The sequence below is a fragment of the Hyphomonadaceae bacterium BL14 genome, from assembly GCA_027627705.1.
In the GTDB taxonomy this organism is placed as follows: domain Bacteria; phylum Pseudomonadota; class Alphaproteobacteria; order Caulobacterales; family Maricaulaceae; genus Oceanicaulis.
Window position 1 is genome coordinate 2,653,841 of sequence record CP091242.1, and the last position, 57,335, is coordinate 2,711,175.

Here is a 57,335-nt window from a genome sequence, read left to right on the forward strand (position 1 = left end):
CGTCAGACACCCGCACATCGGTTTCCAGCCAGCGATAGGGGTCGGCGATCACCACTTCGCCCAGCGAGGCGGACTGGTAGGTGTCGCGCTGATCGGTTGTGCGGGTCTCCGGATAGATCGGCGCAGCGGGGCCTTGCGGCGCGGCGGGTGCCGGTTCACTGGCGGGTGCCTGGGGTCCGGCCGCGGGCTCCGGGCTGCACGCAGCGAGCGTCAGCAAGGAAGCGACAGTCACAAGAGCAGCGCGCATCGAACGTCTCCATCAGGCGGAAATTCATGAATTGGCGCGCAGATTAGGGCGCCGCGCCGGCCCTGAAAAGCCGGTCCGGGGGCGCGGCGCAGCGCGGGCAGCAAAAAGCCCCGGCGCCGCATGGGCCGCCGGGGCTGGTTCGTTCGTTCGGGTCGGTGCGAGGGACTACGCGCCTTCGTATTTCACCGAGCAGCCATAGGGCTGGGTCTCGGGCACCGACACCGGCTCGCCGGCGGCCAGTTCGTCCAGCGCCTGGCTGACATAGTTCAGTGCGCCATTCAGAGAGGCTGGATTGGCGCTGGGCTGGTCGTCGATGGCACCGGCGTACTGGATGACGCCATCGGCATCGATGACGAACATATGCGGGGTGGTGCGCGCCTCAAAGGCGCGGCCGATATCGCCGCTTTCGTCAAGGATCACGTGGGTGGGGCTGGCGCCGCGCTGTTCATTCAGCTCGAGGGCGCGTTCGGGCGACACATGGCCTTGCGTGCCCGGGAAGGAGGAGATGATCTGCAGCCAGACATGGCCTTCGTCCGCCGCGCGGGTCTGGAGATCGGCCATGGTGCTTCCGTGATTATAGTGCTTCACCACGAACGGGCAGTCATGATTGGTCCATTCCAGAATCACCGTCTGCCCGGCGAAATCGGACAGCGACACGCTCTCGCCAGCGGCGGTGGTGCCGGTGAAGGCCGGGGCCGGATTGCCGGGGAAGGGCTCGGCTTTGGCCAGACCTGTGAAGGCGGCGATGGCGAGCGCCGAAGCGGTCAGCAAGGTGGCGCCGAGGATCATGTGGCGGCGATTCAGGCCGGTGGTTTTGGCGGCGGCTTTGATCATGCGGGTCTCCTGTCGAGGGCTTCAGTTGAACTCAAGGGCTCACGGCGCGGTCTACGGCGCGGGTGACGATGGTTCCGGTCAATAAGGGCGGCAGTATGTCGGGCGCGCTGCCACCGGCCGGATACATGAGATAGAGCGGCACGCCGGCGGCACCATGCTGCGCGAGCGTATCTGCGATGCGCCGGTCGCGATTGGTGAAATCGGCGCGGAACAGGGCCACGTCGTGCGCGGCGAAATGGGCGATCACGCTGCGGTCCGACAGCGCGCCGGCCTTGTTGACCTGACAGGTGACGCACCAGGCGGCGGTGAAGTCGACAAAGACCGGCCGGCCGTCTCGGCGCGCGGCTTCCACGGCTTCGGGCGACCAGTCAGCCCAGAGGGCGTCCGCGCCGGAGGGCGCTTGGGAGACCGTCGGCTGCGTCGCGGCGGCGTAGAGCAGGCCCGCGGTCAGCACGGCGGCGGCCGCTGCCGTCACCCGCGCCCATGTCCCGTGCATCGAGAAGGCCCAAGCTGTGAAGCCCGCCGCGAGCAGCATGACCAGCGCCCACAGAACGCCGTTGGGTCCGGTCTGGGCGGCCAGCACCCAGACCAGCCAGATCGCAGCTCCGAACATGGGGAAGGCCAGCACCTGACGCAGCCGGACCATCCACGCGCCGGGCCGGGGCAGGAAGGCGAGGAGGTTGGGATAGAAGGCGACAATCACAAACGGCAGGGCGAGGCCGATCCCGAGGAAGGCAAACACCGCCAGCGCCACATGGGGCGGCTGACCCAGCGCATAGGCCAGCGCGCCGGCCATGAAGGGCGCGATGCACGGCGCGGCGACAAACACAGCCAGCACGCCGGTGAAGAACGCGCCGCGGCGGCCGGAGTCCCGCACGCCTGATCCGACCGACTGCAGCGAGGTGCCGACTTCAAAGACGCCCAGGAAATTGAGCCCGATCAGGAACATCAGCAGTGCCAGACCTGCCACCACACCGGGTGCCTGAAGCTGCATGCCCCAGGCGGCATCGCCGCCTGCTGCGCGCACCGCCAGAAAGGCACCGCCCAGAGCGAGGAAGGTGAGGATCACGCCCGCGCCGAAGATCAGGCCGAGAAGCCGTCCCTCGGCCCGTTCGATGCCGCGCTTTTCCACCAGGGTCAGCGCCTTCATGGACAGGACCGGGAAGACACACGGCATGAGATTGAGGATCAGCCCGCCGATCAGCGCGAAAAGCGCTGCTTGCACAAAGCTGATGCCTGACGACGGCGCGCCGGCGGCAGAGGCATCAGGTGCTGGAGCTTGGGTGCCACCGGGCGTACCGGGGGCAGATGCCGCCTGGACCGGTGCCGCTGCGAGGCCAGAGACCTGCACGCCCGGCGTGGCCTCGATCGTAAACGCCATGCGCGTTGGCTCGCCGCGATCCATGCGGTCAAAGGTGATGACGCCGCCATAGGTCTCGTTCACGGTCTGCCGGGTCAGGCGGCCCGGGCGCAGATCGACGCGCGCCTCGCCGGCGTCCAGCGTCACGCGCTGAGGCGCGGCATGGTCGATAACGGACGGGTTGAAGGGGAAGAAGGCGAGATTGCTGACGGCGTCGGCGCCGCCATCGAGTGGCGCGCCGGCCAGCGTCAGGATCAGCGAGTCCTCCCCGCGCACGAGCCCGGCTTCAAACGCGCCTGCAGGTTCGGGTGCTGCGTCAAAGGCCGCGGCGATCAGGTTGGCACCGGCGCGATCCGGGCGGCTGTCGCCCACGTCGAGGGTCAAGGTCAGCTGCGCGTCCTCGGGCACGCAGATATCCTCGCATACAAGCCAGCTGGCATAGGCGGGAATCTCGATCCGGCCGGGCGCGGCGTCTGCCGGGACGGTGACCGGCACGGGCAGGGTCACCGCGTTGGAGTAGCCGTAATTGGTGAGCGGCCCCAGCGGGTAGGCTTTGGGCGCGGGCCAGACGATCTCACCCACGGTCCAGCCCTCCGGCAGGGTCAGATCGAGCTCGGTCGGCAGGCCGGAATCGCCCGGATTGCGCCAGTAGGTGTGCCAGCCCGGCGCGATGTCCTGGTGCAGCGCGATGTAAAACGTCTCGCCTGGTGCCACCGAAGCCCGGTCGGCCGTCAGGCGCGGATGCACCCACGGCCCGTCCGGGCTGAATTCCTGCGCAGACGCGGCGGCTGAGAGCGCAAGCGCGGCGAGGGTGGCGAGCAAGCGGATCAAATCAGGCATCCTTCGGGACTGGGGCCGGGCAGGGGCGTGTGCAGGCCTCAGCATATACGCTCTGCGGCCTCAGGCTGGAACCGGGCTGACACGCTTGTGAACGCACAGTGATCGCCCGCAAGAAAAACGGCCGGGGGATGTCTCCGCCCGGCCGTTCTGCAATGCCATCTGGACCGGCTTGCGGGCCTTACAGCTCCGGCGACGGCGGCGGTGCCACCGGCGGAACCGTGAAGTCGCGCGGGGTCGTGCCATCGCGGCGTCCGGCGCGCTGGATCAGATAGTCCCATTGGGCCATGGACATCAGGTGCGCATAGATCGCACCCAGCGCCGCGTTGTCACGCAGACGGGCCAGGTTCTCGTTGGAGAGCGATTTGAGCTTCTCGCCTGACACGCCCCAATAGCTCGCCACGACTTGCGGCTCGCCAATGGCATTGCCTTCGGCGTCGCGCTGCTGGAACGTGGTCTGCTGCTGGTCGAACAGGTCGAGATCGCGCAATTCCTTCACGAACTCGACCGTGGACGCGACGTCACTTTCAAAGCGGCGCACATAGTCGATGGCGCGCTCCAGAAACGGGGTCGGCGTGCCGTCATCATTGAAGAACGGCTCGGTCGGCTTGTCGGAGAACAGGTGTGAGCCGGCATCCACGCACACGGTGAAGCGGTCGCTTTCATCGGTGTGGCTTGCGGCCACGAACGGATAGCGGCGTACGAACGCGGGCAGGTAGCAATGCTCTTCATACTGCCCGGTCTCCGGGTTGACGAAGAGGTTGGCACCGGCCTGCAGGCCCATGGCCGCGACCGGCGTGCGGTTTTCACCCAGGAAAATGATGGGGAAGCGCGAGGCGGCCAGACCGAATTCGCCCACGGTCAGCGGAACGAAATGGCTGTCCATCAGAAAGTCGAACGGACGGTCCGTGTACTTGAGGCCCTTGCCCTTGTGGACCTGGGCGCTGAGCGGTTGCGGCTTTTTATAGAGCGGGAGCTGACCTTGAAGGGTCGGCTCATTGGCAGTGGCGTCGGCCATGTCGATTTTCCCCTGAATGCGCGGTTGCGGTTGGTTAGCGCACGCGGCGGCGCGAGGCAACAAAGCCTGGCGCCGCCGCGTCACGCGCTGATCTGCAAGTTCGGGGCCTCAGGCACCGCCAAAGCGGGCACCCACGCCGACGTAAAGCGCGCGCCCGATGATCGGAGCCTCGTCCTTGAAGAAGGAGGTGTGCCGCGGGCCGGCCTCGTCCAGCAGATTGCGGCCCTTGAGGTAGACCGATGCGTCCACGCCTTCGAACGGCAGACTATAGCTGGCGTCGAACGACACCAGATTACAGCCCGGCGTGGCGCTCTCGGCTTCGGCCACCCGGTTCTGGGAATTGACCCGCAAACTTTGGTCGGGGCTGGCCTAGAACCCGGCCCGGATGGCCAGGCGGACATTGCGTCCGGGCAGCGGGACCAGATCCTTCAGGAAGGAGGTGTGCGCGCGCGCCTCTTCGTCGGTGATGTTGCGCACGCCCGCGATCAGAGCCACATCGCGCGCTCCGGCGAACGGGCGCCATTCCACAGACGCGTTCAGCAAGGTGTAGCCGTCTGTCGGCAGCTCGAAAGCCGCAACATCATCCTGCTCAGCCACCAGGCGCGCCTCGCCCCGGGCCGAGAGGGACCCGAAGTCGGCCTCGATCCCGATCAGGCTGGACAGGGGCGGGATGCGCGGCAGGTTGCCGCCGTCAGTATCGCCCTGAACATAGTCGACGACGGCGTCCATGGACCAGGCCGCGCCGAACGCGTCGCCAAGCTCCAGACGGCCGGAGACTTCGAACCCGGTCAGGGACGCATCGGTCTGGCGGTACTCGAACACGTCCAGCTCGTCTTCTTCGGCCCCAGTCCCGAACAGCCCGATGAAGCCGTCATAGTCGGAGTGGAACACATTGGCCTGAGCCGACCAGCGCTCGCCGCTCCAGCGCGCCGTGCCTTCGAGCGACCAGGCGGTTTCAACGCCCAAGTCCAGGTCGCCCACCTCGAAGGTTTCGGTGGCCAGGTGCGGGCCGTTGGAGAACAGCTCGGTGTCGGTAGGCGCGCGTTCGGTTCGTGACAGCGTGACGGCCAGGAAGGCCTGATCCGCCGGCCGGAAGAAGAGCGAGCCTGAGGCGGAGACCGTATCGAAGCTGCGCTCCGCGTTCTGTCCGGTGAGGTCGCGCCTCTCAAGACGCGCGCCCGCTTCCGCGCCCCAGCTCTGGAAATCCCAGCGCTCCACCGCGAACAGGCCGAAGTCCGCGGTGTTGACCGACGGCACGAAAGCTTCCTCGCCGACCGCGGCGAAGTCCTGATTGAGGAATTGCAGCCCCCAGGCGCCTTGGCGCGCGCCTTCATGGGCGTGAGCAAGCTCGATGCGGCCTTCGACCCCGTCGCGGGTGAACGTCACGCCGACCTCGCCATCGCCTTCGATTTCGGAGTGCTCGTATTCGCCGTAGGCGAAGGACCAGCGAACCCGGTTGAAAAAGCCGTCAAGATTCAGCTCGCCACGCAGATCGATGCGGGTCTGCTCCATGACCAGAAGAGCGCCGCCCTCTTCGTCCCCATGTTCGTCATCATGGTCCTCGTCATGATCATGGCCGTCGTCGTGATCGTCCTCGCCGTGCTCATGGGCGTGGCTGTGACCGGGCAGGCCGTACTCGCCGTTGGTCGATTTCAACGCGACGCCGACAAAGCCCCAGTCCTCCACGAGCGAGACCGCGCCGGAGACCGTTTCGAACGTGTAAAAGGAATTCGAGACAGTCCCGAAATCCTCTTCGTCTTCTTCGTGCTCGTGATCATGATCCTCGTCGTGATCGTGCTCGTCTTCTTCTGCAGCGCGGAAGGCGGCGGATTCGGCGAAGCCGGGAATGTCGAAATTCTCCGCTTCCCGGCGCAGGGCCTCCAGCTGGAAGACGAAAGGTCCCGCGCCGAAGGCGACGCGCCCGGCGGCTTGGGTCCCCTCATCCACGCTCGTCGCGCCCAGATAGGCGAAGCCGTCAAAGAGGCCGTCCACGCGCCCGGTCGGAACGCGGCCGTCCAGGATATTGACCACGCCGCCGATCGCATTACCGCCATAGGCGATGGCCGCAGGCCCGCGCAGGACTTCAACGCCGCGCGCGCCGAGCACTTCGCCGGCCACGGCATGGTCCGGGCTGGACGCAGAAGCGTCCATGGCGGTGAGCCCGTTGATGAGAACCGCGACGCGATCCTCGCCCAGGCCGCGGATGACGGGACGGCCCGAGGCCGGGCCGAAATAGCTCGAATTCACACCGGGCAGAGCGTCCAGCGTATCGGCGATGTTGCCGCCGAACAGCTCCACCAGCCGCTCCTCGGTGAGCACGGTCACCGCGCCGACGACCTCATCGGACTGAAGGCGTAGGGGCGTCGAGGTCACGGTGATCACATCCGGCTGCTCAGCAACGCCAGTGTCCGCCGTCGTCTTGGCGAAAGACGGTGCCGCGTCGCCGCGCTGTTGCGCCTGAGCGGAAGGCGCGCCGGCGGCGGCCAGAAGCGGCGCGGCCAGGGCAGTGGAGACGAGCAGGCGGGTGATCAGGGGGAGGGACATTGGGGGGTGGCTCCAATTTGTTATATTATTACGAGCCGGTGTGATACTGTAACGCTTTCGCCATGGCAAGCCGGTCTTCCGCCTGCGGATTCACGCCTGCGTGAGGTCTCGCGCGGCGCGCCGCAGCCGGTTAGGATACGCGTCATGACCGAGGAGATGAGTCGCGCCCTGTCCGCCGCCGAGCGGATCTGCCGGAGCCGGGGTCTGGCCCTGACGCCCGTGCGCAAGCGCGTGCTGGAACTGCTGCTGGAAGCCAGTGCGCCGGTGAAGGCCTATGATCTGCTGGCTGCCTTGCGGCCCGGTGCCAGCGCCCAGCCGCCGACCATCTACCGGGCGCTGGATTTCCTGACCCGGGCGGGTCTGGCCCACCGCGTGGAAGCGCTCAACGCCTACACAGCCTGCGTCCATGCAGGCGGGCGCGGCACGGCAGAGCTCTATGTGTGCGAAACCTGCGGCCTGGTGGAGGAGCGCCACCGCAAGGAACCCGCCTCCGAGGGGCCGGGCGGGTTTCAGGTGAGCCGGTCGGTGATCGAGCATTACGGTCACTGCGCCGCGTGCGCTGTGGCCAGCCAGAACGCCTGAGCGGGAGGCGCGCATGATCCCCTTGTGGCGCGGCAATGCCAATGCCTGGGAATGTGACGAGCTGGGCCATCTCAATGTGCGCTTCTATCTCGCCAAAGCCTGGGAGGCGATCGAGGCCCTGGCAGAGACGCTCAATATGCGTGCCGCCTTCCAGCCGGGTGCCACCGCGACGCTGATTGCGCGCGAGATCGATATCCGGTTCCTGGCCGAGGTGCGGCCCGGCGCGCCGCTGGTCATCAAGGGCATTGTCACAGGCTTTGACGATACCAGCCTGACGGCGGTGCTGGTGATCGAGCATGCGGCGCTCGCACGCCCGGCGGCCACTATGCGCCTGCGCCTTGATCATGCCGATCCGTTGACCGCGCGGCCATTCCCCTGGAGTGCGCGCGCCCGCGCGCACCTCGAAAGCCTGCTCGGCGCGGCACCCGCGCAAAGTGCCGCACGGTCTCTTTCTACATGCCAGCCGGCGTCAGATGTATCGGTGTCACGCGCCGACGCTCTGGGCCTTCAGGAGATCGGGCGCGGACGCGTCAACACCCAGGATGCTGACCGGTTCGGGCGCATGCGGGCCGAGTTCGCGCTGGGCAAGGTGTCCAGCAGCGTGGTCCATTTCGCCGGCGGCTTTCCGGAGCAGTGGGAGGTCTACCGCTCCGGCGCGCCGCTGGATGCTGCCAGCGTGCTGCTGGAGGCCCGGATCGTCATGCGCCGCTGGCCTGTGGCGGGCGAGGGATATGTCATCCGGTCGGGGCTTGCCGGCGCGAACCGCAATGTGCGCCATCTGGTCCATTGGATCTGCGATCCGGTCAGCGGCGGAGCGCTGTGGACCATGGAAGGCGTCGGCGGTCTTCTGGATCTGGAGACGCGGCGCCTGAGGCCGGTCGAGGTGGATGCGCTGGCTTCCCTGCAGTCAGCAGTGGTTACCGGTCTGACGGTCTGAGGTGCCGGCCTCAGGCGGCGGCGCGGTTCTTGGAATCGGCGCGCGCATAGAGGCCGCGATGGCCCTCTACCGGGCGCAACGCGTCGCACAGCCCGATCACGGTCTCCGAGGTACCGAGGATCAGATAGCCGTCATCGGCCATCTGGGCGGCCAGCCGGTTGAGGATGTTCGTTTTGGTCTCGATATCGAAATAGATCAGCACATTACGGCAGAAGATGACGTCCATGCGCCCCAGGCGGGAGAAATCGTCGAGCAGGTTGGACTGCTCGAAGCGCACCTTCTGGCGCAGATGCGCCTTGACCCGCCAGGCTTCACCGGCCTGTTCGAAATGCTTCACCAGACGCTGGATCGACAGTCCGCGCTGCACTTCGAACTGACTGTAGAGCGCGGCCTTGGCCTTCTCCAGAACCGCCCGGCTCATGTCTGTAGCGAGGATGTCAGCGTTCGGGCCGCCTGCCTCGTCCAGCAGCATGGCCAGCGAATAGGGCTCCTGGCCCGACGAGGCCGCCGCACACCAGATTTTCAGCGTCCGGCCTGCGCGTGCCGTCTTGAGGGTCGGCGCGACCACGTTTTCAAACAGATCGAACGGGGTCTTGTCACGAAAGAAGAACGTCTCGTGGGTCACCAGCGCCTCGCACACATCTGTGAGGATCGCCTTGTCACCACGCATCATGGCGTCGATCAGCGGCTCGATAGCGGCAAAGCCTGACCGGCGCGCCAACGGGCCGAGGCGGCTTTCGACCAGATAGGCCTTCTCCGGACCCAGCACGAGCCCGGTGCGCGCACGCACCTCGCGGCACAGATAGTCAAACTTGCTCGGTGCCAACTGGCTCATGACAGTCCTTTCAGTCGGCGGGCGATTTCCGGCCCGATATCGCTCAATGGCAAAATCATGTCGGCCAGCCCGGCTTCGGCGACGGCACCGGGCATGCCCCAGACCACGCTGCTGGCCTGGTCCTGCACGATCACTTGCGCGCCTGTTGTGCGCAGGCGCCGCACGCCTTCGCGCCCGTCCGACCCCATGCCGGTGAGCACCACGGCGAGCACATCGCGCGCGCCGGTGGCGGCCAGGCTCATGAAGAGCGGATCGACGGCCGGACGGCAATAATTCACCGGCGGGTCCTCGTTGAGGGCGGCTTGAAGGCCGTCCTTTCCGGTCCGGACGGTCATGTGGAAGCCGCCTGGTGCCAGATAGATGCGGCCCGGCTTGATCGCTTCGCCGTCCACTGCCTCGGCGGCGGGCAAACCCAGCTTGGACAGGTGCTCGGCCAGAATCGCGGTGAACAGGGGCGGCATGTGCTGGGTGATCAGGACAGGGACGCGCGTGTCGGCGGGCAGGGCGCTCACCACTTCGCGCAAGGCCTGGGGCCCGCCGGTCGATGCGCCGATGGCGATGATTGACGGGCGCGCGGTGGATGCGCGCGCGGCAGGGCGCGGCATGGGCACCGTCACACGCGGCGGCGGCGTCAGACGCGGGCAAAGTGTGACCAGCTTCTGCAGCAATTCGGCCCGGTAGGCCTCGGCACCGCCGAGATGTCCAGCTTCGGGCTTGGCTGCGTAGTCAGCAGCGCCCAGCGACAGGGCCTTCACCGTCACTTCCGCGCCCTGGCGCGTCAGGGTCGAGGCCATCACAACGCGCGCGCGCGGCGCGGCTTTCAGGATCAGTGGCAGGGCGGTCAGCCCGTCCATGCGCGGCATTTCCACGTCCAGCACGACCAGATCGGGCTGCAGCTCCGCGGCACGGCGAACGGCCTGTTCGCCATCGGGGCAGGTCGCAGCGAGGGTCAGCCTGGGGTCGGCGTCGATCCATCGCGCCACCAGGCCGCGCACCACCGCGCTGTCGTCTACCACAAGCACACGCGGGTTGGAGCCGGCGGGCGATGAAACGCGGGTCTGGGACGGGGCGGCGCTCACGATCTCATGTCTCCTGGCCGGTTGACGCGGGGTCAGACCAGGCCGGCCTCGGCAAATTTGGATTCGATAATCTCGCCGTCGAACGGTTTCATCACGTATTCGTCCGCGCCTGCGCGCAGGGCCTGGGTGATGTGGGCCATGTCATTCTCGGTGGTGCAGAACACCACGACCGGCTTCTTGCCGCCGGCTTCGAGACGCAGCTTGATCAGAAAATCGAGCCCGTTCATCACCGGCATGTTCCAGTCCAGCAGGATGGCTTCCGGCATGGCCTTGCGGCAGGCGGTCAGGGCTTCCTGACCATCCCCGGCCTCCTCGCAGAGAAAGCCCATATCCTCGACAATCTTGCGCGCGACTTTCCGGATAACCCGGCTGTCGTCGACCACCAGACAGGTCTTCATCACGCGCCCTCCTCAGGCCGCCATCGCCGCGCGCCGCCCGATCAGGGCGCGCACGTCCAGAATCGCCAGGAGCTGGTCTTCCAGCCGGTAGACGCCCCGGATCAGGGCGCGCCAACGCGGATCGAGATGGCCGGGCGCGGGTTCCAGCGCTGCCGGGTCCAGGCGCAGTACCTCGCCCACGATATCGACCAGCACACCATACAGATCCGAGCCCTCTTCCAGGCCCAGCGCCATCGCTGGCTCGTCTGCTTCGCGCGCACTCAGGCCGAGGCGGGTGCGGCTTTCCACCATGGTGACGATACGGCCGCGCAAATTAAGCAGGCCCGCAATCCCGTCCGGGGCGCGCGGCACCGACGTGATGGCCTGCGGGCTGAAGACTTCGCGGATCTCGCTGACCTCCACGCCAAAAGGCTGGCCTCCGATGTGAACGGTCACGTATTCGATCAGCTCCTGCGTGCTCATCTGTGTTTCCCTCACGCTGCGCGCGCAGCTTGGTCAAGCGCGGCGATCAGACCGCCGCGGTCACTTGGGCGCATGATCGCAACAAAACCTTCAAGAATGCCTGAATGACTGTTTCCGACGCCCAGACGTGGCACATCTGCGAACAGGCTCTCTTCGGCCAGGCGCGCCAGTGCGGCCGGATCGCCCACCAGAACGTCATAGCGCGCACCCATCTGGGCGGCGTCACGCGCTTCGTGCAGGCTGCCCGCGACCGTCACGTCATAGCCCGCTGCTGCCAGAAGCGGTGCCAGCATGCGCCGGGAGAAGGCGTCCGCCTCCACCAGCAGGACCGCCGGCCGCGCAGCGCGCGTTGCGGCGCTGCGCTGGGGCGCGCCATCCCAGGCGCGCTCCATGAACCAGGCAATGTCGAGCATTTCTGTGGCTTTGCCCTTGAGAATCGCAGAGCCGATGACGCCGGGCCGGTCAGACCCCAGTTCCAGCTCCAGCGCCTCTTCGACCACATCGATGATCGCGTCCACCGCGACGCCCGCCGAGCGGTCGTCCTCGGCGAACACCAGCACGGGCTGGCGCCCTTCGGTGCGGAAGGCGTCCGGACCGGCCGCATGAGCCAGCGGCAAAAGCCGGCCGCGATACTGCACCACATGACGCCCGTCGACGATCTCGATCGCGCTGGCGTCAATGTCTTCCAAGCGTGTGATCAGGCTGACCGGCACGGCCTTGGGTTCTGTTCCGCCGGCGCGCACCAGCAGCAGGCGTTGGCGCAACGCAGCCTGGTCGCCCGCACCGTCAGCCGTTTCGGTGCCCTGATCCTGGTCCTCGCCTTCCAGCGCGGTCTCCTGGGCCAGGCCATTGGGATCAAGGATCATGATAACCGAGCCATCGCCCAGAATCGTGGCACCGGAGAACATGTTGAGCTGGCGCAGCGGCCCGGACAGCGGCTTGACCACGATCTCGACCGTGTCGACGACATCGTCCACCACCAGCCCGATGCGCCGTCCTGACGCCTCCAGCACGATCACATAGCCGGCCGGTGTTTCGGTGCCGGTCGCACTGGGGTCGAGCACGCCCGACAGAGCGACCACGGGCAGCAGCCGGTCGCGCAGGCGGATCAGGTGGGCACCATTGAGTGTTTCCACCTTGACCGCGGAACCCGGGCCGACGCGCACCAGTTCGCGCACGGACAGTTGCGGGGCTGCGAAACGGGCACCGCCCGCCTTCACAATCAGGGCCGAAATGATGGCGAGGGTGAGAGGGATCTTGATCGTGAAAGCCGTGCCTCCGCCCGGCGTGGATGCCAGGTCGATAGCGCCGCCGATCTGTTCGATATTGGTGCGCACAACGTCCATGCCGACGCCGCGGCCAGACAGGCTGGTGACCGCGGCAGCGGTGGAGAAGCCCGGCGCGAAGATGAAGCGCTGGATCTGAGCCTCGCTCATCCCGGCGAGCTCTTCCGGAGTGGCGAGCCCTTTTTCCAGCACTTTCTCGCGGATGCGGCCGGCGTTCAGGCCGGCACCGTCATCGGAGATCTTCATGATGATCGCGCCGCCTTCGTGATAGGCGGACAGGCGGATTGTGCCGGTCTCAGGCTTGCCGGCGGCGGCGCGCGCGGCCGGACTTTCGATCCCGTGATCGCAGGAATTGCGGATCATGTGGGTGAGCGGATCCTTGATCAGCTCCAGCACCTGACGGTCGAGCTCGGTATCCTCGCCTTCCTGGATCAGCCGGATCTTTTTGCCGAGGTCCTGGCAGGCATCGCGCACGATGCGCGGCAGCTTGCGCCAGGCGTCGCCCACCGGCTGCATGCGGGTTTTCATCACCCCGTCCTGCAGCTCGCCGGTCACCGAAGTGAGGCGCTGGAGCGGCCCTTTGAGCTCGCTGTCCTCGCTGTCCATCACCAGTTGCTGCATCTGATTGCGGGCGAGCACCAGCTCGGACACCGTCGTCATCAGATTTTCGAGCACGTCCACGCTGACGCGGATCGTCGCGCTGCTGCGCGCACCGCCCGACGCAGCGCCGGTGTCGTTGGCGGAAACCGGGCCGGCGCTGGGTGTCACGTCCATCTCCTCATCCCGGTCCAGGTGGGCGGCCTGGACGGCACCGGGCGCGTCTGGCTCGTCTTCTTCAGGGCCCGGCGTGGACATGAAGGCAGCTTCCAGATCGGCCAGCGACACTTCGCCCGGACGCAGTGCACGGCCGAGATCGGAATCGAAGGGCGAGTCCGGATCCGGTGCGGCGTCCGGTCCTGCGCTGACGGTTTCGACCGCGACCGGCTCGGGTTCAGGCTCCGGTGCGGGCGTGGGCGCGGGCGCGGGTGCCGGCTTCGGCGCTGCTGCCGCCGTGCTGCGGCCCTCCGCCATGGCTTCCAGCTGGGCGATCAGATCGCTGTCATCACCGTCCGGCTCTGCGCCGTCCGCTTCCAACCCGCCCAGGATCATCTTGATCCGGTCTAGAGACTGGAGCACCAGCGTCACCGCTGTGCTGTCCGCCACAAGGGTGCCGTCCCGGAAGCGGCCCAGAAGCGTTTCGCCCGCATGGGCAACGGCTTCGAGCCGGGTCAGCGCGAGAAAGCCGCACGTGCCCTTGATGGTGTGCAGGAGGCGGAAAATATTGTCCAAAGTCGCCCGGTCGCCGGGATTGGCTTCGAACTTGACGAGCTCGGAGTCAATGACATCGAGGCTTTCGGCCGTCTCTGCGAGGAATTCGCCAATCAGTTCGTCCATGGGATCGCCTGGAGTTGGTTAACATGACACTCCAGCTGTTTTGCCACGGACCGGGTTAATGTAGTCTTGGCAATCTGCACTAGCCTGCGAATTCTTTATTCCGCCGCCTGCTCGCGCTGGCCAGGACCGGTGAGGGCGGTGAATTCGATGCGCTCCTCGCTGACGCTTGCCTCGGCCCGGCCGCCGCTCTCGCGTGCCATCAGGCCGGCGTAATAGGGCTGCACCGAACGGCCATCGAAACCATCCTCGGGGCGTTCGCCGCGCAGGGCCAGCACATAGGACGGATCGAGACGCAGGCGCGGCCCGGCCGAGACCACGCGCAGGCGCGCGCCGCCACCGGCCGACGCATGGGCCTCCACCGTCACCGTGCCACCGCGCGGCAGAGCGTCCACAGCCAGCCAGACCAGATTGAGCAGGATGCGCGCGGCGTGCTTGTCGATGACGCCCTCAGCCGGTTTCCAGACCAGGTCCGGACGGGCTTCGGCGAACATCGCCGTGCTCAGCTTTTGCATTTCGCCAAGGCTCATCTCGCCGCCGCGGTTTCCTGCGGCACCAAAGCACACCCGGGCATATTCGATCTTCGCGCCCAGCTGGCGCATGCTCGAGCGCAGCAATGACAGCGCATCCTCGCGCATGTCGCCGGCATTGGGGTCGTCCAGCACACCCATAGCCGCGCCCATGCCCTGAACAGGGTTGGAAAAATCATGACAGACCCGCGAGGCCAGAAGCGCCGCAAGCTCGGAAGCGGAGGGGATGATGTGCGTGCTCATGACGTGAGCCTTAGCCGATTCGCGGCCCGTCAGAGGTTAACGCGCTGCGCGATCGTTCAGGGCTCGCGGTCGATATCGTCATGGCCGTGGCGGGCCGAATAGAACACCAGCGTCATCAGCCCGCCGCCGACCGCCAGCGACAGGACGACGCCCAGGGCCATGGCCAGCCAGCCGTGCCAGGTGATCTGCAATCCCCCGCCACCCAGCCCCCAGATCGCGAAGGCAATCGAAGCGACGAGCAAAATGCCCAACGTCCCGGCGAGTAGGAGAGTCTTGTTCATGGCTGCAGCTGTCTTCTCACCTGGCCCGTCGGGGCGTTGTCTTATCGTTAACGCGCGGTAACGCTAATTGATCTTGGCAATACGAGCCGTCTGGGTCACCATCATATGCGTTCCGGCTGACCGCAAAAGCAGACTGATCCAGATCGGTCTGATATTTGCTAGCTGGTTTGCAGCGCTCCGGCGCCAGCCGCTAAATGCTCATCTCGGAGGGGAGATGGGACCTCAGACCACTGGAAGCAACAGGGATATCCGCATCCATGTCAGGATTCGACGTCCGTCTCGATGACGCCCGCCGCTCCCGTACACTGGTGTTTTTCGCCACGCTGGCCCTAGGCCTGATCATCGTGGTGGGCGCGCTGCTGTTGCGATTCACCAGTCCCGGCGCGCCGTCCAGCCAGGCGTCTCCCGTTCCCGCCAGCGCCAGCGCCATCGAGACCCTGTCCGAAACCGCACAGGCGGATGGTGAAGGTGTCAGCGCCGTTGCAGCTGCCCCGCTGCTGGACAGTGCGCGTGCGGTGATCGAGGCCGAGCATGCCTTGTTCACCGCTGCGCCGTTACGCGCCGCCGTCGACAGCATTGACGTCACTGTACGCTCCGGACAAACACTGGCCAGCGTGCTTGCCAATGCCGGTGCCGACCGCGTGGATGCCGCGCGCGCCATTGCCGCGCTGGATCCGGTGTTTTCGGTGCGGCGCCTGCGCGCCGGGCAGGACATGACCATTTTCTTCGAAACGCCTGCGGGCATGGACGATAGCGAACGGCGTCTGGCCGGTCTGTCTTTCCGTCCCGATGTGGAACGCACACTGACCGTCGCGCGTTCCGGCGACCGCTTCCGCGCCCGCGAAGCCGCCCTGTCATTGCAGCGTGAGTTCGTGCGCGTGCGCGGCGAGGTCAATTCCAGCCTGTATATGGCGGCCATCGAGCAGGGCGCCACCGACCGGATCGTGGTGCAGCTGGCCGGCATTCTGGGCTACGCGGTCGATTTTCGCACCATTCAGCCCGGCGACGCCTTCGACATGGTCTATGAGCGCGAGGTCAACCGCGACGGCGAGACGGTGCGCACGGGCGAGATCGTCTATGTCAATTTCGCCGGTCGCGGATCGCCCATCGAGTATTTCCGCTACACCGCCCCCGACGGAGAGACCGGGTTTTACACCGGCGACGGTGAAGCCGCCCAGCGCCTGCTGATGCGCATGCCGGTGAACGGCGCGCGCATCTCCTCCTCGTTCGGCATGCGCTTTCACCCGATCCACCGGGTCAACCGGCCGCACAATGGCACCGACTTCGCCGCCCCGCGCGGAACGCCGATCATGGCCGCAGGCGCGGGCGTGGTCACGCGCGCCAACTGGCATGGCGGCTATGGCAATTATGTCAGCATCCGTCACGCCAATGGCTATGAGACGTCTTATGCCCACCTTCAGGGCTTCGCCCGTGGCATCCGCGCCGGCGCGCGTGTCTCCCAGGCGCAGGTGATCGGCTATGTGGGCTGCACCGGCTCGTGCACCGGCCCGCACCTGCACTATGAGGTGCACAATAACGGACGCCCGCTCAATCCGATGCGCCTGGACCTGCCGACGGGCCGGCGCCTGACATCGGGCGAGCTGCCGCATTTCATCGCCGAACGCGACCGCCTGCTGACACTGCGCGACAGTGTCGTGTTCGCCAATGGCGCGCCGCCGGTGAATGGCGACGCTGCGCCGGTGGTGCTGGCGGCCCGTGACGCCGGGCGGGTCGGCAGCGGCAGCCGCTAGGGGCGGCCGCCGCTCCCTACAGCCTAGTCGTTCTCGCCCAGCCGCTTTTTGCGGTCTGGGTAGAGGCCTACTCTTTTGTTTGGCGCATCGCACTAATTCTAGAGATTTCAGTATTTTAGCTGAATATAGCTTGTTTTTTGAAGCGTTCTATTTGATTTCGAGGAGAAAAACAGTTACCATTTGACAAAGTCCAATTTTTCGGGAGGGTATTCAATTGACAAATCAAGACATTGGCAAAAAATCAAATTTAGATTTCATTTGGCTTGAGCTGACATATCAATGCAACTTGAGCTGTTCTCATTGCTACACCGAGTCTAGTCCAGATGCTGGGGTTAAGGATAAACTCAGTTACGAAGAGTATGTAGATGTGCTTGCCGGTGCCGCAGATTTGGGCTGCAGGGCAGTTCAATTTATTGGTGGCGAGCCTACCCTGCATCCAAGGCTTCCAGATCTAATCGAGGCCGCTGACCGATTAGGTTATGAGTTTCAGGAAGTATTTTCAAACCTGACCCGCTTGCCGAGCAGGGTTTTGGACTCAATCAAAACATTTGGCGTGCAAGTTGCCACGTCCGTCTACGGTGCAAATCCGAACATTCATGATCAGATCACAAACCGGCCAGGCAGCCATAAGCGTACTGTTAGCAACGCCTCGCGATTGGTCGCAGAGGGCATTCCACTTAGGGTTTCAGTAATCTGTATGGAGGCCAATGCAGAACATGTAGCTGAGACCATTGATTTCGTCCAATCGCTTGGTGTTAAGAACATTGGCGTGGATGACATCAGGGGCTTTGGACGAGCGTCCGGTGGATCTGAATCCATGAGTGATCTGTGCGGCAACTGCGCTGGGAATATTGCCTGTGTGACCGCCGATGGTCGTGTCAGCCCATGCATCATGTCGCGGACTTGGTCTGTCGGGTCCATTCAGCAAGCCAGCTTCAATGAGCTCATCACTGGGGGCGGAATGAGCAAAGCAAGGCTTGAGATTGCCGCTGCGACTGGTAATTTGTTGGCACATGGCCAAGACACAACGCGCATGTCGTGCAGCCCCTGTGCTCCGAGCGATGCCAATTGCGCCCCGAACTGCTCGCCCAACTATTCTTGTACGCCTTGCGCTCCAAACGGCAGCTGGAAATGCCAGCCCAATTTGTTTTGCAATCCCGCACAATAGGTAAAACATCAATCGTTCTCGCCCAGCCGCTTCTTGCGGTCCGCGATGAGGCGCAGGCGCAAGGCGTTGAGGCGGATGAAGCCTTCGGCGTCTTTCTGGTCGTAGACGTGATCTTCCTCGAAGGTCACGTGGGCCAGCGAGTAGAGCGAGGCTGGCGACGTCCGGCCCACCACCAGCACATTGCCCTTGTAGAGCTTCAAGCGGACCTCGCCGCTGACATGGCGCTGGGAATGGTCGATGGCTGCCTGCAGCATTTCGCGCTCGGGGCTGAACCAGAAGCCCTCATAGAGCAGCTTGGCATATTTCGGCATCAGCTCGTCCTTCAGGTGCATGGAGCCCCGGTCGAGGGTGAGCTGTTCGATGCCGCGATGGGCCATCATCAGGATTGTCCCGCCCGGCGTTTCGTAAATGCCGCGCGACTTCATGCCGACAAAGCGGTTCTCCACCAGATCCAGCCGGCCAACGCCGTGCTTTGAGCCCAGCGCGTTGAGTGCAGTGAGGAGCGTTGCCGGCGACATCGCGTCACCATTGACGCTGATGGCGTCGCCGCGCTCGAAACCGACGGTGATGTATTCAGGCTGGTCCGGCGCGTCCTCGGGATGGGTGGTGAGCAGGCAGACCTCGTTGAAGGCTTCTTCAGCAGGGTCCTCGAGCATTTTGCCCTCGGACGAGGTGTGCCAGAGATTGGCGTCCACCGAGAACGGCGCCTCGCCGCGCTTGTCCATGGGCACCTGGATGCCATGCTGTTCGGCGTAGGCGATCAGCTTGGTGCGCGAGGTCAGATCCCATTCGCGCCACGGTGCGATCACGCGCAGGGACGGATCTAGCGCCGCCACGCCCAGCTCGAAGCGCACCTGGTCATTGCCCTTGCCGGTGGCGCCGTGCGCCACAGCGTCGGCGCCGGTTTCGTGGGCGATCTCCACCAGGCGCTTGGCGATCAGCGGGCGGGCGATGGAGGTGCCCAGGAGATACTGGCCCTCATAGACGGCATTGGCGCGCACCATGGGGAAGCAATAGTCGCGCACAAATTCCTCGCGCAGATCATCGATATAGATCTGCTTGATCCCGGCCTTCTCGGCCTTGGCGCGCGCCGGCGCCAGCTCTTCGCCCTGACCCAGATCGGCGGTGAAGGTGACGACCTCGGCGTTATAGGCGTCCTGCAGCCATTTCAGGATGACGCTGGTGTCCAGCCCGCCTGAATAGGCGAGGACGATCTTTTTGACGGGCTTGGCTGACATGGCGCGGTCTCCTTCATTGTGCGGCGCGGCAATCTAGGGCCAGGCCGGATGCGATGAAAGCGCTGTTTCCACCGGCCCGTAAGAAGGCCACCGCCGGAGTCAGCCCGTGGGCCTGCGCGGTGGCTTTACCGATCTTTCAAATTCGTACAGGCTAATGAATGGCCGAACAGGTCGCTGCTTGGGGTGCTGCATGTCTAATCCGGGTGCAATCAGGCTGGACGATCCGCGGCGCCTGGTTGAACTGGAGCGGTTCCAGGCCGCTGCGCTCGCAGCCGATTCACAGCTGCCCGAGATTATTGAAGCGGCGCGTTACGCCTTTCGTGGCACGCTTGCTGCGCTCAGCTGCGTGGGTCCGGAGGTGACAACCTTCCCCTGGATTGCCGGTGTCCCCGGGGAGAATGTGCCCACCTGTCATGCGTTTTGCAGGCGGGTCGTGGAGACAGGCGAGCCGTTCATCGCCAAGAATCTCACCCTCCTGCCTGACTACGTGCAAAACCCCTATGTCGCCAGTCCGCCTTACATGCGCTTCTATGCTGGCATTCCTGTGCGTAGCCCGTCAGGCTTTGTGCTGGGCGCTTTTGCGATCTTGAACCACGAGCCGAGTGTCCGGTTCGATTCGGTTGATTTCGAGGCGCTGCAACGTTTCGCCTCTATTGCGATGGGCATGGTCAACATGCACGCCGACCTGCGCGCCGTGGCGTAGGGCTTGCGCACAGAGGGCGGCACTGTGAAGCTTGGGCGGTAATGTCCTCCCGCCCCCGGTGACGCATTTGGCTCCCCCGAAACCACACACCGCGCCGGCCCTGGTGCCTGGCGCTTTCCGCACCCGGCCCGCCCAGTTCGAGCGCGCCGCGCCGGCGACCGGCAAGGCCGACAGCGCCGCGGCCTGGCAGGCATTGTCCGCGCGGGGGCAGCCGACGGGCGAGGCGCTACTGGCGGCGCTGCAGACGGCCGGACTGGGACCGGACGATCCGCGCCTCACCGCCACCCGTGCGATGTTCAAAGACGCTGGTGCCTTGAGTGAGGACAGTTTCGCCCTGCCGGGAGACGAGGCGTGCCTGGTGCGCGCGGCGCTGACCGGCGGTCTGGCGGCGGGCGATTTCCTGGCCTTTCGTGGACGGCTCACCAATTTGTTCCACTACGCCTCGGGCGTCAGTGCGGGCAAGGTCGCCAGCTATATCCCGGAGCTGGCCAAGGCCGACGCGGACGCCTTCGCGCTGGGCTGCTGCACGATTGACGGCCAGCGCTTCGAGCTGGGCCTGGGCGAGGATGACGCCACCCGGCGCTTCTGCGTGCAGTCAGTAATGAAACCCATGAATTACGCCCTGGCGCTGGAGCTGGTGGGCGAAACCACCTTACACGCCCATGTGGGCCGCGAACCGTCGGGGCAGGGCTTCAACGAAATCACGCTCAACAAGAAGGGCCGGCCCCACAATCCCATGATCAATGCCGGGGCGATCCTGACCGCAGCCCTGATCCGGCCGGGCCTGCCGGTGGCCGAACGCTTTGATCTGGTGAAGCGGCTGTGGCGCGGCGCGGCGGCGGGCGAGGCACCGGGATTTGACGCGGCGGTGTACGCCAGCGAGACCAAACACGCCGACCGCAATCACGCGCTGGCGTACTTCATGCGCGAGCATGGCTGTTTCCCGCCTGAAGCCGACATGCACGAGGCGCTGGAGCTTTACCTGCGCTGCTGCGCCATCGAGACCGATGTGCGCCGGCTCGCCTGCGTGGCGGCGACGCTGGCCAATGGCGGGGTGTGCCCGGTCACCGAGCGCCAGCTCATCTCGCGCGAAAGCGTCAAGGCCGTGCTCTCGCTCATGCTGAGCTGCGGCATGTATGATTTTTCCGGCGAGTACGCCTTCACCGTCGGCCTGCCCGCCAAGTCCGGCGTCTCTGGCGCGCTGATGATCGTGGTGCCCGGTGTGGCCGGCTTCGCCCTCTACAGCCCGCGCCTTGGCGCCCAGGGCAATAGCGAGCGCGGCGTGGAGTTCTCCCGCCGCCTGGTGCAGGCCTTCCCCTGGCATGTGTATGCGCCCATCGTGGCGGGGGCTTGAACGCCGCTAGCTGTCCTCGCTGAACACCTCGCGCTCCGGGTCGCGGCGCCAGACCAGGAAAGACAGCACCACCGACCCGAAGGCCGTCATCAGGATCAGGCCGGAAAACACGAAGACCGCCACCATGATGGGCGCGAGCAGGGTGCACGCTGCGCCGATCAGGCCGCTGAGGACGAAGCCGCGCCCGGCCCAGCGGTGTGTGGCGTCCCAGGCGCGGTCAGACGACAAAGTCCAGGGCGTGCGCACCCCGACAAACCAGTTGGGCCGCGCCTTGCCCAGCGCATTGCCCACGATCACCATCAGGGCGCACACCCCCAGCATCACTGTGCGCGGCACGCTGTCCCCGTCCGGCGCGACCATGCCGAGCGCGCTCAGGGTGAGGGCCGCCTGGACGATGGCGAACAGGCACAGGGTTGCGATCCATATGGTCGGGAGAACTGAGCCGGACGCCGCCAGATTGCGCCCGCGCGGATCGATATGGGGCGCGGCCGCCAGCAGGATGGACAGGAAGATCGCGGCCCCTGGGATGAGCAGGAAGGCTTCCGCCTTGCCGCCATAGCGGTCGGGTTGTCCGGCGGCGTTCCAGTGCACCGCGATCTCGACGCCTGGCGGCGCAGCGAGCCAGCCCCACAGGCTGAAGCCCAGTGTCATTGCGATCAGGGCCGCCACCGCGGTCAGTGCTCTAGCGCTCATGCCCGTCCTCTCCTTCGTCCTCGTGGTTTCCGGCTCCCAGCAGGCCCATCACGGCCGCCACAGCCTCTTCAGCTACCGACGCGTTGAGCCGGTAGCGGATGGTGGTGCCGATGCGTTCGGCCCGGATCAGGCCGGCGTCTTTCAGGGCCGCGAAATGGCGCGACATGGTGGGCTTGGTCACCGGAAACGCGTCGGCCAGATCGCCCGCGCTCATCGGCCCCGCGCGCAGTTTTTTCAGCACTGCGCGGCGGACCGGGTGGGCAAGGGCTTCGAACACATCTGTCATGTTTCAATATTTAGACTCGACGCTAATTAGCGTCAATGCTAAATAATAGACCGAGCTGACAAGGAGCCCCAGCCATGACCGCCTTCCAACGCGCCGCTCTCTGCCTTGCTGCCGGCCTCGCGCTTGCTGCGTGCGGGCCTCGTGCGGGTGCCGATGCGCCGTCTCCGGCCGGCCCCGGGACGCAGGCAAGCACCACCGAAGGCTTTGACGGTGCCTGGCGTGGGACATTGGAGATTGGCGCCCAATCGCTGCGTCTGGAGCTGGAGCTGGAGGCGGGCGAGGATGGCTGGCGGGGCGCACTGATCTCCCGTGATCAGAGCCCGGCGGGCATGGCGCTGACCACGCTGGCCATCGCCGGTAACGTGATCGGTTTCGCCATCAATCCGCCGGGCGTCGCCTTCGATGGCGTGCGCGAGGGCGACGCGATCCAAGGCCGCTTCCGGCAGGGGACTGTGGAGGCTGATCTGAGGTTTGAACGGGGACGCTTTGAGCCAGCGGCTCCGGCCGCGCCACACAATGATGACGGCGAAACCGCTGTCAGCATCCACGCGGGCGAGGTCACGCTGTCGGGCACGCTGCGTCTGGCGCCGGGCGACACTGCCGGGCCGGGCGTGGTGATCCTGTCGGGCTCCGGACCCCAGGACCGGGATGGCACCTTTGGCGAGCTGCGCCTCTACGCCGCGCTGGCGCAGGCGCTGGCCGCGCAGGGCCTGTCGTCTCTGCGCCTTGATGATCGCGGGGTCGGCGCCAGCACCGGACCCGCGCCGCAGGCTCCGTCCGATCTCGCCGCCGATGCCGCAGCGGCGCTGGCCATGCTGGCGGCTGAACCGCGCATCGCCTGCGCCGGGTTCGCCGGTCATTCCGAAGGCGCGCTGATCGCCCTGCTCGCCGCGCCGGACGCTCAACCTGACTTCATCATCTCGCTGGCAGGCATGCATATGAGCCTGGAGCAGACCCTGTTTGATCAGGCCGAAGCCCTGATCCGCGCCTCAGGCGGGACCGACGCCCAGGTGACCGGCAATCGCGCTCTGCAAGAGGCCATGTTTGCAGTATTGCGCGCGGCAGAGCCCAGTGCGCGCGTCAGCGAGGACATGGAGCAGGCCTTGCTGAACGCCGGCGCGCCCGCCGGCCTCGCCCGCCAGCAGGCCCGGATCTGGGGCCAGCCCTATGCCGTGGCGAGCTTCGCCGTGGACCCGGTGTCGGCAGCGGCTGACTACCCCGGCCCCATGCTGGGCGTATTCGGCGAGTTTGACCTGCAGGTGCTGCCCGCGCGCCAGTCCGAGGCCCTGATGGCGGCGCGTGGGGGTTTGCCAACGCAGGTCGTGATCCTCGACGGCGTCAATCACCTGTTTCAGGAGACCGCGACGGGTCTGCCCGCCGAGTACGGGCAGGCGCGCCACCCGCTCTCGCAAGCCGCCCTCGGCACGATTGCCGGGCGCACCGCCGCACTGGCCGCGCAGGCCTGCGGCGGCTAAGTCTCAACGGGTCTCATCGCCGGAGCCGCCATGCGTCTGATCGCCTTCTGCCTCGCCGCCTTCGCTCTCATCCTCGCCGGCTGCAGCCCGTCCGGCCCGGCTGAGCCGATGGCGGTGTTGTCCGGGACCGGCGAACCGGCCGAGGCCCCCGATCCGCGCCTTGAGGGCGTGTGGGTGACGGTGCTGGAAACCGGCGTGGAGCCGCGGCCCTTGCGCCTGACGATCACGCTGGAGGGGGACGCGGCGCAGGTGGAGCTCACCGCGCCCGGGCAAGGCGGGGCGCAGGTGCGCTTTGAACAGGTGCGTGTGGACGGGCCGCAGATCGGTTTCGCCACGGGTCTGGGCGCGCTGATGTTCGAAGGCGCGCTGGACGGCGGGGACACCATCGCGGGCACGGTCTGGCAGGGCCGCGCGCCAAGCGAGCTGGTTTGGACGCGCGCGCAGAGCCCCCACCAATGAACCGGGCGCAATAGCGCCGCTCGAGCCGTCACCGGGGCTGCTGACAGGTCCACACGGTCTGCGCACGGCCTGCGGCGGGCGGCTCGAGGGCCGGTGATCTGCGTGCTCTTGGACGCGGGGCCTCAGGGCAAGGCGCGCTCAGGCCTCATCCTTTGCCGGCCTTGCCAGCAGAGAACCCCGCGCGGCTCAGGGCAGTGTCTGGCCGGCTTTGCGTTCGATACGGACCGCGCGATTATCCGGACACAGATCAATCATGCCAACGCGGCTATAGTGCGCGTCAACCGGCAGCACCCGGAACAGGACCGCATCAAGAATGCGGTGGCGAATGTCGATATCGTGCCCGGCGCGGGTAAACACGCCGCAATTGCAGCTGTAAGTGCCTGGCAGGAACGGACAGTCAAACGGCAAGGTCACAGTCACGCTTTCGCCGGCCGCGACATCAATGTGGGAATCGTAGGGAAAGGCGTGCTGACCCGCGATTTCGACGCCATTGATTGACTTCACAAACATACTGAAATTGACATTCGACATGTCCATATCGAAGTGGACAACGTATTGGAAAAAATACTTTTCGTTCAGGAGCAGATTATTTACGTTGCGATTGTCTGCGTCGATAATTTTCACATCGGATACGGTGGCGCCCTTTCTGGGGTATTCCAGTTTTGCAGCGGAGATGAGCGCTGGATCAAACCAGGCTTTCGTCTTGCCGTCCGGCATGGCGGCCGGCCGGGGTGCGATCTGGCCGCTGTGAGACGCTCTGGAGGATACGTCTTCGCCCCGGCCATCTGCCGACTTGATGGCCTCACGGGCGGCCTCCGCCTCTTCGCCCGTCAAACTCATCATGCGTTGGTAGTTGTTGATGACTGTCTTGGGCCGGCCTTCCATGAGCTTTTCGCCCCGGTCGATCATGATCGCCCGGTCGCACAGCTGGACAACGGTTTGCGCGCCGTGACTCACGAACAGGATCGTCGCCCCGGAGGCCCGAATGGCTTCGATACGGGCATAGCATTTGCGCTGGAAAGCCTCGTCCCCGACTGCCAGCGCTTCATCGACGATCAGAATGTCCGGATCGACATTGATCGCCACCGCAAAGGCGAGGCGGACATACATGCCCGAGGAATACGACTTGACCGGCTGATCCATAAAATGGCCGATGTCGGCAAATGCGGCGATGGCGTCGAAGCGGTCGCGGGTCTCCTCGTTGGACAGGCCGAGTATGGCGGCGTTCAGGAAAACGTTCTCGCGCCCGGTAAATTCCGGGTTGAAGCCGGACCCGAGTTCGAGAAGCGCCGCAATGCGTCCATGGACCTCGATCGAACCGCCAGTGGGGGTGAGCGTTCCGCAGATCATCTGGAGCAGGGTCGACTTGCCTGAACCATTGCGCCCAACAATCCCCAAGGTCTCACCCCGGCCGACTTCGAAGGAAACATGGCTCACCGCCGGAAAATCCCGGTAGTATTGCCGTCCACCCCGCCCGGCGACTCGCGCCAGTTTTGGCAGGATCATCTGCTTGAGCCGGTCCTCTGGCCGCTCATAGATCAGATAATGTTTTGAAACGTCACTGACACGGATCACCGGATCACAGGACATCGGCAAATCCTTTCCGGGTTTTCTGAAACCAGACATACCCTGCCGTACAGACTGCAAGCGCGACACAGGTGTAGGCAAGCAGCGTCATGAAATCGGGGAGGACCCCGAAAACCAGCGCCTTCCGGGCCTCGTCCACCGGGACGGTAAGCGGGTTGAACCGGATCCATGGCTGCAGCCAGACAGGCAGGGCGCTGACCGGAAAGAAAATCGGAGCCAGAAACAGCATGGCTGTCGTGAGGGAGGTCACGACCTGGCTGATGTCACGGGCAAACGTGCCGATCGACGCAAGGAACCACCCGACACCCAGTGCCATCAAACACAGGGGCGCAACCGATAGCGGCAGAAATATCGCCGTCCAGGGTATTCCATCGAATACAATAAACAAGAACGGCACCAGAATAAGCAGACTGATTCCGGCATGTGTCAGGGCGGATCCGAGTGTAACCGGAACAAGAATATAAAGCGGGAAAACGACCTTTTTTACGTAGTTTGTGTTAGCGACCATCAGGCCGGGCGAGCGTGTAATGGTTTCCGCCAAAACCTGAAAAAGAATAAGGCCAATAAAAAGAATGACAGCAAACTCTGCGGGTGAGGCGTCTGCGTCCGATGTCACCCACCGCGACCGGAAGATCACGCCAAAGACAAACGTATAGATCCCGAGCATGATCAGCGGGGTGATCATCGACCAGCCGATCCCAAGTGCGGATCCGCGATAGCGCCCCTCCACTTCACGGCGGACAAGGGCGAGAAACAGACGCGCGGCGTGGGCTGTCTCGCTCGATCGTGACCGCGTCGATTCCGGTGGTCTGGTCAGCCTGGTCGTCATTTGGGTAGCGGCTCCTTGATAGGCCAATTTCTTATCGGAAGAGTCACGCACCAAATAACCTAGGGCAGTCTAAAATCAGCCAGAGGAGGTGTTCCTACGATCATGAAGATAAACCCGATTTTTACACCGATTGCGGCGGGTCAGCCACCTGCCGGCACAGGTTTCCTCTGGGTGGCCCGGTCGTGTGTCGCTCGCCGATGGCCGAACCGGATGGCCATCGCCTGATATCAGAGTGCATCAGGCAGACCTCAACAGACAGGCATCGTCAAGAGCGCAAGCGGCGGCCTGCGGTCCGAATGCCTGGACGCGCACAGGTTCTGGTACCTTGCCGGCACCCGCGGCACGCGGGCACCCTGATGCGAAGATCAGAGCCAGGTCAGATCGCACAGCGCCACCAGGCTTGCCAGCCTGCCCTGCGTCACCATCGCGGCTTGGCCAGCCCGCCTCGGTGATCACAGCCGGACAACGCCAGCATCCGCAAGTCCGGCCTTCGGGCTCGGTACCGCTCTACAGGGCCGGCCGGCCCGCCAGAGCGGCTGATTGACGCGAGCGGCTTCTATTTGAAATCATCCGAAAAAAATTGATCAATTATCGGATATCCGGAAGTCTTCGTAATCACGAGACAGGTGGGGCGAATAAAACGGATCGACTGCGGTGTGCGTCGCCCAGTTTTTGATCATGTATTCAGCCTCACGCTGGAAACGCTTTCGTTTGTCGTTCGTGTCTTCATGTCCGCGGCTGACGGATTCATGATGATACAATTCGGCGCGGGGGGTGAAGACATTCCGGTAGCCGGCGGCGCGCACTTTCAGGCAGAAATCGATATCGTTGAACGCGATCGTCAGGTGCTCTTCGTTCAGTCCGCCGACCGCCTCGTAAACGGCTCGGCGCACCAGAAGGCAGGCACCGGTGACCGCGCTGACATCGTGAACCAGCTTGAGCCGCGCGAAATAACCCTGTGTGCCGCGCTCGAGATATTTGTGCGAATGGCCGGCCACGCCGCCAATGCCGATGACGACACCGGCATGCTGGATCCGGTCGTCGGGATAATACAGCATGGCACCGACGCATCCGATCTCGTCCCTGATGGCCAGCGAGACCATCTGCTCCAGCCAGTCCGGCGTGATCACCTCGATATCGTTGTTCACCAGGCCGATAATGTAGCCTCGGGCCTGCCGGGCAGCAAAATTGTTGATGGCGGAGAAGTTGAACGGCTTGTTGTAGGTCAGGACCCTGACGCGGGAATCCTTTTCCTGAAGCCGGTCGAACAGGGCGAATGTCTCTGGCATCGTGGACTGATTGTCGACGATCAGGATCTCGTAGTTCTGATAGGTGGAGAGCCCGAGAATGGACTCCACACACATCTCGACCAGTTCGCCACGGTCGCGGGTCGGAATGATCAGGCTGACCAGCGGCTCAGGCGAGGGGGCGGGCCAGTCGATCCGGTAATAGGGGAGTTCCTCAACCTGACCCACTGTGGCGGGCAGTTTCAGGCGCGCAAAATGCTCTTCCAGCGCCCGCTTCCCGGCTTCCCAGGCGTAGGACTTCTCGCTGACAGCCACCGCGGTCGAGCCCGCCACTGCCCGCCAGTGGTAGAGGACCTTGGGGATGTGCACGACCGCGTCCGCGCCGACGCGTTCGAGAATGCGCAGATTGAGATCGTAGTCCTGACTGCCTTCAAACCCTTCGCGCCAGCCGCCAACGGCGCGGATATTGGCGGCGCGGTGTGCGGTGAGGTGGTTGAGGTAGTTCTGCCCGTAAAACAGGCAGGGTGAAAAATCCGGCTTGAAATAGGGGCCGTAGCGCTGGCCGTCCTCATCGAGCTTGTCTTCATCCGAATAGATGATCTGCGCGTCCGGCTTGCGGGCGGCTGTCAGCACAAGCTCGGCAAGGGCGTGCGGGCGCAGCACGTCATCATGGTCGAGCAGGGCCACCCATTCGCCTTGCGCCATGGCGAAAGCGGAGTTGGTGGCGGCAGAGATGTTGCCGTTGGTCTCACGGAAGGCGACCTTGATGCGCCGGTCCGTCTTCATCCAGTAGCGCAGACGCGTGTCCAGTTCCGGGCTGCCGGACGCATCGTCAGCGATACAGAGCTCCCAGTTGGAATAGAGCTGGGCGCGCACCGACTTGATCGCCGCATCCAGAAGCTCGACGGGAGTTTTGTAGACCGGCATGATCACCGATACGAGCGGCGCTTCGTCCAGCTGCCTCAAGGCGCTCATGTAATGCGGGTCGTCTCTGGCCGGATGGTAGTCATGCCTGGCGATCCAGCTGGCATATGCCTCGGCATCTCCGGCTTTGCCGGCCTCTTCGTCGGGCATGCGCAAGGGCAGCGGCCAGTGGCCGGTATCGGCTGCCGGATCGAACAGCCGGCGCAGCAAGGCGCGCGAAGCCCGCGCACTGCGTGTCGCTGACCAGATGGAGGGTCTTACCGCTTCGCGCGCGACGGCGGCAGGAGACACGGGATGGAGCGAGAGCCGCTGCAGGTTTCCGCTGTCGCCCAGACGGCAGCTCGGATCGAAGCGCACCCGGGCCGTGCTGCCGGACAGGCATATGTAACCGGTAAACCGGCCGCTCCGGCGCAGGGTCAGCTCGGCGGAATGGTGTTCGAAGTATTTCTGATCATCGGCGAAATAGATGCGCGGCCGGGCAGCATCGGGAGCGGCCATGTCGGCGTCGATGCGCCACCATCCCTTGCCAAGCGGTATTTTGAGATCGAACTCGATATGCGGATCAGCTGTCAGTGTCCGGAACCGGCCAGTGAGCGTGTCCAGCTCCATATAATGGCTGGCGCGCGCAGTGGCATCGAGCAGGGAGGGGCGGGTCTTCAGCGAGCCGATGCCGGCCTCGTCGCCGGCGCGCACTTCAAACAGGAGACGCTCGCCCCGCGGGCGCGCCACACTGGCCGGCATCAGCCGGCAGGCAAAATCACGGGCGACGAAAGGTCCATTATGCGGCCGCAGCCAGAGTTTCCTGAGGCCGCGCGGGAGGCGCAGGCGGACCCCGCCGCGGGCCGCCGCCACGCCGTCGATCTGCCAGCGCAGCAGCGGTGCCGAGCCGGGTGTGCCGAAATCCAGCGCGATAACAGGCTCGAGACCGCAGTCAGCCCCCGGCGCATCGATCATCAGGATCACGTCCAGATCAGTCTTGCGCAGGGCCGGTCTTGCCCAATCGGGCAGGGCGATCTCCAGCTCGACGAACGCGCCGGGCGAAAACACCCGTCCGCGGCCCCGGCCGAGCCGGGTTTCTCGCTCTGAGGGCGTGTCCACCACGGCGCTCATGGCTCTGCGATCTTGCCTGGCGGGTTGCCATGGGTGGTGCCAGCCGATTGGGTGCGATTCTCACCGGCCGGGATGGCGTCGGGCTGCGTCAGGCGGAAGGGAGGCAGGTCCGGCTGTGCGGGAATGAGCACGGGAGCTTCCGCGGTAGCCCCGGCCGCTTGCCTGGCAGCGGCGGCGGCATTGGTTGGCAGGCCGAGCCATTGTCCGGCATGCAGGTAGTGCTGAAGCGGGGTCATGCCGCTGGTCAGGTGAGACGCGAAGTGAACGCCGTACCAGTGGGTGTCGAAGCGCGGGCTGGCGGCGTGCTTCTGGGCAATGCCGAACAGCGCGTAATAGGCCAACGGGTTGCGTTCGCTGGCTACGGCTTCGGGATAGGCTGCCAGATACCAGGCGGTGTCGAAGAACGGATTGGGGTTGCGCGCCTCGCTGGCTCCGTAGCGCAGAAAATGCTCCAGCGGGCTGTGCTTGTACTCGGCGACGTCCGGATATTGCTCGACATACCAGGAAGGATCAAACAGATCGCTGGCCAGAATGGCGGCGCGGTCCTCGTTCGCCCGCGCCAGACGCGCCGCACGCAGCTGCGGCCGCTGGACGATCCGGCCATTGAGCAGCTGAAGGACGGACTCAAACAGCAGGGCAGACAGCGCACCCAGTGGCGGCAGCCGGCGTCCGGCGGCCCGGATGATCCGCGCAAAGCGCCAGACAAGGCTGTGATTGACCTGGCGCAGTGTCCGGGCCAGCACCGCGCGCTGGTTCTCGGCGGCGACACGACGGGCATCAATGTCATCAATCACTTGCGCGCGGGATGCCAGCAATTGTGCTGCATCGTCCAGGCGGGCGTGCAAGCTGGCAATCTGGCGCTGGAGAGCGTCGGCGCGGGCCTGCTGAGCCTCGTGATAGGCCAGCAGATCGCCAGCCTCGATCAGCGCCGGACCTGACGGACGGTCGGGCGGCGTGACCGGCGCGGCCTTGCTGGCCGCCCGTGCCGCCGGCGCGCGGGCTTGAGGTTTCCGGGAGGCGGCCGCCGGGTCTGCGGCGGCTTTGCCGGACCTGCGCGCGTCTCCCTTGCTGCCCGGCATTCCCGTCAGTCTCTTCTTGTTCATACCCCCACGCTCTTTCAACTGCCTTCGCTTTGCCCGATCCCGCGGGGACCATTAATGCGTCTGCCCGATTTGTCCACAAGGGCCGCGCGGCGGGTCACCAGCTTTGGCGTCCAGGCCATGGCGCGCACCAGATCGATCAAGCGCGCCCGGCGCTCCTTCTGTATACGGCGCCTTTGCCGCATGATGGGCTTGCGCCCTTTCCAGGCGGCGGCATAGGCGCGCAGGAGCGTGCTGCGATAGGTGTCGGTCGGGGCGTTCTGCAGCATACGCAGATTGAGCAGGAGATGGCCAGGAAGCAGCGCCCACATCAGCAGGCCCGGCGTATTCTTAAGGAACACCCAGACCCGGTTGCGGTGCCCGTGAAAGACCGTGAAATCGGAGTAACGCCCCGTCGTGCCAGAACCGGCATGGTAGACTACCGCGTCTGCCAGCTGGATGCATCGACCGCCGGCCAGTCTCAGCCGGTAGCCGAAATCCACGTCCTCGCAATAGCAGAAGAAGCTTTCATCAAAACCGCCCAGACGGAGGAAGGTGGCGCGGTCGTAGAGCGCAGCGGCCGCACACGGAGCAAATGTCTCGCCTTCAGGCGGATTCTCACTTGCGGGGCGGCCTTCGAGTGCCCGCCAGGCGACGCCTGCGGCGTGCCAGACATCGCCGGCTCCATCAAGAATATCGGGCTCGTCAAGGCGCAGCTGGGTTGAGCCGAAGGCGGCGGCATCCGGCCAGCGCCCGGCACCTGCCAGCAATTGCTCCAGCCAGTCCGGCGCGGCGCGTGTATCGGGATTGAGCAAGGCGATCCAGCGCGAGCCGGTGTTGGCAGCGGCGCGGTTATTGGCAGCGGCAAAGCCGAGATTGCTGCCCGGCGTGTCGATCTGGAAGCGTGCGTCAGGCAGGATGGCATCGGTCACCGCGCCGTCAGTGGAGGCATTGTCGACGATAATGGCGGTGAAGTCGGCAAAGCTCTGCGCAGCGAGCGCCTCCAGGCAGGGTTTGAGGAAGCTGCCCGCATTATGGGCAACCACAATCACCGTGACATGATCCGGGCCCGGAGTGGTCATATCGATCCGATTTGGCAGACCACACGTGAACGCCCGCTGCCCAGGAGCGCATAGACGATGAGCGGCTCTTGCGGCCCGGTGCGCGCGTGGGCGATCCAGCCTGTTCTCAGATCATCGACAACCGGCAAGGCAGCGGTGACGTCCGGGCGGTCGATGGCCCGGCGGCCATACCCCCGCACGATACCGTCCGAGTCCACGACCAGATAGGCGCGCGGGCTTTCGCGGCGGCGCGAATCCCATCCCCAGCCCGTGAGGCGGACAAAGCCCGGCGCGGTGCCGGACGGTTCGAGGGCAAGCCGCACATCAACCGCGCCGATACAGGTGTCGGCATCGGCTTCCGGCGTGAACTCGGCCAGCGGGCGGTTCAGCCAGTCCGCTTCCGCGCGGCCAAAGACCGACAGGCGCCCGGCAGCGAGCAGCCGGCTGCGCTGCACGACCAGTTCGGGCGAGGGATAGATGCCCGCCAGCGCCTCTCTGTCGAGCGCGCCGGTCATGATGGCGGACTCCGCCGCGACGGTCCGGTTGCGCTGGGAGTGCGCCATGTCCATCCAGATATCCCGGTTTCCCAGAAGCAGAAGCATGGCCAGAAGCTGAAGCCCGCCCAGGGCCAGCATGGCTCCGGCGCGCCAGGATTGGCGCGGCAGGCTGCGGGCAAACGACCAGATGAGCGCGGCGATGGCGACCCAGAAAATCAGCACCGGCGTGGCGTAGCGCGATGCGAAGGCCTGCTGCGCCCCCAATTCCCAGCGGCCCATTGCGGTGAGAAGGCCCGCCCCGACGACCAGGCCCGCGACAAGCAGCAGGACCAGGCGCGCTCTCGGCCCCGACCGCCACAGCGTGAGGGGGACCAGCAGCAGGGCGCCCGCCAGTCCGGCTGCGCCAAACAGCTTTGCCCCTTCTATAGGGTCCTGGAAGGCCGGCGCGTAACCCGCCAGCGGGCTTTCGGAGAAGGCATAACCAAAGGGCGCGCCGAGATAGATGACGGTGTAGTAGACAATCTCGATCACATGACCCAGCGCGTCGCCGGGGTTGGAGTGATTGAAGGTCTGCATCCCGCGCGAATAGAGGAAGGCCGCGAGAGCGGCCGAGACGGCGAGCACGCCAATTCTTTGCCAGCCCCGCCCGGCGAGCAGAGCGCCCACGGCGGCGGCCGGGAGCACCAGCAAGCCGGCTGAGAAGCTGAACGCCGCCGCCAGACCCAGCGCCGCTGCGGCGGCATCGGCTTTCCAGCCCGGCTGCGCCAGCACGGTGACGGCAAAGCAGGCAGTTGCCAGCAGGTACACGATGACGAACTGGACCTGGAAGCCCCAGTAGAGGTTTTCTATCTGGGCACCGGAGAACAGCAGCGCGACGGTGAGGCCGCCGGCCAGCAGCAGGCCTGACCCGCGCGCGCCTGCCCGGCGTGCAAGCCAGATCAGCAGGCCCGCATGAATGGCCTGGGTCAGCAGGATGGAGGTGAGCAGGAAGAGGTTCCGGCCACCGAATACCGCCGTGTCGATCAGGAAGAAAAGCGACGGTATGACCAGGAGATGCTCATTGTGCTGAACAAACATCTCGCTGAGATGCTGGCCAGGCGTGACCCGCTCCCACTGGTCCCAATAGGGCAGGGGTGAATAGGCCACGCTGACAGCGTAGAGCGTGATGGCGAGGGTCATCACCGCGAGGACGATTGCGGCCAGGCCCGCAGCCCGCGTGAGTTGGCTAATCGTCATGGGCTGACCCCTACACAACGGCTTTCAAACGCGCGGGCACACTCGTGCTCCAAGAGCTCAACAGTTCAATCACGCCTCGACCCCTGCGTCGAGGCGTCCGCTAATTGAACACGAAATAGACCAGGGCGAGCGCGGCCAGCTGCAGGCCAGCCAGGATGGCAACGATACGCCAGCTGATCTGGCTGGCGGCGTATCCTATCAGCGCGAACACGGCAAGCTGTGGGAAGAAGCTGCCCTGGTGGGTCACCGCCCCGCCGTGATCGAAAATCAGCACCGCCCAGACCAGCAGGCTCGCCGCGATGGCGGTGGCCAGAGGACGGGTGCCTGGCAGCAGCAATGCCACCGGCAGAAGGGCCAGGAACGGCGCAGCCATCCCCAGGCCCGCGCTCCAGTGAAAGAAATCCACCGCCCGCAAATGCTCAGCCATGGCCGACCGGTCGTCAGCCAGCAGCAGGCGAAGCGGCGCGGTAAAGCGGGCCCAGGGATCGGAGACAATCTGCTCAAGATTGATCAGGCGCCCATAGAGCCAGTCAGCCGCTGATACGGTCCTCAGGCTGTCGATGAGCGTCTCCACCACGCCGCGATCATCGACCGGAATCGATCCGCCCACATGCCATTTCAAAAGCCGGTTGCCGGGCGGATCCACGAATTGCTGGTAGAGCGTCCAGGGCAGGTAGCTGGCTGCAAAGGTGGCAAGACCCGTTGCCGAGAAGGCAAAAGACGGGAAGCGGTGGAGCACCAGCGCGCTTGCCGCAAACCCGACCAGGACGAAGGCGGTGGCACCATGGGCACCGAATGCCAGGGCGGCGGCCAGACCGGCCAGAGCGCCGGCGCTTGCCCGGAGCCGCACATCGGCCAGGGTACGGGTGAAGAACAGGGCCGCCGTCACGCACACGAGGCCGGCGGGCAAAAGCTTCGGCCACACGAAGACGGAATGGACCAGGAAAAGCGGGGAGGCGGCAACCAGGGCGACGGTCATCCAGCCGGCGATCCGGCTGGCCCCGAGCGACCGGGTGAGCACGTAGCACCCCATCAAAGCCCAGGTCTGCGCGAGGGTGGAGACGGTCTGATAGACCAGCACCGATCCGCCTGACAGGCCCGGCGGGCCGTAAAGCAGGACCATGCCGGTCTGCAAGGGGGGGCGGTCCGAACTCAGCCAGTCCCCGCGCATTGGAGAGCGGAACTCTCCGGACCGGATCATTTCAGCAAAAACGAAGGGAAGCTGGTTATCATCCGGCAGCGGGTGGCTATAGGCCGTCGCCGCAGCAATCAGATATTCCGTGGGCTGACCGTTACCAAAGGTGATGAGCAAAACCAGGATGCCTACGGCGAGGGCACCCGATACAGGGGCCAGGATCTCTCCGCGTGCGTCGCCCCCGGCGTACACCGCCCGCTCCGACCAGGCCAGCCAGGCAAAGCCCGCCAGCATCAGGATCTGGATGGCGGTCCCGAATACCGGGTGCGCCACAAATGCGAAAAAGCACAGCCAGGCTGCCAGGGCACTGGCGGTCATCCCGGCACCGAGCGCGAGCACACCATTGACGCCGCGCCGGTAAAGCGCGGCAGCCGGCGCCGCTATGGAGACCGCCAGAATGACGGCCACCAGGACAGATGTGCCAAGCAGGACAAGCCATTCAGTCATGACAGGGCTGCGCGGGGGCCAGTGTGTCCGGTCCGCGTGTGCGGGCCTCGCCGGCCGGTCGTGCTGGCGGCGGCAGGCAAAGGACAGATCGCATGAGTTCGCATCGACTTGGCTGGCTCCGCGTCCGATCAGGGAGTGAACATGGTGGCCACTCCGCGTTTCGCGAGGGAAACGGTTCGCGGGTGACATCTAGCCGACGCGCCGCGCGTTGACCAGCCGCTGAGCGGTTCATCTGCCGGGAGTTGTGGTTCTCAGTTCGAGGTGCTAAGGCCCGGCCCCATGCATAAGGGGGAATGACTTTGCGCGGTCGCGTATTCATCACAGGGGCAGCCGGCCTTGTGGGCCAGAACCTCATCCCCTCGCTGAAGGCAGCAGGCTTTGAAATCGTGGCCGCCGACAAACACGCGGCCAATATGGCCGTGCTGCGCGGCATGCACCCGGAGATCGAGACCCTCGACGCCGATCTGGCCGAGCCGGGGCCGTGGCAAGAGGTTCTCGCCGCCTGCGATCTTGCGGTACTGCTGCACGCGCAAATCGGCGGGCTGGATGAGGACGAATTCCGCCGCAACAACGTCACCGCCACCCGGCTGTGCCTGGATGCGATCAAGCGGGGCAAGGTCCGGTATGTCGCGCATGTCAGCTCGTCGGTGGTCAATTCCATGGCCGACGATTTCTACACGCGCAGCAAGACCGAGCAGGAAGCGCTGGTCGTGGCATCAGGCGTGCGCTGCTGCATCCTGCGGCCGACCCTGATGTTCGGCTGGTTCGACCGCAAGCACCTGGGCTGGCTGAAGCGCTTCATGGAGAAGGCGCCGGTCTTCCCGGTTCCCGGTCATGGCCGCTATCTGCGCCAGCCCCTCTATGGCGGGGACTTCTCGGCGATTGTCGGTGCCGCGCTGCAGCAGGAAGTGGAAGGCATCTATAATATCTCCGGCCAGGAACGCATCAGCTATATCGACCTGCTGCGCCGGATCAGGGCGGTGTGCGGTATAAAGACGCCAATCGTGAAAATTCCCTATGGCGTGTTCAAGCTGCTGTTGCAGACCTATGCGCTATTCGACCGCAACCCGCCTTTCACGACCCATCAGCTGGAAGCCCTGGTCACACCGGACGAGTTCGAGGTGATCGACTGGCCAGCGATTTTCGGCGTGCCGTCAACACCGCTCGACGAGGCGCTGCGCCAGACATTCCTGCATCCGGTCTATTCTGGCATAACCCTGAAATTCTAGGTCCGGAGAGCAGCGAGCGATGGCTTCAACCAGCGTGGAACGGGTCATTGTCATCGGTGCCGGCCCGATGGGCCTTGCCGTCGCTCACCATGCCCAGAAGCAGGGATATGGGGTGGAAATGCTGGAGGCCGATGACCGGCCGGGCGGCATGGCGGCGCATTTCGATTTCGACGGCCTGTCCATCGAGCGCTTTTATCATTTCTGCTGCCTGTCCGATCAGGACACGCTGGATCTGCTCGACGATGCAGGGCTGACCGGCGCGATGAAATGGGTCAGCACGAAGATGGGCTATTTTCTTGACGGGCGCCTCATCCGCTGGGGGGACCCGGTGTCGCTTCTGGCCGCGCCGGGTGTCGATCCGGTCACCAAGTTCCGCTACGGCATGCAGATGTTCACCGCGACCAAGCGGTCGGACTGGGAAAGGCTGGACAAGATCAGTGCCCGCGACTGGTTCATCGGCTGGTCCGGCGAACGGGCCTACGACAAGCTGTGGCGCCGGCTGCTGGAACTGAAATTCTACCATCTTGCCGGCAGCGTTTCGGCGGCCTGGATATGGCAGCGCATCAAGCGTCTGGGCAATTCGCGGAAAAGCCTGTTCGAGGAACAGCTCGGCTATATCGAGGGCGGCTCGGAGACGCTGATGAACGCGCTGGCGGACATGATCACCGAACGCGGCGGCCAGATTCACTACAAAACCCGCGCGGAGCGCTTCGTGATCGAGGACGGGCAGGTTCGCGGCGTCGTGGCGGCGGATGGCCGCGCGTTCACGGCCGACCATGTGATTTCAACCATTCCCACGCCCTATGTACCGGCCATGTTCGACGACAGCCACGCCCATCTGCGCGCCCCTTACGAGCAGATCAAGAATATCGGCGTGGTGTGTGTGCTTCACAAGCTCAAGCGCCCGGTTACAGACAATTTCTGGGTCAATATCAGCGATCCGGAGATCGAGATTCCCGGCTTTGTCGAATTCTCGAACCTGCGTCCGCTGGAGAATACGGTCGTCTACGTGCCCTACTACATGCCGCAGGACAATCCGAAGTTCCGGATGTCTGACGAGGCGTTCATTGCGGAGAGTTTCGACTATCTCGTGCGCGTGAACCCCGGCCTCTCGCGCGATGATCTGATCGCCTCGCATGTGGGCCGCCTGCGCTATGCCCAGCCGGTCTGCGAAGTCGGCTTTGCCGACATGATCCCTGATCATGTCACCCCTGTCGCGGGCCTGCAGATTGCCGATACCTGCTTTTACTATCCCGAGGACCGGGGCGTGTCGGAAAGCGCGCGGTTCGCCAAGATTCTGGTTGCTGCAATCGATCGGGCCAAGCGCCGCGGCGAGGGGGCATGAGCCGGGAGTTTGCCAGTTTCGTGATTGCCGGCGGCCTGGCGGCGGGCGTGAACTGGGTGACCAATCTCATCCTGCACCTTTTCATGCCGCTCGAGATATCGGTGGTGCTCGCCTATGGCGTCGGCATGACCACGGCCTATCTCCTGACGCGCTTCTTCGTCTTCGCCGCCAGCGGCCGGTCGCCGCAGCAGGAATATTTCCGGTTTGCGATCGTGAATGTTGTCGCGCTGGCCCAGGTCTGGTGCGTCACGATCGTGCTCGCGCGGTTCATCCTGCCGGCCATTGGATGGACGTTCGAGCCGGCGGCGACAAGTCATCTGGTCGGCATCGCCTCACCCGTGGTGACAAGCTATTTCGCCCACAAGTATTTCACCTTTGCCAAGGCCCGCGGCGCGATTGCGGATGACCGGGAGGAGGAGACGACATGACACGCCGCCTGCCGCTGGTTCTGGACATGGACGGCACGCTGCTGCTGAACGACACGCTGGTCGAGGCTCTGACCGAGCGGCTGTTCTCTGCGCCCCATCAATTGCCGGCGGTGCTGGCCGCCCTGGCGGGTGGCCGCGCGCCCTTCAAGCATCGTCTCTCTGCGATCAGCGAGCTGGATATCGACACACTGCCGGTCCGGCAGGACCTGGCGGACTATGCAGCCGCCGAACATGCCTCGGGCCGGGAGGTGTGGCTGGTCACGGCTGCTGACCAGGCAATTGCCGACAAGGTGGCCGCACGGTTCGGTTTCTTCACCGGGGCGAAGGGGTCTGACGGGCTGACCAATCTGAAATCAGCAAAGAAGCAGGCCTGGCTGCGGGCGCGCTTCCCTGATGGCTATGTCTATGCCGGGGACAGTCCGGCTGACCTGGCAGTGTGGCAGGACGCCGATGCCATCATTCTGGCCGGTGCGCGGCCCGCGACGCAGCGCAAGGCGCGCGCGCTTGGCAAACCTGTCGAGGCCCATTTTCCCAATGAGCCTGCGGGCCTGCGTGGATGGCGCAAGGCCTTGCGCCTGCATCAATGGTCGAAAAACCTGCTGGTCTTTGTTCCGCTTCTTCTGTCCGGCCTTTATCGCGAGCCAGAGACACTCATCGCGGTGCTCGCCGCCTTTGCCGGCCTCGGCCTGACGGCCTCGGGCACGTATATCCTCAATGATCTGGCCGATCTGAGCGCCGACCGCCGGCACCGGTCCAAACATACCCGGCCGTTTGCCTCGGGGCGGATTGCTCCGGAGCAAGGCCTGTTTGCCGCGCCCGTCCTGATCGGGGGGGGACTTGTCCTGACCACAGCCGCCGGCGGCTTGTGGGCCGGGCTGGGCCTGCTGGCCTATCTCGCGATCACGCTGGCCTATTCGTTCGGACTGAAGCGTCAGCCGCTGGTGGACGTGCTGCTGCTCGCGGCCCTGTTCACCATCAGGCTGGTGATCGGTGCCCTGGCGATCAGTGCGGATCTCTCGCCCTGGCTGTTCAGCTTCTCCATGTTCTTTTTCCTCTCCCTTTCCATGGCCAAGCGCCATGTGGAGATCGCGGCAGGGGCACCGGGCGAGCCAATACGCGGCCGGGGATATGTCACCGAAGACAGGGCTTTCTCGCTGTCGATGGGCATGGCCAGCGCGATGGCCGCCATCGTCATTCTGTGTCTGTACATCATCGAGGATGCCTATCCGGCAGGCCTGTATTCGACGGCCGAGTGGCTGCTCCTGGCACCTGTCATCATCGGTGGCTGGACCCTGCGCGTCTGGTTGCTGGCCGAGCGTGGCACGCTGGATGATGATCCGGTAAGCTTCGCCATCCGGGACCGTCCGAGCCTCCTGCTCGGCCTGGTGCTGATGATCGTGTTCGGGCTTGCGAGCCTGACGTGAAGGGTAATCTGCCGAGATGAGCGAGCGCTTTCACACGGAGCGGGGCCGCCGTTCCTGGGGCCGCGTCGTCGATGCGGAGCACCGGATCGGCCGTGCTCAGACGCCCGGCAGCGTGGAGGCGCTGTTCGCCAGCGCGAAGGCAGCCGGCCTGTCCACGCTGGCCTTCGGCCTGGGCCGCTCCTATGGCGACAGCAACCTGAACCCCGGCGGAAGCCTGATCGAGACGCGCGGGCTGGACCGCTTCATGGCCTTCGATGCGGCCGCAGGCACGCTTCGCGCCGAAGCCGGTGTGAGCCTTGACGAGATTCTGCGCGTGGTGGTGCCGGCCGGCTTTTTCCTGCCGACGACACCGGGATCGCGCTTTGTCACGCTGGGCGGCGCGATTGCCAATGACGTGCACGGCAAGAACCATCACGGTGCCGGCACGTTCGGGCGGTATGTCCGCAGCCTGACCCTGGCGCGCTCTGACGGCGCGGTGCAGCGCATCAGCCCGGAGACGCACGCGGAACTTTTCGCCGCGACGGTTGGCGGGCTGGGCCTGACGGGGATTATCCTGGATGCGGAAATCGCCCTGACCGCCATACCCTCGGCCCTGATCGCGCAACGCGTCGAAGCGATCCGCAATGTCGATCATTTCTTCGAGCTGGCCGAGGTGCGGGCGGCCGAGCACGAACACACGGTTGCCTGGATAGACTGCACCGCTCAGGGTGACCGGCTGGGGCAGGGCGTGTTCTCCTCCGGTGACTGGGCGTCGCCGGGCGGGCATGAGGCGCACAGCGGCCGGATGGGTCCGTCGCTGCCGTTCGATGCGCCCGCGATGGCGCTGAACCCGGTGACGCTGCGCAGCTTCAACGCGCTTTACCGCTGGCGCCAGCTCTCGAAACCGGGCCTCTCCACGGTCCACTATTCGGGCTTCTTCTACCCGCTGGATGCGATCGGTCACTGGAACCGGCTCTACGGGCCGCGCGGCTTTTACCAGTATCAGTCGGTGATACCCTTCGATCAGGCCCGCGACGCAACCCGCGCCATGCTCGAGAGGATAGCGCGGTCGGGCGAGGGCTCATTTCTGGCTGTCCTCAAGACATTTGGAAACACGCCGTCGCCCGGCCTGTTGTCCTTCCCCATGCCGGGCGTGACGCTGGCGCTGGATTTTGCCAATCACGGCGCCGCAACGCTCGCTCTGATGCGTGATCTGGACGCCATTGTACTGGCGGCCGGAGGGCGGCTTTATCCGGCCAAGGACGGCCGCATGTCCGCACACGCTTTCCAGGAGAGTTATCCTGACTGGCGCAAGGTCGAGGCCTTGCGTGACCCTTTGATTTCATCAGCTTTCTGGCGAAGAGTGACACACCATGACGGATAACCCCGCACGCAAGATCGTAATTCTCGGCGCCCTGTCGGCGATGGCGGTACAGAGCGCGCGCCGTTTCGCGGCGGAGGGAGCCTCATTCACCCTGGTGGCGCGCGACACGGCGCTGCTCGAACGCGAGGCGCAGGATCTCGGCGCCCGGGGCGCAGCCCGTGTGGATATCGTTGCAGCCGATCTTACCGATACCGCGGATGCCGATGGCCTGCTGCGGCAAGCGGCCGGCAAGATGGGCGGGCTCGATACGGTGCTGCTCTTCTACGGCGTCCTGGGTGATCAGGCGCGGGCCGAAACCGACGCCGACCATGCCGGGACGATTATTGCGGTGAACTATTCCAGCGCAGCCCACTGGGTGCTGGCGGCGGCGCGTATCCTCGAGCAGATGGACGCCCCCGCCGGCCGGGTCCTGCTGACGGCCAGCTCCGTTGCGGGCGACCGGGGCCGGCGATCAAACTACGTATACGGATCGGCCAAGGCCGGGCTGTCCGTTCTGATGCAGGGGCTGGCCCATAAATGGGCGGCAATGCCGAATGCGCCCCGCGCCGTCAATCTCAGGCTTGGCTTTGTCGATACGCCGATGACTGCTGATGTCGAAAAGACAGCCAAGCCGCTCTGGGCCACGCCGGAGCGTATTGCGCTGATTGTGGAGCGGTGCGTGAAGCGGCCCGGTCCGCCCACCGTCTATGCTCCATGGTTCTGGCGCTGGGTGATGGTGCTGATCCGGCTGATGCCCTCGCCGGTGTTCAACAAAGTCAATCTGTAATGGCCGGGCCCGCGCCACGCCAGCGGGTCCTTGTCCGCCGGTGGTGGGTGGTTGCCGCTGCGTGCCTGGCGGGAGGAATCCTGTTTGCGCTGTCGGGTGAAACCATCATCCAGTCGCTCATTGCGGACACCGAAACCGAAGGGCTTGCGCTGGCCACCGCCCTGGCCATCTTGTTCTTCTATTTCTTCGCCTCGCAGCTGGTCATGGCACCATCCGGGACGATCTCCATCCTTCTGACAGGCGCTGTGTTCGGTGTTGGCGCGGGCATTGTCTACTTCATCGCCATGATCGCGGCCTGCGCGGTTGTGCATGCCATGGGGCGGCTGGACACGCGGTCAGCCCGCCGGCTTGTGTGCAAAGTCGTCCGTGTCCGGAGCCTGCGCGGTTTCGTGCTGGGCCTCATGTCTCGGATCCGCACCGCGCCGATTGCCAGCACGGCGGCGATCAGGCTGGTTCCGGTGGTCCCGAGTGCGGGTTGTGCGCTGCTGGTGGCGGCGGCAGGCGCCTCGCTCGGCGCTGCCCTGCTGGGCACGCTGGCGACAGGCTGGGTGCGGCCCATCGTGATTGCCGGCTTCAGCGATCAGGTCTGGCGGGCCATCGAGTCCGGCGAACGCGGCGTGACCGTGCTGGTATCAAACCCGCTGGTCTGGATCAGCCTGGCCTGTGCCGCTTTGTCGGCCCTGGTCATTTTCGCCATCGGACGGGCGGCGCAACTGCGAGCCGCAGCGTGTCATGCGCGGCTGCGCCTGCGCGGATGGTTTGCCCGCTAAAACGTTCCAGCCCATGCATTGGCGGGCCGGACGCTCAGGGATTGGCCCGCTTGGCGGTGCGCATAAGGTACCGGCCATACTCCGACTTCGCGCCTGCTTCGCCAAGTGCATGCAGTTGTTTGGCGTCTATCCAGCGATTATTGAATGCCGCCTCTTCGGGGCAGCCGATCTTGATGCCCTGACGGTGCTCGATAGCCCGCACATATTCGGCCGCTTCGATGAGGCTTTCCACCGTACCCGTGTCCAGCCAGGCATAGCCACGGTCCATCCGGACAATATTAAGCGACCCGTTCTCCATATAGATCTTGTTGAGATCCGTGATCTCAAGCTCTCCCCGCTGGGAGGGTTTCACCTGTTTTGCGTATTCGACGACCTTGCTGTCGTAGAAATACAGACCCGTCACCGCAAAATCGGAGCGCGGATTGACGGGTTTCTCCTCCAGGCTGATCGCCACGCCATTCTTGTCAAATTCCACCACCCCGTAACGGTGAGGGTCTTCAACCTGATAAGCAAACACCGTTGCTCCGTGCGGGCGCATATCGGCCTCACGGCACAAGGCCGCGAAATCGGGCCCGTGAAATATATTGTCTCCCAGGATGAGGGCGCTGGGTGCTCCGGCAAGGAATTCCTCGCCGATCAGGAAGGCCTGTGCGAGGCCCTCCGGCTTGGGCTGCTCTGCGTAGCTGAGCGTCACGCCCCAGTTCGCGCCATCGCCAAGCAACTGCTCAAAGGCCGGTCGCTGGTCGGGCGTCGTAATAATGAGTATGTCATTAAGCCCGGCCATCAAAAGAGCCGTTAGAGGATAGTAAATCATCGGCTTGTCATAGACGGGCAGAAGTTGTTTTGAGATGGCGGTGGTCATGGGATGCAGACGCGTACCGCTGCCACCCGCCAGAATAATGCCCTTGCGTTTCATCGCTTTATATTCCGTCTGTTTTATTTGAGAATTTCCGTCAGCACGCTGTCGAGACCGGCAAGGCTGTCCGCTGCCTTTACACCATAAACATCATGGATGCGCGAGCAGTCCAGTACCGAGTACGCCGGTCGTGAAGCCGGGGTGGGGTAGGCGCTGGTCGGGATGGGATGCAGGTGCGGCCGTTTCAGGCCCGCCGCGGCAAGCCGTTCAAAGATCGCATCGGCAAATCCGCACCAGCTCATCGTGCGGTCGCCGCAAAAGTGAAAAACACCCGCGGAGTCGGCCGGCCTCTCCTGCCCTGCCAGTGTCCGTCCAAGGCTTGCAATGGCATCAGCGATCGCTGCAGCCGGCGTGGGACAGCCGAGCTGGTCATCGACCACGGATATCTCGGCGCGTTCAGCAGCCAGGCGTACCATGGTGCGGACGAAATTCTTTCCATGGGCGGAGAAAACCCAGGCGGTTCGCATGACAACAGCGTCGGGCGACGCCTCCATCACGGCGATTTCGCCGGCATGTTTGGAAGCGCCGTACACACCCAGCGGGGACGTGCGATCGCTCTCCCGGTAGGGCTGCGATGCCGATCCATCAAAGACATAGTCTGTAGACAGATGAATAAGGGGCAGTCCGCGCGCGCGTGCGGCTTTCGCCATCACGCCGGGCGCCCGCCCGTTTACCGCGAAAGCTGTGTCGCGATCAGTTTCGGCCGCGTCCACCGCGGTGTAGGCGGCCAGATTGACAATAACCGCAGTATCGGACGGCGCCTCGTGGATCGCCCGCTGCACCGCATCGTCATCGGTCAGGTCTGCCACCGTTCGCGGCAGCGCGGTGATCTTGAGATCATCGTCTGCCAGCGCGCTCAGGCACCGCGCCACCTGTCCGGTCGCGCCGAACTGAAGGATGTGCAGCGGCGTACGGGGCATAGCCGTCACGGTTTCGCGATGCCGAGCCGGATGCGGGTCTCGCCGCGTTCTTCGAACGCGCGCCACCACCATTCGTTCTCGATATACCAGTCGACGGTCTGTTCCAGACCTTCAAATCCCTTGACCTGCGGGCGCCAACCCAGCTCGTCGTGAAGCTTGCTGGCGTCGATCGCATAGCGGAAGTCATGTCCCGGACGGTCCTGAACGTATGTGATCAGGTCCTTGTGAGGCGCGCGCCCGGGCCGCCTGGCATCCATGATGCGGCAGATTTCCAGAACCAGGTCGATATTGGCCATCTCGTTGTCGCCGCCAATATTGTAGGTCTCGCCCAGACGCCCGCGTTCAAGCACTTGCAACAGCGCTTCGGCATGGTCATCGACATGCAGCCAGTCGCGCACGTTCAGACCCTTGCCATAGACCGGTATCGGGCGGCCATGGAGCGCGTTGAGCGTCACGACCGGGATCAGCTTTTCGGGAAACTGGAAGGGGCCGTAATTGTTCGAGCAATTCGTGATGACCACCGGCAGGCCGAAGGTCTCGGCCCACGCGCGTACCAGCATGTCCGATGATGCCTTGCTGGCAGAGTAGGGTGAGCGGGGCGCGTAAGGCGTGGTTTCGGTGAACTTTCCGGTCTCTGACAGAGACCCGAAGACCTCATCGGTCGACACATGGTGGAAGCGGAAACGTGCGGCCGCCTCTGTCGAACAGGATGACAGGTAGCGCCGCGCCGATTGCAGCAGCACGAATGTCCCGACGATGTTTGTGCGAATGAAATCTGCCGGCCCGTCGATCGAGCGGTCCACGTGGGACTCGGCGGCCAGGTGCATCACGGCGTCAGGCGCATGGGCCTTGAAGACCGCGTCCATGGCCTCTTCGTCGGCAATGTCGGCCTGCACGAAGGTGTAGCGCGGGTCGTCCGCCACGTCCTTGAGATTGTCGAGATTGGCGGCATAGGTCAGCTTGTCGACATTGACGACACGGTAGCCGCGGGTGCCAATCGCACGCCGCACGACCGCCGAGCCGATGAATCCGGCACCCCCGGTAACCAGCAATTTCATGGCAGAGCCCTCTTTTTGCGCTAGCCCGGTAGGTAGTCAAAAGGTGTCGTGAACGCGGCGAAGCGGGTCGCCTGCGCGTCCTTTTGTGACACCACGCCTTGGCTGGCGAGTGGACCCCAGTCGATCCCGAGTGAGGGATCATTCCACAACACGGCACCGTCATGCGGCTTCGAGTAATAGGCGTCAACCTTGTAGGCGACTTCGGTATCGGGTTCGAGGGTTATGAACCCGTGGAGGAACCCCTTTGGCACAAACAGCTGCCTGGCGTTCTCCGCGCTGAGCTCGACGCTCACATGCTGCCCGTAGCGCGGGGAGCCGCGCCGGACATCCACCGCCACATCCAGAATGGAACCGCGGATGACCCGCACCAGCTTGGACTGGGCCATGGGCGGCGCCTGATAGTGAAGCCCCCGCACCGTTCCGGCCGGGCGCGAGAGCGAAAAATTGTCCTGAACAAAGACGATATCAGCGGGCAGGCCCGCTGCCTTGAACCCGGCATCCTGATAGGTCTCGGAAAAAAACCCGCGCTCGTCATGAAACCGCGCCGGGGTGAAGACCATCACCTCGGGAAGGCTGGTGTGTTCTGACTTGTTCAAGATAACCCCTCACGCTCGCGAGCGTCTAGGCGATTCGGATAACAGCGGGTTTGCGCCTCTGCAACGCCTGTTCCCACGTCAGGCCGGCCAGCCGCCCGTCACTGGAGCCCTTGCGGCCAGCCGCCGCTGGCTCAAGGTGCCCGCATGCTCTGGCCCGCACCCTCGCCGGACGGCCTATCGCAGCCGGGGCCGCGGTGTGCCTGCGGGCCGGCCTTCGGCGATGCCGTGGCGGACATAATGGGTCAGCGGGTCCAGTCCCCGGTTGGGCAGGTCGCGATTGGCCTCCAGATAGGCGGCGCCGTCGAATACGCCCGCCAGTTTCAGCCGGGCGCGGGCCTTGTGCAGGGTCCAGGCGGACGGCAGCAGGGACAGCGCCAGCCGGCGTGTGCCACCACCCGACGGCAGGATCAGGCCCAGCGCCTGGCGCATCCACAGCGTTGTGGCGCGCGACTCTTCAAGTGCATGGCTCAGCGTTTCCAGCCCCGCTCTGGCGGCGGCGTGGGCTGCACGCTCGGCATCCAGCGCTTCGGTGAGCGACTTGCGTTCCTGTTCCAGCGTGCTGCGTGTGGTCTCCAGCAGCTCGGCGGCGGTTTTGCGTTCGGTCTCCAGCGCCTGGGCGGCGGTTTTGCGTTCGGTCTCCAGCGCTTCGGCGAGGCGATTGCGCTCATGCTCCAGCGTGCCGCGCGTTGTCTCCAGCACCTCGGCGGCGGTCCGGCGTTCGGTCTCCAGCGCTTCGGCCATCACATTGCGCTCATGGCGCATGGCATCGAGCGCGTGTGTCAGCCGCTGGATGGTGTCGCGCTCATGGTCGAGCGCTTCGGCCATCACATTGCGCGCATGGCGCAGGTCATTGGCGTCCTGAATGGCGGCGGCGCGTTCGCTGGTCTCTGTCTCCAGCGACCGGGCGAGCGTGTCGCGCTCTTTGGTCAGATCGCTTTCGCGTTCCTGCGCGGCGCGCCCCGCAGCGATGATATTGCCAAACACCTTGCCCATCGCATCGAGTTCGGCGCGCAGCGTGTCGAGCCGCGCATGATCGGCCGGATCCTCGCCCGTCTGTGTCCAGCGCTTGAGGATGTCATAGGCCTGGCCCACCTGGACCGGCAGGGTGGGGTGGCGGGCGATGGCGTCCTCACCCAGCGCGTGATGGCGCAGCGAAGGGGTCAGATAGCTGGCGATGGCGCCGCGCGTGGCGTCGCTCTGCGCCGGCCAGGCAAAGCCGAAGGCGGTCTCGGTGCGCGCGACCACGCTTTGCCAGTCATCCAGCAAATCCTCATAGTGGACGAACAGGCGCGCCATGCCCCGGCTGAGATGCTCGCCGTCCAGCACGTGGCGCAGCCACAACAGCGCGCCATAGGCCGGATCGAACCCGTCGCGCCGGTGCATGGAGCCGGCCACTTCCAGCGGGTGGCGCAGGGGGATGAGGGCGGCCGCGCGCGTATTGCGGGCCTCCAGCACCTTGGTCCAGAACGGCAGGATCCGGCACAGGCGCGGGTCTTTCAGGGCAAAGAAGGGCGCATCGCCAAATTCCGCGTCCAGCAGGGCGCGCGCCTCCGCCTCAAAGCTCTGCGCCGGTGGCGAGCGGTGCCAGGCATCGGGAAAGGCCAGCCAGTCATCCCAGGCCGATCCGGCCGACGCCAGCAGCCGGGTATTGAGGTGGAACACCGCCACCGATTCCCAGAAACCGGTCGGATTATTGGCGTTGGCCGCCATCAGGGAGCGCGGCACCGCGCAGCCCAGAAGGTTCAGCACACGGGTAAAGGCGCTGGTGCCCGACCGGTGCATGCCCAGCACCAGAACACAGGTGCGCGGCGTTTGGGGCAGCCCCTGATTCGCCCGGGGCGCAGGCTTGCGGGCCGGGCCGCTTTTCTTTGGCACCGCTGTCTTAGGCGCCGCTGTCTTCGGTGCGGGGGTTTTCGCGGCGGCCTTTACGGGCGCAGGCTTGCGGGCCTTGGCCGGGCGGGCGGCGGATGGGGTCGCGGCGGCGGGGCCGGATGCGGTCTTGCGCGGCATGGGCTGATCCTGGCGTCAGGCAGACCGGCCCCTGACAGGCAGAGGGCCGATTCAGAAAGGAAACGGAGATTGATCGCCCCGCCCCCCGGCATGCAAGCCTGGCATGCATGGCCTCTCGCGTCACGCTACAGGCCCGGACCAGGTCCGGACAAGACAAAGGGCCGGGCTGCCCGTGCCGCCCGGCCCGTCCGATGATGCAGCCTGAAAGGTTCTAGAGCGTTATCCGGCCTGACTGCGTCAGGCCGGACGCTCCAGGTCTTTGATCTGAAGCGCAATTTTTCCGAAAACCGGTTCCCCCCTTTTCGGATTGCGCTCCAGTTATCCGGGCTGGTATCCGCATCGGGGTAGCGACGGCAAAACCAGACATAGTTTATCGGCGCATGCCTCGCGCGTGGCAATGAGGCAACAGGCGGCGCTCTAAACAACGGTGTTCAGGCGCATTTAAGCCAGTACCCGCCGTTTTGTGGATTGACGCCCGAACCGGTAGCGCTTTAAGAAGGCGACGTTCGGCGCTCTTTGGAACTCTGAGGGGGCGTCCAAACCGGCGCTCTGCAGGCGCCAGTGTCTTCAGGGGCCATTTGTGCTGAACAGCCATGGCTGAAACCACGTAGGGGGAACCCCGTTATGAAACTCACCCATCTTCTCGCCGGCGTTGCTGCCACCGCCCTCATCGCGGGCACAGCGAACGCTCAGCTCGTTGTTGTAGACAGTGACGGTGACAACGCCGTCGAGTTTGCTTCGCAGGTTGACTTGTCTGAAGCAGCATACCAGGACGAACTTGAGATCACGCTGAGCGCTGCTGACATCACTGCTATCGGTGATCTCGGCGCTACTGACGATATCAATATCACCCTGACCGTTGATGGTGGCCTGTCATTCTCGACCTTCCTGAGCAGTGCGAACTTTACGCCCGAAACGCCTTTGACAGAGTGCGCTCTGGTGATTGATACCGGTGGCTCGAATGGTGGTACAACTGTTACTTTCACCAGTGATGCATCGTTCGTTCCTGAGGACTGTGAGCTCGAATCTATCGGGTTCCTTCTGCCTGTCGACATTGAAGGCGTTGGTAACGTTTCTTACGAGCTGTCGCTTGCTTCGACCGGCACTGTGCTTGCTTCGGGCGAATACGATTCAGACGATACTACAAACGCAATCGACCCCTTCTACACCGCTCGTAACTCGCTTGACGTAACGTTTACGGCTGGTACGGCTGAGCCTGATCTTGATGACGATTATGAGTTGTTTGCTGGCAGCTCGACCTCTGACATCGTCGGCACCCTGCGAGTTGAAGACGAGGACGGTGGTCCAACTACCTACTCTGTCGAGGTTGGCGCTGCTAATTCTGTGAACTTCGACACTGCTTCTGCAACACAATTTGATGGTGCTGAGTTGGTTGTGACCGTCCCGGCTCCGGCTGGTATTGAGAGCGTTGAACTTGATGGTATTGGTACCGAAACGCTGGACGCTAACGGTCAAGCGACTTTCGCTCTGTCCAATGCAGACCTGGACGCGCTTGAGGCTAATGCGGTCTTCCTGTCTCTGAACGCAGACACCACCACTCCGGCGGCCATTGCAAACCAAGAGATCACGGCTGATCTCACTTTTGAAGAAGCAACTGGTTCTGACCTTGACGTTGATGACGTTCTTGGTGCATCCGTTGGTGACGTTGTTCGTGAAGGCTCGAACATCGGCGTGTTTGAATGGGTTGGCGACAGCAATGCTCCCACCGGCAACGTGTTCCGCGCTGTTGGCTTGGGCGCAACCCTGCCGACGATCCGTGTGACCCTCACCAACTCCAACACTGATGTGGATGGTGAGTACGTGGTCACCCCGGCTGGCACGCTGACCAATGGTGAGCTGATCCTGACCGGTGCTGACATCGAGGCTGCTGTGGGCTCTGCCTTCGGCCGCGCTGATGTTTCCTTCTCCTTCGAAGCTGATGGCATCACCGTTCGCCGCTTCCTGGTGGGCGCCAACGGCACCCTGACCGATATGGGTGATGACAACGACAACAACCCCCTCTGATCTCAGGATCATTGGATGGGAAAGGGCGGCCCTCGGGCCGCCCTTTCTTTTTGTGCCGGCACCTGTCCCGATCTCATTCGCACCCGCTGGGCGCGCTGTGGCCCGAGTGGTCAAACCGGCGCTGATATGCCATCAATCGGCTGAGTTTTTTTCAGTCCGCGCCGCCGCTGGGTGGCAGGACAGCACCGGAGAGCGGCCCGCTATCATGGATCATCGCCGTATCGGGGACATGCTGGTGGATGAGGGGGCGGTCAGCGCCCGCGATGTCGAGGCGGCCCTGCGCTTCCAGGACGAGGTGGGCGGGCTGTTCGGCCAGGCGCTGATGCGTCTGGGCGCGGTGTCTGAAGACGTGCTGCTGGCCGCGCTGTCGCGCCAGCTGGGCCTGACCATCCTCACCGCCCCGCTCATGCCGGCTGAAGGATCGGCCTATCTGGAGGCGTGTTCGCGCCTGAACCTGTCCCCGCGCTGGCTGCTGGCCCATGAATGCGTGCTCTGGTTTGACACCCCCGACGGTGTGGCGGCCGGTGATGCGGATGCGCTCAACGTGTTTGCCCGCGATCCGATGAGCGCGCCGCTGCAGGAGGCCCTGACCCGGGTCTGGGCCGGCGCGGCGCAGTATTATCTCGGCCCCAACCGCCTGCTGGATTCGGCGCTGGCGCTGGCGCGCTCGCAAGGCGCCAGCGAGGACTGGACCGGCGATGATGCCGCGCGCCTGCGCGAGCTGGCCGAGGAAGCCCCCGTCATCGATTTCGTCAATGGCGTGTTTGAAGATGCGCTGCGCCAGCGCGCGTCGGACATCCATGTCGAACCGTTCGAACATCATTTCCAGATTCGCTTCCGCATTGATGGCGTGCTGCGCGAGGTGCAGACCCTGCCGCGTGGCCGGTTTGACGCGGTGGCGAGCCGGATCAAGCTGATTTCGGGCATGGATATCGCTGAACGCCGCCTGCCGCAGGACGGCCGTCAGTCGGTGCGCTTTGCCGGTCAGGACATTGATCTGCGCGTCTCCTCCCTGCCCGGTGCCTGGGGCGAATCCCTGGTGCTGCGCCTGCTGCGCAAGCAGCAGAGCCTGCCAAGCCTGGAAGGGCTGGGCCTGACCGGGCGCTCGATGGAGGCGTTCCGCCAATTGCTGGAGGAGCGCAATGGCGTGATCCTGGTCACCGGGCCCACCGGCTCGGGCAAGTCCACCACGCTCTATCGCGGGCTGGAGCTGGTCAATGATGGCGAGCGCAAGATCATCACCATCGAGGATCCGGTCGAGTACGACATGGAGGGCGTGACCCAGGTCCAGGCGCGCGCCGATATCGGCTACACCTTCGCGCGCGGCCTGCGCGCCATCCTGCGCCAGGATCCGGACATCATCATGATCGGCGAGATTCGCGATGGCGAGACCGCCGGCATCGCCACCCAGGCCGCCCTGACCGGCCACCTCGTCTTCTCCACCCTGCACACCAATTCGGCGCTGTCGGCCATTGAGCGCCTGATCGATCTGGGCGTGGAGCCGTTTCTGGTGTCGGCCTCCCTGCGCGGGCTGATGGGCCAGCGCCTGGTGCGCAAGGTCTGCCCGCATTGTGCCCACCCGGCCGAGCCGGAATCCTGCCAGGAGGGTGAGCGCCGCCTGGCCGCCGCACGCGCGGCTGGCGCGGCCCTGCCCGCTGCGGCCGCCTCGGCGCGCTGGGTGGAAGCGGCCGGCTGCGTGCACTGCGCCGACCAGGGTTATCTGGGCCGCGTCGCGGTTTATGAAGTGGTCCGCCTCAACAGCGCCATGCGCGAGGCGATCAATAATCGCGCCAGCGAGGCCGATCTGCTCGCCGCCGCCCGTCAGGACGGGTATATCACCATGTATGAAGACGCGCTGGCGAAAGCCGCCGAGGGGCAGACCACCCTGTCGGAAGTGTTGCGCGTGTTCGGCGCGGCGGCCCATGTGCGTGTCCCGGCGCGCCTGTCCGCCGAATAGAGCGGTCCGGAGGCCTGTGTAGCTCATGGCGATTTTCCGTTATCGCGCTCTGGATGCCACCGGGGCCACGGTGGAAGGACGCGTCGCCGCCGAGGACAGTATCGAGGCCCAGCGCCAGCTGGAGGCCCAGTCAGTTGCGCCGTTCGAGCTGAGCGAGGTGCGCGCCGGCGAGCGCAAGTTCAGCCGCAACAAGGCGCGCTCGGCCGACCGTCAGCGCTTCATCCGTCAGCTGGCCGTGCTGATCCGCGCGGGGACGGCATTGCTGCCCGCCATCGATTCCCTGATCGCCGACGAGACCTGCCGCGAGCTGGCGATAGAGGGGGAGAATATCCGCCGTGATCTGCGATCCGGCGCGCGCCTGTCTGAAGCCATGGCGCGCCACATGCCGCGCCTGCCGCCCTATGCCTCCCGGCTGGTGGAGCTGGGCGAGACGACCGGCCAGCAGGCCAAGGCGCTAACCGATATCGCCGCGCAGATGGAGCAGGATCTCAAGGCCGCCGCCGAGGTGCGCAATGCGCTGGCCTATCCCGCCTTCCTCGCCGTGGCGGGGGTGGCCGCGATCACCTTCATCTTCATGTTCGTGGTGCCGCGCTTTGCCGCGCTGATCGGCGATGACCGCTCGGCCATGCCCGCGTTTTCGCGCTGGCTGATCGAAACCAGCCTGCTGTTGCGCGACAATATCGGCATGGTCATGGCCCTGATCGTGGCGCTGGTGGTGGGGGTGATGTTCCTCGCCCGCAACAAGGCCAGCCGCGCGGCCGGTTACCGCGTGATGGAACGCCTGCCGGTGATCAGCGGTTTCCTGCTCGCCGCCGACACGGCCCGCTGGGCGCGCATCACCGGCACGGCCCTGTCGGGCGGTTCAGGCCTGGTGGAAGCGCTGCAACTGGCCGAATCGGCGGTGGCCTCGCAGACCCGGCGTCTGGGATTGCAGGAGGCGCGCCGCGCCATCCGCTCGGGCGAGCCCATTGATGTGGCGCTGCGCACGCATACCGATTTTGATTCGATGAGCCTCAACCTGATCAAGACCGGGCGCACCTCGGCCAGCCTCAATGAAATGCTGCTGTTTCTCGCCGGCATTCACGAGGACGAGGCGCGCAACCGCGCCAAACGCGTGACGGCGCTGGCAGAGCCGCTGGCCATCGTGTTCATCGCTGGCGTCATCGGCGCGATCGTGGTCGGCCTCGTGCTGGCCATGACCAGCATGTACGACATCGCGATCTAGAGCGTGCGGCCTGACTGCGTCAGGCCGCACGCTCTACGCCTTTGATTGAGAGCGCAATTTATCCGAAAACCGGTTCCCACTTTTCCGATTGCGCTCTAGAGCGTGATCCGACCTGACTGCGTCAGGCCGCACGCTCTACGCCTTTGATTGAGAGCGCAATTTATCCGAAAACCGGTTCCCACTTTTCCGATTGCGCTCTAGAGCGTGATCCGACCTGACTGCGTCAGGCCGCACGCTCTACTCTTTTGATTGAGAGCGCAATTTATCCGAAAACCGGTTCCCACTTTTTCGATTGCGCTCTAGCGTTCGGCCACCCAGCGCGGCTGGGGATGTCCATTGACGCCCAGCGGTGCTCCGGCCGGCGGCAGGCGGCGCGCATCCTTGGCGATGACCGCCCAGGCGGCCCCTGGATGATACCAGTCGATATCGCGCCAGATCAGGCCGTGCTGCCGGCATTGTGCGTGCAGCCAGGCGGGCGGGTAGCTGACGCAGCCCGGATAGGTCCAAGGCTCGCCGGGCAGGCTCTCATCATCGAGATTGCGGAAATAGCTCAGCATGATGATGCCGTCATCTTCAAGCGCGGCGGCGGCGCTGGCGAGGAATCGGGCGGTGTTGTCGGCGCCCGAATGGGTGATGATGGACTGGGCCATGATGAAATCGAACGTCGTGCCGAACACGTCGCAACTGAACCCATCATCGCTGGAGAAGACGGGCGCCTTGAGCGTGCGCAGATCATGGCCGGCTTCCTGGCCGAAGCCCTCATCGACGAGCCAGAGATTGGGATCGATGCCGTAATAGAGGCCGGGGCGCAGGAACGGGATCAGCAGGCGGCCAAGGCGCAGCGAGCCACAGCCGAAATCCAGCACGCGGTCATTTTCCGTCAGGCCGAGGGCGGTCATCAGGCCCATCTGAAGCAGGGAGACCGGTCCGAACCGGTCAACCGGGCCCACATAGGCGCGGTAATGGGCGTCGCCCGGTGCCATGCCCGTCCAGGTCTCCGCTGCGGCCGGGTCGGGCTGGGTGGCAGGGGCCGGCGTCACAGCCGGTCTCCGTGACGGGCCGGACAGGCGCTGGATCAGTTTGTGCAGCATGATGATCCCTCAGCCTGACGCTTTATGATATGGGTATCGCAATGATGACTTCCGGGCAGGATGTACGAGCAGTGTACACGAGATTTCAAGGCCGCAAGCCGGGCTCTGGCAGACAGCTGCGTTACCGCCGGGGCTACTCCCTGATGGAGATTCTCGTGGCCGTGGCCATTATTGCCGTGCTGGCGACGCTGGTGGCGCCGCGCCTGTTCTCCCAGCTCGACAATTCGCGCGCGACGGCCGCTGCGACCCAGATACGCATGATCGATACAGCGCTCGATACCATGCGGCTGGATATCGGGCGCTATCCGACGCAGGATGAAGGGCTGAACCTGCTGGTGACGCCCAGTGACGCCGTCGCCCGGGTGTGGAACGGGCCCTATCTCGACGGGGGACTGCCCGCCGACCCGTGGGGCAATCCCTACCGCTACCAGGCCCCGCAGGCGGCCAATGACCGCGGCCGGGTCTACAGCTATGGAGCCGACAATGCGGAAGGGGGCACAGGCCCCGATGCCGATATCGGTCGCTAGGCGGACATCGCTGCGCTCGGGCTATACGCTGATAGAAGTCGTAATAGCAGTCGCAATCGCCGCCACAGTCATCGCACTGTCTGCACCGTCGCTGATCCGCTCCATAGAGCGTGCCCAGGAACGTCAGATCATCGCCGGTGTCATCTCCACTGTGAACGATCTGCGCGCGCAGAGCGTGCTCGACAGCCGGGACATGGATAGCGAGACCCTGACGGCCAATCTGCGGGACGTGCTTCCCGAAGGCTGGGTGCTGCGGGTGCCGGAGGGCTTCCAGCTCTCCCGGGCCGGGTTCTGCACCGGCGGCGAAATCCGGCTGGAAACGCCGCGCGCGCGGGTGGTGGTGCTGAACCCGCGTCCGCAAACACCATGCACGCTGGCCGCCGAGACGGTCTGAGCATCGGCTCAGGGAATAACCAGATCGCCGAACATGTCTCGGGTTTTTGTCCAGCCCAGCTGGCGCACGGTGAAGACGTGTTCGTCCGGGCCGCGTGTCAGGGTGACGGTGACGTCATAGAGCGAGATGGCATAAATCCCGCCGCCGCTTAACCCATCGGGAGACGGGTTGTGGGCAATCCGCTCGCTGGTCCAGTCCATTGTCCACGCGCCAATGGCTTCGCTCCCCTCAGCCATCGCATCGGGGTTGATGGTTGCAATCAGGCTCAGCGCGCTCTGTTCGACCTCGGTGCGTTCGCCGGCCCGGCTCATGCGCAGGCTGGCATCGGCCAATGAGCTCTGCAGCTGGTAAAGAGGCAAAATGACCAGCGCCATCAGCGCAACGGCTGCCAGCACTTCGATCAATGAAAATCCGCTGCGCACCGGGGTCACTACTCTTACAGCTGAAAGTCCCGCGAGGCTGAAAACCGGATGGCGAACGCAATGCCAAATCCGAGCACCAGGCCGGGAGCGAACGCAATGCGATCACGAAGACGCCCTGACAAAAACGCTAGCAGGAATGTTACGGCGCAGGCAATGAGCAGGCTGATCCCGACCAGTGGCAGACCGCTCCAGATACCCGCTGCGCCCGCCAGAACGATGTCGCCGCCACCCAGTCCGGAATGTCCGCGCCGCCAGCGGAAGAACGCATTGACGCCCCATAGCAGACCCCAGGCCAGTACCCCTCCGCCGGCTGCCAGCAGCAAGGCTTCGGACAAGGCCTGACCGGGCATGACCATCAAGACAGCCGCGCCCAGGCCGGTGACCGCGATTCCAAAAGAGGCGATATCGGCGACCAGGCCTTCAATCAGATCGAGGATGGCATTCGCGCAAGCGAGCCCCGCGGCGAGGCCGGCCAGTGCGGCAAGCGCCGGGATCGCTCCGGCGAGCATGAGCGTGGCGCTTGCTGCTGCTGCCAGTCCGGCGCTCAGGCCACACGCGATGAGGCGAAAATCTTTCCGTATGCCGAATATTACGGCCGCCACGCCGCCCGCTGCAAGCATGCAAGCGAGTATATAGGCCCAATTCGAGAGCAGCATCGCCGCCTTTCAATCAAGGACTACTCCGTCCCGGTTTCGCTGGGCTCTCGCAGGCCCGAGCGGCCACGAATCCGCAAAGGTTGGTCCTGGGTGCGCAGCGTCGGGCGGTCGGACTGCTGTTCCTCGAAGCCGCGGTTCATGATCTCCACAAAGTCGTCGACCAGTGCCTGGCGCTGAATCCTGTCATGCAGCACATAGGGCGTGACAAAGACGACCAGCATGGATCGCCCGGCGCTCAGCCGGTCGCTGCGGAACGGGGCCCCCAGGAACGGGATGTCTTTCAGGAACGGCACGCCGGAGCGGCCCCGCGTGAACCGGTTCTCAATCAGGCCGCCCAGCACGGCGGTCTGCCCGTCCTGCAAGGTGAGCTCGGAAGAAATGCTCCGGTTGGAAATCAACGGGCTGGAGATGTCGGCCGTATCATTGGGCTCGGCGTTGCTGACCTCCAGATCGATGGCCAGATCAATCCGGTTATTGCTGTAAACACGCGGGCTCACATTCAGAATAATACCGGTGGACCGGTACTGGACCGATTGCAGCACATCAGTGGAGCCGCCTACCTGTGTCGGTGCAGCCCGCTGAGATGTGATGATCGGGACGTCGGTGCCGACCTGGACAACGGCGTCCAGACCGGACCGGATGACGATCCGCGGGGTTGAGAGAATATGGATCTGGTTATTGCTGGCATTCGCCGAACCCGACAGAGACACCTGACCCGTATTGACCGTTCCGGACAGACCGCCGCCTGAATTGATAGTCGCGGCGAACCGGGCGGCTGCTTCGCTGTCGAACACAGCATCGAGCCCCATATCCCATTCGTCCGTGAGCGTGACCTCGGCGACAGTGACCTCAATGAGCACTTCGCGTTCCGGGGTGTCGATCCGCTGCATCAAGGACAGGATCTGATCGAATTCAGGCTGCGTCCCGAAGAAGATCAGCCTGTTGCCAACTTCGTCTACCGTGAGCCGTG

The 57,335-nt window shown here is 64.8% G+C and carries 52 protein-coding genes and 1 pseudogene (2 of these 53 running past the window's edge); 20 read left to right on the plus strand and 33 right to left on the minus strand.

The genetic code is table 11. The features are described from left to right. The 7 genes and pseudogenes from L2D00_12900 to L2D00_12930 all read right to left on the minus strand — a co-directional run. Nucleotides 1-247, minus strand: partial view of a prolyl oligopeptidase family serine peptidase gene (locus tag L2D00_12900; protein WBQ12737.1) — the 5' end (the start) only. It extends 1,961 nt beyond the left edge of the window; the window shows 247 of its 2,208 coding nt (coding positions 1-247); the start codon lies at nt 245-247; its stop codon lies off the left edge, out of view. A gap of 165 nt (nt 248-412) precedes the next feature. Beyond that, on the minus strand, nt 413-1,081 hold the full coding sequence (locus tag L2D00_12905; protein ID WBQ12738.1) for a thioredoxin family protein: 669 nt from the start codon (nt 1,079-1,081) through the stop codon (nt 413-415). A 31-nt stretch (nt 1,082-1,112) separates the two neighbouring features. Continuing rightward, nucleotides 1,113-3,272 carry a thioredoxin family protein gene (locus L2D00_12910; protein ID WBQ12739.1) on the minus strand — a complete coding sequence of 720 codons (2,160 nt, stop codon included), beginning with the start codon at nt 3,270-3,272 and terminating at the stop codon, nt 1,113-1,115. 187 nt (nt 3,273-3,459) lie between these two features. After that, nucleotides 3,460-4,296, minus strand: coding sequence for a SapC family protein (locus L2D00_12915; GenBank protein ID WBQ12740.1), 837 nt, complete (start codon nt 4,294-4,296; stop codon nt 3,460-3,462). A gap of 108 nt (nt 4,297-4,404) precedes the next feature. After that, complete coding sequence (locus L2D00_12920; GenBank protein ID WBQ12741.1) at nt 4,405-4,647, minus strand: hypothetical protein; 243 nt, start codon at nt 4,645-4,647, stop codon at nt 4,405-4,407. A gap of 18 nt (nt 4,648-4,665) precedes the next feature. Then, the gene (locus tag L2D00_12925) at nt 4,666-5,808 is read right to left on the minus strand and encodes a TonB-dependent receptor (GenBank protein WBQ14514.1); all 1,143 of its coding nucleotides are present in this window, start codon (nt 5,806-5,808) and stop codon (nt 4,666-4,668) included. A 576-nt stretch (nt 5,809-6,384) separates the two neighbouring features. After that, nucleotides 6,385-6,840 (minus strand): annotated as a pseudogene (locus L2D00_12930) (Plug domain-containing protein). A 144-nt stretch (nt 6,841-6,984) separates the two neighbouring features. Here L2D00_12930 and L2D00_12935 point away from each other — a divergent pair. After that, nucleotides 6,985-7,422, plus strand: coding sequence for a transcriptional repressor (locus tag L2D00_12935; GenBank protein WBQ12742.1), 438 nt, complete (start codon nt 6,985-6,987; stop codon nt 7,420-7,422). A gap of 13 nt (nt 7,423-7,435) precedes the next feature. Further along, on the plus strand, nt 7,436-8,359 hold the full coding sequence (locus tag L2D00_12940; GenBank protein WBQ12743.1) for a hypothetical protein: 924 nt from the start codon (nt 7,436-7,438) through the stop codon (nt 8,357-8,359). A 10-nt stretch (nt 8,360-8,369) separates the two neighbouring features. Here the strand turns inward: L2D00_12940 and L2D00_12945 are convergent, their stop codons facing one another. From L2D00_12945 to L2D00_12975, 7 genes are all read right to left on the minus strand, one after another. After that, nucleotides 8,370-9,194, minus strand: coding sequence for a protein-glutamate O-methyltransferase CheR (locus L2D00_12945; protein WBQ12744.1), 825 nt, complete (start codon nt 9,192-9,194; stop codon nt 8,370-8,372). Beyond that, entirely contained in the window at nt 9,191-10,273 is a 1,083-nt protein-coding gene (locus tag L2D00_12950; protein ID WBQ12745.1) for a chemotaxis response regulator protein-glutamate methylesterase, read from the minus strand. The genes L2D00_12945 and L2D00_12950 overlap by 4 nt, the downstream gene beginning before the upstream one ends. Nucleotides 10,274-10,305: 32 nt before the next feature. Continuing rightward, nucleotides 10,306-10,671: a response regulator gene (locus tag L2D00_12955; GenBank protein WBQ12746.1), complete on the minus strand. Its 366-nt coding sequence runs from the start codon at nt 10,669-10,671 to the stop codon at nt 10,306-10,308. A 12-nt stretch (nt 10,672-10,683) separates the two neighbouring features. Then, nucleotides 10,684-11,133, minus strand: coding sequence for a chemotaxis protein CheW (locus L2D00_12960; protein ID WBQ12747.1), 450 nt, complete (start codon nt 11,131-11,133; stop codon nt 10,684-10,686). 11 nt (nt 11,134-11,144) lie between these two features. Then, a complete protein-coding gene (locus L2D00_12965) occupies nt 11,145-13,853 on the minus strand; it encodes a chemotaxis protein CheW (protein WBQ12748.1) in 2,709 nt (902 codons plus the stop codon). 95 nt (nt 13,854-13,948) lie between these two features. Next, nucleotides 13,949-14,623, minus strand: a complete 675-nt coding sequence (locus tag L2D00_12970; protein WBQ12749.1) for a histidine phosphotransferase family protein — start codon at nt 14,621-14,623, stop codon at nt 13,949-13,951. A 56-nt stretch (nt 14,624-14,679) separates the two neighbouring features. Then, nucleotides 14,680-14,904, minus strand: a complete 225-nt coding sequence (locus L2D00_12975; protein ID WBQ12750.1) for a hypothetical protein — start codon at nt 14,902-14,904, stop codon at nt 14,680-14,682. Nucleotides 14,905-15,161: 257 nt separating this feature from the next. On the opposite strand from L2D00_12975, the gene L2D00_12980 reads away from it, so the two are divergent. Together L2D00_12980 and L2D00_12985 are read left to right on the plus strand one after the other, a co-directional pair. After that, complete coding sequence (locus L2D00_12980) at nt 15,162-16,655, plus strand: M23 family metallopeptidase (GenBank protein ID WBQ12751.1); 1,494 nt, start codon at nt 15,162-15,164, stop codon at nt 16,653-16,655. A gap of 214 nt (nt 16,656-16,869) precedes the next feature. Continuing rightward, nucleotides 16,870-17,823, plus strand: a complete 954-nt coding sequence (locus L2D00_12985; GenBank protein ID WBQ12752.1) for a radical SAM protein — start codon at nt 16,870-16,872, stop codon at nt 17,821-17,823. 8 nt (nt 17,824-17,831) lie between these two features. On the opposite strand, the gene L2D00_12990 is transcribed toward L2D00_12985, so the two are convergent. Continuing rightward, on the minus strand, nt 17,832-19,061 hold the full coding sequence (locus L2D00_12990) for an argininosuccinate synthase (protein WBQ12753.1): 1,230 nt from the start codon (nt 19,059-19,061) through the stop codon (nt 17,832-17,834). Nucleotides 19,062-19,251: 190 nt separating this feature from the next. On the opposite strand from L2D00_12990, the gene L2D00_12995 reads away from it, so the two are divergent. Further along, on the plus strand, nt 19,252-19,764 hold the full coding sequence (locus L2D00_12995; GenBank protein ID WBQ12754.1) for a GAF domain-containing protein: 513 nt from the start codon (nt 19,252-19,254) through the stop codon (nt 19,762-19,764). A 103-nt stretch (nt 19,765-19,867) separates the two neighbouring features. Next, nucleotides 19,868-21,118, plus strand: a complete 1,251-nt coding sequence (gene glsA, locus L2D00_13000) for a glutaminase A (GenBank protein WBQ12755.1) — start codon at nt 19,868-19,870, stop codon at nt 21,116-21,118. Between the two features lie 6 nt (nt 21,119-21,124). Here the strand turns inward: glsA and L2D00_13005 are convergent, their stop codons facing one another. Together L2D00_13005 and L2D00_13010 are read right to left on the minus strand one after the other, a co-directional pair. Further along, a complete protein-coding gene (locus L2D00_13005) occupies nt 21,125-21,811 on the minus strand; it encodes an SdpI family protein (GenBank protein ID WBQ12756.1) in 687 nt (228 codons plus the stop codon). Further along, a complete protein-coding gene (locus tag L2D00_13010) occupies nt 21,801-22,097 on the minus strand; it encodes a metalloregulator ArsR/SmtB family transcription factor (GenBank protein ID WBQ12757.1) in 297 nt (98 codons plus the stop codon). The genes L2D00_13005 and L2D00_13010 overlap by 11 nt, the downstream gene beginning before the upstream one ends. A gap of 74 nt (nt 22,098-22,171) precedes the next feature. Between L2D00_13010 and L2D00_13015 the strand changes: the two genes are divergently transcribed. After that, entirely contained in the window at nt 22,172-23,572 is a 1,401-nt protein-coding gene (locus tag L2D00_13015; protein WBQ12758.1) for an alpha/beta hydrolase, read from the plus strand. 30 nt (nt 23,573-23,602) lie between these two features. Further along, nucleotides 23,603-24,031, plus strand: coding sequence for a hypothetical protein (locus L2D00_13020; protein WBQ12759.1), 429 nt, complete (start codon nt 23,603-23,605; stop codon nt 24,029-24,031). Nucleotides 24,032-24,217: 186 nt separating this feature from the next. On the opposite strand, the gene L2D00_13025 is transcribed toward L2D00_13020, so the two are convergent. From L2D00_13025 to L2D00_13055, 7 genes are all read right to left on the minus strand, one after another. After that, nucleotides 24,218-25,678: an ABC transporter ATP-binding protein gene (locus L2D00_13025; GenBank protein ID WBQ12760.1), complete on the minus strand. Its 1,461-nt coding sequence runs from the start codon at nt 25,676-25,678 to the stop codon at nt 24,218-24,220. After that, nucleotides 25,611-26,447, minus strand: a complete 837-nt coding sequence (locus tag L2D00_13030) for an ABC transporter permease (GenBank protein WBQ12761.1) — start codon at nt 26,445-26,447, stop codon at nt 25,611-25,613. The genes L2D00_13025 and L2D00_13030 overlap by 68 nt, the downstream gene beginning before the upstream one ends. 584 nt (nt 26,448-27,031) lie before the next feature. Next, nucleotides 27,032-29,728: a glycosyltransferase family 2 protein gene (locus tag L2D00_13035; protein WBQ12762.1), complete on the minus strand. Its 2,697-nt coding sequence runs from the start codon at nt 29,726-29,728 to the stop codon at nt 27,032-27,034. Continuing rightward, nucleotides 29,725-30,831, minus strand: coding sequence for a hypothetical protein (locus L2D00_13040; protein ID WBQ12763.1), 1,107 nt, complete (start codon nt 30,829-30,831; stop codon nt 29,725-29,727). Before L2D00_13040 ends, L2D00_13035 begins: the two co-directional genes overlap by 4 nt. Nucleotides 30,832-30,845: 14 nt before the next feature. After that, nucleotides 30,846-31,889, minus strand: coding sequence for a glycosyltransferase family 2 protein (locus tag L2D00_13045; protein ID WBQ12764.1), 1,044 nt, complete (start codon nt 31,887-31,889; stop codon nt 30,846-30,848). Next, a complete protein-coding gene (locus L2D00_13050) occupies nt 31,886-33,601 on the minus strand; it encodes a hypothetical protein (GenBank protein WBQ12765.1) in 1,716 nt (571 codons plus the stop codon). The genes L2D00_13045 and L2D00_13050 overlap by 4 nt, the downstream gene beginning before the upstream one ends. Nucleotides 33,602-33,701: 100 nt before the next feature. Next, entirely contained in the window at nt 33,702-35,243 is a 1,542-nt protein-coding gene (locus L2D00_13055; GenBank protein ID WBQ12766.1) for a hypothetical protein, read from the minus strand. Nucleotides 35,244-35,536: 293 nt separating this feature from the next. On the opposite strand from L2D00_13055, the gene L2D00_13060 reads away from it, so the two are divergent. The 7 genes from L2D00_13060 to L2D00_13090 are packed head-to-tail and all read left to right on the plus strand — an operon-like array spanning nt 35,537 to nt 42,568. Then, nucleotides 35,537-36,472 carry an NAD-dependent epimerase/dehydratase family protein gene (locus L2D00_13060; protein WBQ12767.1) on the plus strand — a complete coding sequence of 312 codons (936 nt, stop codon included), beginning with the start codon at nt 35,537-35,539 and terminating at the stop codon, nt 36,470-36,472. Nucleotides 36,473-36,491: 19 nt separating this feature from the next. After that, nucleotides 36,492-37,817: an NAD(P)/FAD-dependent oxidoreductase gene (locus L2D00_13065; protein WBQ12768.1), complete on the plus strand. Its 1,326-nt coding sequence runs from the start codon at nt 36,492-36,494 to the stop codon at nt 37,815-37,817. Then, on the plus strand, nt 37,814-38,245 hold the full coding sequence (locus tag L2D00_13070; GenBank protein ID WBQ12769.1) for a GtrA family protein: 432 nt from the start codon (nt 37,814-37,816) through the stop codon (nt 38,243-38,245). Before L2D00_13065 ends, L2D00_13070 begins: the two co-directional genes overlap by 4 nt. Further along, on the plus strand, nt 38,242-39,669 hold the full coding sequence (locus tag L2D00_13075; GenBank protein WBQ12770.1) for a UbiA family prenyltransferase: 1,428 nt from the start codon (nt 38,242-38,244) through the stop codon (nt 39,667-39,669). The genes L2D00_13070 and L2D00_13075 overlap by 4 nt, the downstream gene beginning before the upstream one ends. A 16-nt stretch (nt 39,670-39,685) precedes the next feature. After that, the gene (locus L2D00_13080; protein ID WBQ12771.1) at nt 39,686-41,032 is read left to right on the plus strand and encodes an FAD-binding oxidoreductase; all 1,347 of its coding nucleotides are present in this window, start codon (nt 39,686-39,688) and stop codon (nt 41,030-41,032) included. Further along, a complete protein-coding gene (locus tag L2D00_13085; protein ID WBQ12772.1) occupies nt 41,022-41,798 on the plus strand; it encodes an SDR family NAD(P)-dependent oxidoreductase in 777 nt (258 codons plus the stop codon). Before L2D00_13080 ends, L2D00_13085 begins: the two co-directional genes overlap by 11 nt. A gap of 47 nt (nt 41,799-41,845) precedes the next feature. Beyond that, nucleotides 41,846-42,568, plus strand: coding sequence for a hypothetical protein (locus L2D00_13090; GenBank protein WBQ12773.1), 723 nt, complete (start codon nt 41,846-41,848; stop codon nt 42,566-42,568). A gap of 34 nt (nt 42,569-42,602) precedes the next feature. Here the strand turns inward: L2D00_13090 and rfbA are convergent, their stop codons facing one another. The 5 genes from rfbA to L2D00_13115 form a co-directional block, all read right to left on the minus strand. Next, nucleotides 42,603-43,484 carry a glucose-1-phosphate thymidylyltransferase RfbA gene (rfbA, locus tag L2D00_13095; GenBank protein WBQ12774.1) on the minus strand — a complete coding sequence of 294 codons (882 nt, stop codon included), beginning with the start codon at nt 43,482-43,484 and terminating at the stop codon, nt 42,603-42,605. 20 nt (nt 43,485-43,504) lie between these two features. Further along, complete coding sequence (gene rfbD, locus L2D00_13100) at nt 43,505-44,476, minus strand: dTDP-4-dehydrorhamnose reductase (GenBank protein WBQ12775.1); 972 nt, start codon at nt 44,474-44,476, stop codon at nt 43,505-43,507. Then, nucleotides 44,410-45,462 (minus strand): dTDP-glucose 4,6-dehydratase, encoded by a 1,053-nt coding sequence (gene rfbB, locus L2D00_13105; protein ID WBQ12776.1) that lies wholly within the window; start codon nt 45,460-45,462, stop codon nt 44,410-44,412. Before rfbB ends, rfbD begins: the two co-directional genes overlap by 67 nt. Before the next feature lie 20 nt (nt 45,463-45,482). Beyond that, nucleotides 45,483-46,058: a dTDP-4-dehydrorhamnose 3,5-epimerase gene (gene rfbC / locus L2D00_13110; protein ID WBQ12777.1), complete on the minus strand. Its 576-nt coding sequence runs from the start codon at nt 46,056-46,058 to the stop codon at nt 45,483-45,485. 174 nt (nt 46,059-46,232) lie between these two features. Next, the gene (locus L2D00_13115) at nt 46,233-47,933 is read right to left on the minus strand and encodes a hypothetical protein (protein ID WBQ12778.1); all 1,701 of its coding nucleotides are present in this window, start codon (nt 47,931-47,933) and stop codon (nt 46,233-46,235) included. Between the two features lie 759 nt (nt 47,934-48,692). Here L2D00_13115 and L2D00_13120 point away from each other — a divergent pair. The 3 genes from L2D00_13120 to L2D00_13130 all read left to right on the plus strand — a co-directional run bounded on the left by L2D00_13120 (nt 48,693) and on the right by L2D00_13130 (nt 53,275). Then, a complete protein-coding gene (locus tag L2D00_13120; GenBank protein ID WBQ12779.1) occupies nt 48,693-50,093 on the plus strand; it encodes a hypothetical protein in 1,401 nt (466 codons plus the stop codon). 205 nt (nt 50,094-50,298) lie between these two features. Beyond that, on the plus strand, nt 50,299-52,050 hold the full coding sequence (tadA, locus tag L2D00_13125; GenBank protein WBQ12780.1) for a Flp pilus assembly complex ATPase component TadA: 1,752 nt from the start codon (nt 50,299-50,301) through the stop codon (nt 52,048-52,050). A gap of 25 nt (nt 52,051-52,075) precedes the next feature. Next, nucleotides 52,076-53,275: a type II secretion system F family protein gene (locus L2D00_13130; protein ID WBQ12781.1), complete on the plus strand. Its 1,200-nt coding sequence runs from the start codon at nt 52,076-52,078 to the stop codon at nt 53,273-53,275. A gap of 299 nt (nt 53,276-53,574) precedes the next feature. On the opposite strand, the gene L2D00_13135 is transcribed toward L2D00_13130, so the two are convergent. Beyond that, entirely contained in the window at nt 53,575-54,366 is a 792-nt protein-coding gene (locus L2D00_13135) for a class I SAM-dependent methyltransferase (protein ID WBQ12782.1), read from the minus strand. A 71-nt stretch (nt 54,367-54,437) separates the two neighbouring features. Between L2D00_13135 and gspG the strand changes: the two genes are divergently transcribed. Together gspG and L2D00_13145 are read left to right on the plus strand one after the other, a co-directional pair. Then, entirely contained in the window at nt 54,438-54,893 is a 456-nt protein-coding gene (gene gspG, locus L2D00_13140) for a type II secretion system major pseudopilin GspG (GenBank protein ID WBQ12783.1), read from the plus strand. After that, nucleotides 54,874-55,287, plus strand: coding sequence for a prepilin-type N-terminal cleavage/methylation domain-containing protein (locus tag L2D00_13145; GenBank protein ID WBQ12784.1), 414 nt, complete (start codon nt 54,874-54,876; stop codon nt 55,285-55,287). Before gspG ends, L2D00_13145 begins: the two co-directional genes overlap by 20 nt. 8 nt (nt 55,288-55,295) lie before the next feature. Here the strand turns inward: L2D00_13145 and L2D00_13150 are convergent, their stop codons facing one another. The 3 genes in view from L2D00_13150 to L2D00_13160 are tightly spaced (at most 41 nt apart) and all read right to left on the minus strand, a layout consistent with a single transcriptional unit that may run on beyond the window. Next, nucleotides 55,296-55,682 (minus strand): hypothetical protein, encoded by a 387-nt coding sequence (locus L2D00_13150; GenBank protein WBQ14515.1) that lies wholly within the window; start codon nt 55,680-55,682, stop codon nt 55,296-55,298. A 41-nt stretch (nt 55,683-55,723) separates the two neighbouring features. Further along, the gene (locus L2D00_13155) at nt 55,724-56,365 is read right to left on the minus strand and encodes a hypothetical protein (GenBank protein ID WBQ12785.1); all 642 of its coding nucleotides are present in this window, start codon (nt 56,363-56,365) and stop codon (nt 55,724-55,726) included. 20 nt (nt 56,366-56,385) lie between these two features. Then, on the minus strand, nt 56,386-57,335 hold the 3' end of the coding sequence (locus tag L2D00_13160; GenBank protein ID WBQ12786.1) for a hypothetical protein. Its footprint extends 1,222 nt past the window's final position; the window shows 950 of its 2,172 coding nt (coding positions 1,223-2,172); its start codon lies off the right edge, out of view; the stop codon is at nt 56,386-56,388.

Coding starts and splice junctions, on each gene's coding strand:
- L2D00_12990 (WBQ12753.1), bottom strand. CDS start 19,061: ATGTCAGCCAAGCCCGTCAAAAAGATCGTCCTCGCCTATTCAGGCGGG.
- L2D00_13155 (WBQ12785.1), bottom strand. CDS start 56,365: ATGCTGCTCTCGAATTGGGCCTATATACTCGCTTGCATGCTTGCAGCG.
- L2D00_12940 (WBQ12743.1), top strand. CDS start 7,436: ATGATCCCCTTGTGGCGCGGCAATGCCAATGCCTGGGAATGTGACGAG.
- L2D00_13070 (WBQ12769.1), top strand. CDS start 37,814: ATGAGCCGGGAGTTTGCCAGTTTCGTGATTGCCGGCGGCCTGGCGGCG.
- L2D00_12995 (WBQ12754.1), top strand. CDS start 19,252: ATGTCTAATCCGGGTGCAATCAGGCTGGACGATCCGCGGCGCCTGGTT.
- L2D00_13010 (WBQ12757.1), bottom strand. CDS start 22,097: ATGACAGATGTGTTCGAAGCCCTTGCCCACCCGGTCCGCCGCGCAGTG.
- L2D00_13040 (WBQ12763.1), bottom strand. CDS start 30,831: ATGAACAAGAAGAGACTGACGGGAATGCCGGGCAGCAAGGGAGACGCG.
- L2D00_12945 (WBQ12744.1), bottom strand. CDS start 9,194: ATGAGCCAGTTGGCACCGAGCAAGTTTGACTATCTGTGCCGCGAGGTG.
- L2D00_12935 (WBQ12742.1), top strand. CDS start 6,985: ATGACCGAGGAGATGAGTCGCGCCCTGTCCGCCGCCGAGCGGATCTGC.
- L2D00_13055 (WBQ12766.1), bottom strand. CDS start 35,243: ATGACTGAATGGCTTGTCCTGCTTGGCACATCTGTCCTGGTGGCCGTC.
- L2D00_13020 (WBQ12759.1), top strand. CDS start 23,603: ATGCGTCTGATCGCCTTCTGCCTCGCCGCCTTCGCTCTCATCCTCGCC.
- L2D00_13005 (WBQ12756.1), bottom strand. CDS start 21,811: ATGAGCGCTAGAGCACTGACCGCGGTGGCGGCCCTGATCGCAATGACA.
- L2D00_13050 (WBQ12765.1), bottom strand. CDS start 33,601: ATGACGATTAGCCAACTCACGCGGGCTGCGGGCCTGGCCGCAATCGTC.
- L2D00_13120 (WBQ12779.1), top strand. CDS start 48,693: ATGAAACTCACCCATCTTCTCGCCGGCGTTGCTGCCACCGCCCTCATC.
- L2D00_13035 (WBQ12762.1), bottom strand. CDS start 29,728: ATGAGCGCCGTGGTGGACACGCCCTCAGAGCGAGAAACCCGGCTCGGC.
- L2D00_12915 (WBQ12740.1), bottom strand. CDS start 4,296: ATGGCCGACGCCACTGCCAATGAGCCGACCCTTCAAGGTCAGCTCCCG.
- L2D00_13085 (WBQ12772.1), top strand. CDS start 41,022: ATGACGGATAACCCCGCACGCAAGATCGTAATTCTCGGCGCCCTGTCG.
- L2D00_13135 (WBQ12782.1), bottom strand. CDS start 54,366: ATGCTGCACAAACTGATCCAGCGCCTGTCCGGCCCGTCACGGAGACCG.
- L2D00_12955 (WBQ12746.1), bottom strand. CDS start 10,671: ATGAAGACCTGTCTGGTGGTCGACGACAGCCGGGTTATCCGGAAAGTC.
- L2D00_13065 (WBQ12768.1), top strand. CDS start 36,492: ATGGCTTCAACCAGCGTGGAACGGGTCATTGTCATCGGTGCCGGCCCG.
- L2D00_13075 (WBQ12770.1), top strand. CDS start 38,242: ATGACACGCCGCCTGCCGCTGGTTCTGGACATGGACGGCACGCTGCTG.
- L2D00_13145 (WBQ12784.1), top strand. CDS start 54,874: ATGCCGATATCGGTCGCTAGGCGGACATCGCTGCGCTCGGGCTATACG.
- L2D00_13015 (WBQ12758.1), top strand. CDS start 22,172: ATGACCGCCTTCCAACGCGCCGCTCTCTGCCTTGCTGCCGGCCTCGCG.
- L2D00_12905 (WBQ12738.1), bottom strand. CDS start 1,081: ATGATCAAAGCCGCCGCCAAAACCACCGGCCTGAATCGCCGCCACATG.
- L2D00_13045 (WBQ12764.1), bottom strand. CDS start 31,889: ATGACCACTCCGGGCCCGGATCATGTCACGGTGATTGTGGTTGCCCAT.
- L2D00_12965 (WBQ12748.1), bottom strand. CDS start 13,853: ATGGACGAACTGATTGGCGAATTCCTCGCAGAGACGGCCGAAAGCCTC.
- L2D00_13030 (WBQ12761.1), bottom strand. CDS start 26,447: ATGACGACCAGGCTGACCAGACCACCGGAATCGACGCGGTCACGATCG.
- tadA (WBQ12780.1), top strand. CDS start 50,299: ATGGATCATCGCCGTATCGGGGACATGCTGGTGGATGAGGGGGCGGTC.
- L2D00_13060 (WBQ12767.1), top strand. CDS start 35,537: ATGACTTTGCGCGGTCGCGTATTCATCACAGGGGCAGCCGGCCTTGTG.
- L2D00_12975 (WBQ12750.1), bottom strand. CDS start 14,904: ATGAACAAGACTCTCCTACTCGCCGGGACGTTGGGCATTTTGCTCGTC.
- L2D00_13130 (WBQ12781.1), top strand. CDS start 52,076: ATGGCGATTTTCCGTTATCGCGCTCTGGATGCCACCGGGGCCACGGTG.
- rfbA (WBQ12774.1), bottom strand. CDS start 43,484: ATGAAACGCAAGGGCATTATTCTGGCGGGTGGCAGCGGTACGCGTCTG.
- L2D00_12960 (WBQ12747.1), bottom strand. CDS start 11,133: ATGAGCACGCAGGAGCTGATCGAATACGTGACCGTTCACATCGGAGGC.
- rfbD (WBQ12775.1), bottom strand. CDS start 44,476: ATGGTGGTGGCGCGCGTTCGAAGAACGCGGCGAGACCCGCATCCGGCT.
- L2D00_12980 (WBQ12751.1), top strand. CDS start 15,162: ATGTCAGGATTCGACGTCCGTCTCGATGACGCCCGCCGCTCCCGTACA.
- L2D00_13080 (WBQ12771.1), top strand. CDS start 39,686: ATGAGCGAGCGCTTTCACACGGAGCGGGGCCGCCGTTCCTGGGGCCGC.
- L2D00_12925 (WBQ14514.1), bottom strand. CDS start 5,808: ATGGAGCAGACCCGCATCGATCTGCGTGGCGAGCTGAATCTTGACGGC.
- rfbB (WBQ12776.1), bottom strand. CDS start 45,462: ATGAAATTGCTGGTTACCGGGGGTGCCGGATTCATCGGCTCGGCGGTC.
- L2D00_12970 (WBQ12749.1), bottom strand. CDS start 14,623: ATGAGCACGCACATCATCCCCTCCGCTTCCGAGCTTGCGGCGCTTCTG.